This window comes from Brevundimonas sp. (assembly GCF_035627475.1).
Taxonomy (GTDB): Bacteria; Pseudomonadota; Alphaproteobacteria; order Caulobacterales; family Caulobacteraceae; genus Brevundimonas.
Map to the genome: position 1 here is coordinate 54,172 of NZ_DASPLR010000027.1, position 55,025 is coordinate 109,196.

A 55,025-nucleotide genomic window follows, 5' to 3' on the forward strand; every position below is an offset into this window, starting at 1 on the left:
GATGGTCGACTTGGTGGTGCCGAGCAGTTTGGCGATCTGGGCGTCGGTCACCTCGGGGTGGTTGCGCACGAACCAGGCGATGGCGTCCGGGCGGTCCTGGCGCCGCGAGACCGGGGTGTATTTGGGAGCCGGCTTGTGGCTCTTCATCAGCTCGGCGTGGCGGCTGACGACCGCCTGCATGCGGTAGTTCTCGTCGTTCTGGGCCTTGTCCAGCTCCTCGCGGGTCAGCTGGCCGTTGACCAGCGGATCGGCGCCGCGGATGTCGCGGGCCACGTCGCCGTCGGCGATGCCGCGCACTTCCAGCGGATGCAGGCCGCAGAAGTCGGCGATCTGCTCGAAGGTGAGGGAGGTGTTGTCGACCAGCCAGACCGCGGTGGCCTTGGGCATGAGGATGTCGGTCATGAGCGTCTTTGCTTCTGTTCTTGGCCCACTGGCCCGGATCGGGGGCGGGTTCCGGATACGACGGCGCCCGACCTTTCGGCCGGGCGCGGAAGCCATCGATATAGGCCTATTCGCCGCAAAAGAAAACGAAAGCCGTCATCGCCGTACAGCCAAGGTTCATCGGCGAAGCTGAACAGTGCTCCCACGGGCGCGTTGTGCGTCGATAGAACCCGATGGAGGGACCCATGCTGATCCAAACCCTCGCCGCCCTGGCTGTGATGTCCGGCGGCCCTGCGCAGGAGGCGGCCCCCTTCGCCCCCGGCGGCCAGGAGCGCGTCGCGCCGCGCGGCGACTATCGCGACAGCTGCAGCGGCGAATACGTCAACCGCGGCCGGCTCTACGCCGACTGCCAGGATCGCCGTGGCAACATCCGCGGCACGTCGATCGAGCTGAATCGCTGCTCCGACTACGAGATCCGCAACGACAACGGCCTGCTGGTCTGCGGTCCCTGGCGCGGGACCTTCGAGGGCCGGCCGGGCGGCGGACGCCCTGACGACGACGGCGGCTGGGGCGGCGGGCGCAACGAGATCACCGTCTACCGCGACGCCCTGTACCGTGGCGCCTCGACGACCTTCCGCGGCGACATGGCCAACCTGCGCAACACCGGGTTCAATGACGCGATCAGCTCGATGCGCTTCCGCGGCACGTGGGAGGTCTGCACCGACGCCTATTTCCGCGGCACGTGCCTGACCTTCAGCGACGACGTCTGGAACCTGCAACAGCACGGGCTGAACGACCGGATATCCTCGCTTCGTCCGGTGCGGCGCGGCGGACGCCGATAGTCAGGCCGTCAGCACGATCTTGCCGATGTGGTCGCCCGCCTCGAGCCTGAGGTGGGCGGCCGACGCCTGTTCAAGAGAGAAGGTCGCCTCGACCGGGGGCCTGACCAGTCCCGCAGCGACCCATGGCCAGGCGGTCGACTCCACCGCCGCGATCAGGCGCGCCTTCTCGTCGGCCGGCCGTGAGCGCAGGGTCGAGCCGGTAAGGACGATGCGCTTCATCATCAGCCGGGCCAGGTCGATCTCCGCCTTCGCTCCGGACAGGGTGGCGATGACCACCCAGCGACCGAGGGGCTTGAGCACCGCCAGGTTGAGGGCGGCGTAGTCTGCGCCGACCATGTCGAGCACCACATTGACGCCGCCGAACGCCTCGATGGCGGTCCGCAGATCATCCGACCGGGCGTCGAGGCTGAGGTCGGCGCCGAGCGCATGGGCGGCTTTCGCCTTGTCGACGCCGCGCGAGGTGGCGATCACTCGCGCGCCCGCCGCCCTGGCCATCTGGATGGCGGTGACGCCGATACCGCTGGTCGCGCCGTGGATCAGCAGGGTCTCGCCGGCCTTCAGCGCGCCCGCCTCGAACACGTTGGCGAAGACGGTGCAGACGGTCTCGGGCAGGGCGGCGGCCTGCATGAGGTCGAGGCCGTCGGGAACAGGCAGGGCGTGGCGGGCGTCGACCACCGCGTATTCCGCATAGCCGCCGCCGGCCAGAAGGGCGCAGACGCGATCGCCGATGGTCCAGCGGCCGGCGCCCTCGCCGACCTGGTCCACCTCTCCGGCGACCTCGAGTCCGGGGATGTCGGAGGCGCCGGGCGGGGCGGGATAGCGGCCCAGGCGCTGCAGGATGTCGGGGCGATTGACCCCGGCCGCGCGCACCCGGATGCGAATCTGGCCCGGGCCCGCGAGCGGATCGGGCCGCTCCACAAGGGTCAGCGCTTCCGCGGGCCCCGACCCGCCGGTGATTTCGACAGCCCGCATCGGCTCCCCGTTCTTGCAAATGTCCCGGTCCGGGCGTTCAGATAGGCGCTTGCCTGTGGATTGGCCAAGAAGGAGGCGGCGATGTTCGAGGACCTGGAGCCCCGTCCGGCGCGGGGAGCGCCCCTGATCTCCCTGACGCGCGAGGATCTGGACGGCTATTCGGTCGAGGACCTCAAGGAACGCATCGCCGGGCTGGAGGCCGAGATCGCGCGCTCGAAGGCCGCCATCGAGGGCAAGTCGTCGCAGCGCAACGCCGCCGACGCCATGTTCAACTTCCGCTCCTGAATCAGCCTGTTGGCATAGCCGTTGCAGACGGCACAGGCGCCGCGCGAAACCGTGCCGGTCGTGATACGGATGCGCCTGTCCTATGAGTCTGACCGAGTTGATGCCCAGCGACGACCTGATCAATCCGACGCCCGCCGGCCGCAACCGCGCAGCCGTGGTGGACGACTTCGCCCGGTCGGAGCTGTTCGACCGCACATTCCGGGAGGGAATGGAGCTGGTCGAGGAGACCGCCGCCTATCTGGACGGCGACGGGCGGCGGGAATCCAAACTGCTGTCGCGGGCCACGGCGCTGGCCTACGCCGGCGAGAGCATGAAGCTGACCACGCGGCTGATGCAGATCGCCTCGTGGCTGCTGGTCCAGCGCGCGGTGCGCGAGGGGGACATGACGGCCGTCGCGGCCTGCGATGCCCGCTACCGCCTGGCCGAGCGCAAGATCGAGGCCGAACCGACCCACCCCGAACTGCCCATCGCCCTGATCGAATATGTGGTCCGGGCCGAGAAGCTGTACGACCGGGTGCTGCACCTCGACCGGCGCATGTATCTGGACGGGCCGGAGGAAGAGGCGGTCAATCCGGTGCAGAGCCAGCTGGACCGGCTGGCGGCGGCGTTCCGGCAGTAGCCCCTACGGCCCGACGTCGTTGGCGACGTTGCGGCCGTCGTCGACCGGCTTGGGCAGGCTGACGGCGATGCCGAGGGCCTCGGCCAGCTTGTCGTCGCGGCCATAGACGTCCTCGCGGAAGGCGACGCGGCCCTGACCGTCGACGAAGGCGGTCCAGTACAGCAGGCGGACGGTGATCTCGCGGCCGGTCTGGATCCGCTTGGTCTCGCGGGTGTCCTGGGCCTCGTCGAACTGGGCCAGCAGCATGGGATCCGGGGACAGCAGCAGGCGGGCGAACTCGACGGCGCCCTGGACCCGGACGCAGCCGTGGCTGCGCTGACGCATGGACAGGTTGAAGGCGGCCTTGGACGGGGTGTCGTGCAGGAAGATGGCGTAGCTGTCGCGCAGCTCGAACTTCACGTAGCCGAGGGCGGCGGTCGGGCCGGCGCGCTGGATGACCTGGCCGTTCGAAATGTACATGTTCTGGCTGGCCAGATAGCCCGGGCCCCTGGGCAGGATCTCGTTGCGGGCGATCGAGGCCGGCACATACCAGGGCGGGTTGGCCACGACGGAGGCGAACTGCTTCTCAAGGCTGGGCGTCTGGTTCGTGGGCGAGCCGCAGACGACGCGGTTCGAGTGAACCGGCTTGCCGTCCTTCCAGTAGACCATGATGGCGGCGGCGGTGTTGACCTCGATCCGTTCGGGGGCGAGGTCGCGCTTCAGCCAGCGCCGACGCTCGAGGTTGAGGGCGATCTGGCGCGCCCGGTCCTCGGCCGAGGCGGACAGCGAGCGCTGGGTGCCGGCGCCGATGCGGCCGTCGGAGCCCAGCCCGTGCCGGACCTGGAAGCCCTTCACGGCCTCGACGAGCTCGGGCCCGTAGAACGTGCCCATCGACGCCAGGCGGTCGCCGTCGGCCGCCGACAGGTCGCCTTCGGCGACGAGGCGCTGGATCAGGACGGGGATGCGGGGGTCGCTGGTTTCCGGCTCGATGGTGGGACCGGCCTGGAAGGTCGGCCAGCCGCGGCCGTCGCGGATCATGCGGCGATAGCGGACATAGCCGGCCGACAGGTTGGAATAGCCGATGTCGGTCGGGGCCAGCCCCTCGAACCAGTCCACCAGCCGGCTCTGGGCCAGGGCGTCGTTCAGCCCGATGGGCAGGTCGACGCGGTTCTTCTGCATCTCCCAAAGGTCTTCGACGGTTTCCGGCCGCACCCGGCCTTCGGCGAGCACCCTGGCGTAACCCAGGGCGGCGGCGGTGGTGCGCATCTCGGCCGCGGCGGGAACCGCCTCCAGGGCGTCGAAATCGAAGAAGTCCACAGACGACAGGCCGTGGCGCTCGGCGCGGATCGCCGCGCTGCGAAGAGCGTCCAGGCGGGCTTCGCTCCACACCGGCCGCCAGCCGTTCAGCTCGTAGAAGGCGCGGACGTCCGGCTGGATGGTCGCGGGCAGACGGGCGAGCTGGTCGTTGAAGCTGTCGTAGAAGGCGATCGACGCCGGATCGCGGGTCTGCGCCCTGGCGGCGACCCCGCTTGCCGACGCGATGGCCGCCGCCGCCGCGCCCAGACCCAGTTGCCGTCGATTCATCACTGCTGCTCTTCGCCCGATTCCACGCAGGACCCTGCGTTCACGCCCCGGTGGCCCAACGCGGGCATGTTATCGGCGTTCCGGGCAAACAGAAAGGCGTCGGTCCCGGACCGACGCCTTCGTGATCGTCTTGACGGGAGGGTGTGGCCGCAAAGCCAGACCGCCTACTTCTTGATGAAGCCGCCGAACTTGTTGTTGAAGCGCGAGACGCGGCCGCCGCGGTCCATCAGCTGCTGGTTGCCGCCGGTCCAGGCCGGGTGGGTCAGCGGGTCGATGTCGAGGTTCAGGACGGCGCCTTCCTTCTGATAGGTGGAGCGCGTCTGGTAGGTCGTACCATCCGTCATCGTCACGGTGATGAAGTGGTAGTCGGGGTGCGTATCGGCCTTCATGGGTCGTTGTCCGGTCTCTGCGCGGTGACGATGCCGACCGTCGGTGCGCGAAAATGAGAAACCCGCCGACATCCCTTGGGAGGTTTGGCGGCGGGAATGAGCGGCGGCGTTTACACCGGGGGCCGTTCCGGGGCAAGAGGCGCGGCCATGACCGATACGACCGCCCCCGCACCCGACGCCGCCGACCTTCGCGGACGGCCCGGCGCCGGCGCGCTGCTGATCGAGCAGATGGGCGAGGCGGGTCAGCGGCGGGCGAAAAAGCGCGACATCCGCCCGCTGGGCCGGCTCCTGCCCTACGCCCTGCGCCACAAGGGCCACATGGCCATGGCGGGGGTCTGGCTGATCCTGTCCACCACCGCCTCGCTGGCCCTGACGGTGACCGCCCGGGGCGCGATCGACAACGGCTTCGAGAACGGCGGGGCGCAGCTGAACCTGTGGTTCATGGTGTTGGCCGCCAACGCCCTGTTTCTCGGCGTGGCGACGGCGGTGCGCTATTTCTTCGTCACCAAGACCGGCGAGCGGGTCATCGCCGACGTCCGCAAGGGTCTGTTCGACCGCATCCTGACGCTGGATCCGGCCTTCTACGCCCGGATGCGGACCGGCGAGGTGCTGTCGCGCCTGACCACCGACATCGCCCTGGTCGAGACCCTGCTGACGACCTCGGTCTCCTATGCCCTGCGCAACGCCCTGACGCTGGTCGGGGGGACGGTGCTGCTGTTCGTGGTCAGTCCCAAGCTGACCGGGCTGGTGATGCTGGTCGTGCCGCTGCTGCTGGGACCGCTGTTCCTGTTCGGCCGCCAGGTGCGCAAACTGACCGTGGCCTCGCAGGACCGGTTCGCCAGCGCCGTGGGCTTCGCGGGCGAGAGCGTCGACGCCATCGAGACGGTGCAGGCCTTCGGCCGCGAGAAGAGCGCCATCGACCGCTTCGGCGAGGCGGTCGAGGCGGCGTTCGGGGTGTCTCTGGTCCGCATCCGGGCCCGGGCCCTGATGACCGCCATGATCATCGTGGTGATGTTCGGCGGCGTGACCCTGGTGCTGTGGCTGGGCGCCCAGGACGTGATCGCGGGCCGGATGAGCCCGGGGGCCCTGCTGCAGTTCGTGCTGCTGTCGGTGTTCGCGGCGGGCGCCGTGGGCGCGCTGGGCGAGAGCTGGGGCGACGTGCAGAAGGCCGCCGGGGCCATGGAGCGGATCGACGAGCTGATGCGCAGCACGCCGTCGATCGCCGCGCCCGCCGCGCCACGCCCCCTGCCGGAGCCGCCGGTCGGCGAGGTGTCGATGTCGGCGGTGCGCTTCAGCTATCCGGGCCGGCCCGACCTGCCGGCGCTGAAGGGCTTCTCCCTGACGGTGCGGCCGGGCGAGACGGTGGCCCTGGTGGGCCCCTCGGGGGCGGGCAAGAGCACCGTCTTCCGCCTGCTGCTGCGCTTCTACGATCCGCAGTCCGGCGTGGTCTCGGTGGACGGCGTCGACGTGCGCGAGGCCGATCCGGTGGCGGTGCGCGGCCGTTTCGCCTGGGTCTCGCAGGAGGCCCCGCTGTTCTCGGGTTCCGCCAGCGAAAACATCCGCTTCGGCCGGGAATCCGCCACGATGGACGAGGTGCGGACGGCCGCCGAGGAGGCCCAGGCCCTGGCCTTCATCGAGGCCCTGCCCGAGGGCTTCGACACGCCGCTGGGCGAGCGGGGCAAGAGCCTGTCGGGCGGCCAGCGCCAGCGCATGGCCATCGCCCGCGCCCTGGTCCGCGACGCCCCGATCCTGCTGCTGGATGAGGCCACCTCGGCGCTGGACGCCGAGAACGAGCGGCTGGTGCAGGCGGCGCTGGATCAGGCGATGGAGACCCGCACCACGATCGTCATCGCGCACCGCCTCGCCACCGTCCTGCGCGCCGACCGCATCGTGGTGATGGACGACGGCCAGGTGGTGGAGGAGGGGACCCACGCGGCCCTGATGGCGCGCGGCGGCCTCTACGCCCGGCTGGCGGAGCTGCAATTCCGGGCGGACTGACCCTGTCGCTGAAAAATAGCGAAACCCTGTCATCCCGACACATTCGGGCAGCCGATCCTGGGGCGGAACGACGCTTGATGGTGTTGTCAAAGACCTGTCCCGCGCAGTGTAGGTCGGCGGTGCGTCAGGATCGGTCGTAGAGCTTGATCGCCCGGCGGCGCGGGCGGTGCGATGCGCGGCGCGAGCCGTGCGAAGCCTGCGGGCGCGCAGCCGCCCGCGCCCTTCACCCCTTGGTCCTGCTGTAAGTGGCCGCGCCTCGTGAGGATGCGACGCACCGGATGGCAGGTTTCGGCGCCAATTGGCAGGGATGGCAGGTATCGGGAATCCACCCAGGAGAGCGAGAAAAGATCCAGCGGTCCGAACCGCCGCCGTTCGCGGCTGTCGCCCACCGCGAAGAAGCGCTGCTGAATTCGTAGCCTAGGCAGCACGGCGTCGAGCCGGCACTCTCAGACCGGCTGCCCGGTCCCAACCCTCTGGTCGACGCCTTGTACCTCGCCCGAAAGCCTTCGATCCGGTGTCCATTTGGGCGTAGGGTGCTGTCTCGGCCATTGACCTTCGGAGGTTGTATGACAGACCCGACCAATCTCGGCGAAATCGTCATCACGGGGCAGCGTGCTCGCGGACCGATGGACGGCCTCGCGTAGCCATACCCCCTACTGGCTGCGGAGGAGCGACGGTCGTCGGATTCGTCCATAGCCATCCGGGGCTAGGGACGGGAGTACCCTCGGATGGCGACTTCAACACCGCGCAGTGGCATGTGGATTACAACGGCGCGCCCGAGAATATCGGCATCTACGTGGTCGCGCAGTATTACGATGCGCAGACCAATACCTATCAGTACGTCGTGTCGAGAGCGGAACTGGCGGACCGGGACGCCGCAAATGCGGGCGAACTTGAGCCTGAGTGGGTCGATCCGGATGCCCAACCTTGTCCTGCTGGCGGGTGAGGAGGACGAGAAATGCTTCGTGTCACTGTCGCTGCCTTCGTCGCCTCCCTGGCATGGTTCAGCCCGGTCTACGCGGAGTCCTGGGTGTCCGCCGGCCGGGAAAACGGCAAGCATGTCGCCATCAATCTTGAAGGCGTGCCTGATGAAAGAGCAGGTCCGTTCCGGGCGACCCTGGCTCTGATACCCGCAGCGTGGCCGGCCAACGGCCATGCCTATGAGCTCCTCATCGCGGAATTCGACTGCACCGCACGCTCAAGAACCGTTTGGACCCGCATCGAGTACGGCGGTCGCCATGACCCCCGGCGGAACGTCGTTTCCACTCCGGTCGCGGTCACCGCCGCTGATAGCGAGGCCGTCGCGCTGCAACTCGGGATCGTGTGTTCGCAAGAGCGCTCCGCGACCCTGCCGAAGTACGGCTGGCTGGACCCGCTTTTTCGATCACTGGGGCTCCCACACGCCTCCCGCTGAACGGCGACGAGGCGCAGTGTGGCTCACGTTGCTGATACACACCGACCGAGCAGGTCTCGGCTGGAGCGTCACGCCGTCAGCGCCGGGTCGAGGAATTTCAGATTCTCCTCGCGGATCTTCGCCGCCGCCTCGTCGTAGAGGAACGGCAGGAAGGCGAAGCGCTCGCCGCGGGTCACCGGCGTCGCCTCGTGCAGGACCGAGCAGGAGAAGACGCAGGCCCCGCCCGGCGGCGGCCGGTAGGTGCGCGAGCCGAACTCCGGGAATCTCAGATCGCCGCCATCGTAGTCCGCGTTGAGGTTGATCGACACGGCGAAACGCCGGTGCGCCGTGCCCTTGGTGGTGTTGTCGCGGTGGGGGCGGAAGAAGCCGCCGGTTTCGGCGTCGTAGCGCGCGACCAGATAGCGTTCGATCCGGGTCGGTCTGAAATTGAACGCCTTTTCGATCTGCGGCAGCAGGCGGCGGGTCAGGCGGGCCACGACCTGCTTCTGCAGCAGGTCGTCCTCGACGATGACGTCCGAGCGCCGCTTGTGCTGGGGGTCGGTCATCAGGGTGGTGACGCCGTCGACCTCGCGCATGAAGCCGGACGGCGTGCCGCCGGTCTCGCGATAGAGGGCGATCAGTCGCTCGCAGAAGGCCGGCTCGAAGATGCGCGGGGTGACCAGCACCGGGGCCGTGGCCGCGAAGCCGCCGTGCTCGGCCGGCGGCGGCAGGGTCGGTATGCGGTCGACCAGGGGGGCGAGGTGGTCCGGGCCCACGGCGGCCATGACGTGCATGGCGGGATCGATCAGGAACCAGCGCTCGGCGTCGCGGGCGTCATAGAGGTCGGCGACCGCGCCCTCGGGGTCGAACAGGAAGCGCAGGCCGGGCACGGCGTCCTGGCGGGCCTTGCGCGCCTTGTCCTTGCCGACGACGACGATGAAGGCGCTGGCGTGGAGGTCGTTGAAGGCGGCGCGGCTGCGCTCGATCATGGCGGCGGCGGCCGCGACGGCCGGACCGGCCTTGACGAAGGCGAGCAGCAGATAACGGCCCGCCGCCGTGTCGAAGACATAGCGGGGATTGTTCACGCCCTCGGTGGCGAAGGTCGGGGCCGGATCACCGTAAAGAAGCGCCATGCGGGCACGATGCCCGGCATGACGCCGTCATATCAAGCCCGCTCGCCTAACCGGCGGCCATGACTCCGCAGACCACCCGGTCGCCGGCGCCGCCGATCGGCTGGCTGGCGTGGTCGTCCATGTTGGCGTGGATCACCAGGGCGGAGCCGTCGGCGTCCCACAGCCACTGGCCCGGACCGTCGCGGGCGATGCGGGCGCTGGTGGTGAAGATCTCGGCGCGGACGCGGCCCTGGGCGTCGGCGAAGACGTTGGGCAGGTCGCCGTCGTCGGGCCCGCCGGGGTTCAGCAACCCGTGCGGGGCCTTCGGCTCCCCGTGGTTGATGTGGCCGCCCGCGGAGGTGAAGGGGGCGGCGCACTGGCCGGTGGCGTGGATGTGGGCGCCGTGCCAGCCGGGGGTCAGACCCTCGGCTTCGATGCGGATCAGCAGGCCGGTCGGACCCTGGGTCAGTATGGCCCGGCCGACGTTGCGGCCTTGGGCGTTCACCAGCGTCGCCTCGCCGAAATCGCCCACCGCGGCCCGCTCCGGACGATCGGAGTAGTCGTTGTCGGTGACGCTGACGCAGGCGCCCAGGGCGGCCACGAGGGGCAGGGCGGCGAGGGCGGCGAGGCGGGAGGCGCGCATGGTTCAAAATCCCTGTGTAGAGGGGGCTTCGATCAGCGGCTTCGCTTTGCCACCACAGCCCCCGGATGCTAGAAAACCCGTTAGCGGATCACGTTCCGATTCCGGCCATTTAAAGCCCGATTTCCTTGACCGACGACAGCTATACCAACGCCCTGCCCCCTTCGGGCGCAGGCGGCGATATCTCCACCATCACGATCGAGGACGAACTGCGCCGTTCGTATCTCGACTACGCCATGAGCGTGATCGTGTCGCGCGCCCTGCCGGACGCGAGGGACGGGCTGAAGCCCGTGCACCGCCGCATCCTGTATTCGATGCACGACCTGAAGATGACGCCGGACCGGCCCTATTCCAAATGCGCCCGCGTGGTCGGCGACGTGCTGGGCCGCTTCCACCCGCACGGCGACGCCTCGGTCTATATGGCGCTGGTGCGCATGGCGCAGCCGTTCTCGATGGGGCTGATGCTGGTCGACGGCCAGGGCAATTTCGGCTCGGTCGACGGCGATATGCCGGCCTCGATGCGATACACGGAGGCCCGGATGGCCCCGGCCGCCTCGGCCCTGCTGACCGACATCGACAAGGACACGGTCGATTTCCAGCCGAACTACGACGAGAAGGAGCTGGAGCCCGTCGTCCTGCCGGCGCGGCTGCCGAACCTGCTGGTCAACGGCGCGGGCGGCATCGCCGTCGGCATGGCCACCAACATCCCGCCGCATAACCTCGGCGAGATCATCGACGCCTGCGTGGCGCTGCTGGACGACCCCCGGATCGGCGACGACGCCCTGCTGGACATCGTGCCGGGGCCGGACTTCCCCACCGGCGGCGAGATCATGGGGCGGACCGCGCCCCGCAACGCCCTGCGCGAAGGCCGCGGCTCGGTCATCGTGCGCGGCAAGGCCTCGATCGAGACGATCCGCAAGGACCGCGAGGCCATCGTGGTCACCGAACTGCCCTTCCAGGTCAACAAGCAGACCCTGATCGAGCGGATCGTCGAAATGGTCCGCGAGAAGCGGATCGAGGGCATCTCCGACGTCCGCGACGAGTCCGACCGCGACGGCATGCGCATGGTCATCGAGCTGAAGCGCGACGCGTCGGGCGACGTGGTGCTGAACCAGCTGTGGCGCTTCACGGCGATGCAGAGCTCGTTCGGCGTCAACATGCTGGCGCTGAATCACGGCCGGCCCGAGCAGATGGGCCTGCGCCAGCTGCTGGAAGCCTTCCTCGAGTTCCGCGAGGAGGTCGTGGTCCGGCGCATCAAGTTCGAACTGGCCAAGGCCCGCGACCGCGGCCACGTGCTGGTCGGCCTCGCCGTGGCCGTGGCCAATATCGACGAGGTGATCCACATCATCCGCTCCTCGGCCGATCCGACCGAGGCGCGCGAGCGGCTGCAGGGCAAGAGCTGGCCGGTGGGCGACATGATCGCCCTGGTCGAGCTGATCGCCGACCCGCGCTCGATGCTGATCGACGGCGACAAGCTGAACCTGACCGACGAGCAGGCGCGCGCCATCCTGGCCCTGACGCTGAGCCGCCTGACAGGCCTCGGCCGGGACGACATCTTCGGCGAGGCGCGCAGCCTGGCGGACACCATCCAGGGCCATCTGACCCTGCTGAGCGACCGCGCCAACATCCTGGCGGTGATCCGCGAGGACCTGCTGAAGGTGAAGGACGAGTTCGCCGTGCCGCGGCGGACCCTGATCGGCGACGGCGATTTCGAGCTGGAAGACGAGGACCTGATCCCGCGCGAGGACATGGTCGTGACCGTGACCCACGGCGGCTACGTCAAGCGCGTGCCGCTGAACGCCTACCGGACCCAGCACCGCGGCGGCAAGGGCCGCTCGGGCGTGTCGATGAAGGACGAGGACGCCGTGGTCGGCGTGTTCTCGGCCTCGACCCACACGCCGGTGCTGTTCTTCGCCACCAACGGCAAGGCCTACAAGCTGAAGACCTGGCGGCTGCCGCTGGGCAACCAGCAATCGCGCGGCAAGGCCTTCGTGAACCTGCTGCCGATCGAGCCGGGCGACAGCATCATGAACGTGCTGCCGCTGCCGGAGGACGAGGCGGACTGGGGCAATTACGACATCATGTTCGCCACCCGCTCGGGCGACGTGCGCCGCAACCGGCTGAGCGACTTCGCCACCGTCAACCGGGCCGGCAAGATCGCCATGAAGCTGGAGGAGGGCGACCGGATGGTCGGGGTGGCCCTGTGCACCGCCGAGGACGACGTCATGCTGACGACGGCCCTGGGCCGGGCGATCCGCTTCAAGGCCGACGACGTGCGGGTGTTCAAGGGCCGGGACTCCACCGGGGTCCGGGGCGTGCGCCTGCAGAAGGACGACGAGGTCATCTCCATGGCCGTGCTGGGCCGGGTCGACGCGACGCCGGAAGAGCGGGCCGCCTATGTCAAACACGCCAACGCCATGCGCCGCGCCGCCGGCGACGAGGACGATGCGCCGGTCGAGGCCGACGACGAGGCCGTCGCGGACACGGCCCTTTCGGTCGAGCGGATCGCCGAACTGGGCGCGGCGGAGCAGTTCATCCTGACCGTCACCGAGACCGGCTTCGGCAAGCGCTCCTCGGCCTATGAGTACCGCCGCACCGGACGGGGCGGGCAGGGGCTGACGGCGCACGGCCTCGGCGGCCGCGCCGGCACGCGTCTGGCGGCGTCCTTCCCGGTCGAGGAGGGCGACGACCTGCTGCTGGTCACCTCGGGCGGGCAGATGATCCGCACGCCGGTCGGCCAGGTCCGCATCGTCGGCCGCGCCAGCCAGGGCGTGACCATCTTCCGCACGGCGGAGGGCGAACGGGTCGTGTCGGTGGAGCGCCTGCCGGACTCCGGGGGCGACGAGGGGACGGACCAGGACGGAGCGGAGGGCGAAGGCGGCGACGCCTGATCCATGACCGCCGATCAGGGCCTGCTGGTGGACGGAGAGCCCGTTTCAGAGGGCGATCTGACCTGTCTGGCGCTGGCGAATTACGGCGCCTACACCTCGTTCCGCGTCGAGGGCGGCGGCGTCCGCGGGCTGGATCTGCATCTGGCCCGGCTGGAGACCTCGGCGGTGGAGCTGTTCGGCGAGGCCGTGGGCGAGGACCGGCTGCGCGATCTGATGCGCCTGGCGGCGGCGGGGCGGGGCGACTGCTGGCTGCGCGTGAGTCTGTTCTCCCCCGAAGTCTGGCCGCGCACGCCCGGCTGGACGGGCCGGCCGAAGGTGATGATCGGCGTCTTTCCGCCGCCGCCGCCGTTGGCCGACAGCGGCCTGCGACTACAGGCCCAGACCTATGTCCGGGAGGCGGCCCACCTGAAGCACACCGCCAATTTCGGCCTGATCCGCGCCCGGAGGCTGGCCCGGGCGGCCGGCTTCGACGACGCCCTGTTCGCCGACGGGAGCGGGCGGATTTCGGAAGGCAGCCTGTGGAACATCGGCTTCGTCAGCGGCGGCGAGGTGATCTGGCCCGAGGCGCCGATGCTGGTCGGAGTCACCCTGACCCTGCTGCAACGTGGTCTCGAAGCCCGCGGCATGCCGAGCCGGGTCCAGCCGGTCCGGCTTGAGGATCTGCCCGGTTTCGACGGGGCCTTCATCTGCAACAGCGCCACGCCCGCCTGTGCGGTGGCGTCGATAGACGGCCTCGCCTTCGATCCGGCGGGCGCCCCGCTGGAGACCTTGCGGGCCATATGGGCATCACAGCCCTGTCAGCCGATCTAGGCCGCCCGTTTCGCACCTGCTAGACCACCCGGAAGGCGGGGAGGAACGCATGCGCATCGGCCTGTACCCAGGCACATTCGATCCCGTCACCAACGGGCATATGGACATCATCGGGCGGGCCGTGAAGCTGGTCGACCGGCTGGTCATCGGCGTGGCGCGCAACGACGACAAGGGCCCGCTGTTCACCACCGACGAGCGGGTGGTCATGGTCCGGGCCGAGGTCGCCCACCTGGGCGCCAAGGTCGAGGTGCGGCCGTTCGACAGCCTGCTGATGCATTTCGCCGAATCGCTGGACGCGAACATCATCGTGCGCGGCCTGCGCGCCGTGGCGGACTTCGAATACGAGTTCCAGATGACGGCGATGAACCAGCGCCTCAATGCCGACATCGAGACGGTTTTCCTGATGGCCGACCCGCGGCACCAGGCCATCGCCTCGCGGCTGGTCAAGGAGATCGCCCGGCTGGACGGCGCGATCGACAGTTTCGTCAGCCCCACCGTCGCCGCGGCGGTGCGGGCCAAGGTCAAGGGATAGTCACGAGTTGAAGTTCGTCACCGCCGCCGCGCTATCGCTTTCGCTGCTGGCCGCCGCGCCCGCGCTGTCCCAGACCGCGCCGGCGGACTGGCGCACCATCGCGCCCGAGAACCTGCTGGTCATCGACACCGCCAAGGGCCGGATCCTCGTCGAGCTGGAGCCGCGCATGGCGCCCCGGTCGGTGGAGCGCGTCCGCACCCTGGCGGACCAGGGCTTCTATGACGGCCTGAAATTCCATCGGGTCATCCCGGACTTCATGGCCCAGACCGGCGACCCCATGGGGACCGGCCAGGGCGGCAGCGACCTGCCCGATCTGGCCGGCGAGTTCGAGTTCCGGCGCGGACGCGACGCCGGCTTCCTGACGGTGACGGCGACGCCCCAGGGGCAGCTGGGCCTGATCGGCTCCGTGCCGGTGATCACCCAGCCCGACGCCCAGATGATGGTCACCGCCGACTTCAAGGCGGGCGCGCAGGGGCTGTTCTGCCCCGGCGTCGCAGGCATGGCCCGCGCCAACACACCCGACAGCGCCAACAGCCAGTTCTTTCTGATGACCGGTTCCCAGGACGACCTGAACGGCCGCTATACGCCGTTCGGCCGTGTCGTGGCCGGCATGGACGTGGTCCGCGCGCTCAAGGCGGGCTCCGAGGCGCTGAACGGACAGGTCGCCGATCCCGACGTGATGACCCGCGCGCGAACCGCCGCGGCCCTCCCCGAGCGCGAGCGTCCGACCGTGCGCGTGGCCACCGGCGCTCACTTGCGGGCCGAGGTCGAGCGGGTCCGGGCCAGCCGCGGCGCGGCCTTCACCATTTGCGATGTGCAGCCGCCGGCCGAGGTCGTCGGGGGCTGAGTCTGCTGTCCAGGATTTCCGGGGAGGCCGCCATGAAGTCGATATCCGCCGCGCTGTTCGCCACAGCCCTGCTGGCCACGCCCGCCATGGCGCAGGACGCGGCGGTTCCGCCGCCGCCGCCGGCCCCGACGCCGGAGACCACGATCGCCGCAACGGAGTGGCGGGCCGTGCCGGCCGAGAACCTGCTGGTCATCGACACGACCCGGGGGCGCATCCTGGTCGAGCTGATGCCGGAGGTCGCCCCGCTTCATGTCGAGCGGATCAAGCTGCTGGCCCGGCGCGGCTTCTACGACAACATCGCCTGGCATCGGGTGATCGACGCCTTCATGGCCCAGACCGGCGATCCGCTGGGCAACGGCGAGGGCCAGAGCCCCTATCCGGACCTGAAGGCCGAATTCACCTTCCGCCGCGACCCGACCATGCCGTTCGCCCCGGCGGCCGAACCCGCCGGCGCCCGCGTCGGCTTCCTGCATTCCCTGCCCGTGCAGACCCAGCCGGATGCGGTGTTCGCCACCAGCGGCGACGGCAAGGTGCACGGCTGGGGGCTGTATTGCCCCGGCGTCGCCGGCATGGCCCGGGACGAGGGCAACGACACCGCCAACAGCCAGTTCTTCATCATGCGGCAGGCCTATCCGGCGCTGGACAAGCGCTACAGCATCTGGGGCATGACGGTGGGCGGTCTCGACGTGGTGCGGTCGCTGCAGGTCGGGGACGGCGAGAACGGCATGATGGCCCAGGCCCAGCCGGATCGCATGACCCGGGTGCGGGTCGCGTCCGACATTCCCGAGGCCGAGCGCCCGGTCGTCCAGATGCTGGCGACCGACTCGCCGCGCTTCCGGGCCATCGTGGACGAGACGCGCGCGGCGCGCGGCGCCGACTTCTCGGTCTGCGACGTGACCCTGCCGGTGCAGGTCGCGAACTAGGGGCGTCAGCGCCGGCGGCGGCGCCGTCTCGGCCGGCGATCCTCACGCATCCTTTGCAGCAGCAGGCCCTCGCGCAGGCCGCGGTCGGCGACCCGGACGCGTTCCGAGGGCCAGGCGCGCTGGACCGCCTCCATGATCGCCGCGCCGGCCAGGACCAGATCGGCGCGGTCCGGCCCGATGCAGGATTCAGCGGCGCGTCCGTCCGGGCCCAGAGCGATCAGGCGTTCCGCGGCCCGTTCGCAGTCAGCCCGCGTCATCCAGAGGCCGTCGACAAGGTTGCGCTGGTAGCGCCGCAGGCCGAGATGGATGCCGGCGAGGCTGGTGATGGCCCCCGAGGTGCCGACGAGATGGGCGCGGCCCGCCGCGAAGACCTCGTGCAGGGCGGGATCGATCGGCGCCCGGGACAGGGCCTCGCCCATGTCGGCCACCATGGCCTCGTACCAGAGGCCCAGCGATCCCGCCGCCTTGCTGTCCGGTTCGGGGTGGCGTTCCGCCAAGGTGACCACGCCGATCGGGGCGGACATCCAGCCCTCCAGCACGAAGGCGCCGCCGGCCCGCTTGAGCCAGCTGAGTTCGGTCGAGCCGCCGCCGACGTCGACGACCAGCACCGCCTCGGCGGTGTCGTCGAACAGGTTCAGACAGCCTTCGACCGAGAGCCGGGCCTCCTCGACCGGGTCGATGATGCGCAGCTTGAGTCCGGTCCCTTTGCGGACCCGCTCGATGAAGGCGGCGCCGTTGTCGGCCTGCCGGCAGGCCTGGGTAGCGACGGCCATGAGGCGGGTCGGCTCGACGCCCTTCTTCGCCACCCGCTCGCCACAGAGGACCAGCGCCTCATACGCCCGCTCCATCGCCGCCTCGTCGAGCCGGCCGGTGCGTGACAGGCCCTCGCCAAGGCGGACGATGCGACTGAAGGAATCGACCACGCGGAAGCCGTCGCGCGCCGGGCGCGCGATCAGCAGCCGGCAGTTGTTGGTCCCCAGATCGAGCGCCCCGTAGAGGGGCGAATCGCGACCTGAAGCGCCTGGTCCGTCGGCGGCGCCGCCTCGGGCGCGCTGACCGCCGGACCCGGAACGCTGGGACCGCTGGACGCCCCCGGGGGCGTCGTCGGTCTCCGGCATGGGCCGAACTTTCAAGGTGGGCGGTCCGAAGCGGCGCCCGTCCCGATCAACCTAGCCCCGACGCCGCGCCGACGCCAAGGACGCTGACGCGAAAATGAACGAGGCCAGCGGCATGCGGCTCAGGTTGCGGAGCGCACTCTGGCGCCATGACAGACGAAATCATCGCCAAATTCGGCCTGGGCCAGATCGTCCGCCACCGCGAGGCCGCCTTCCGCGGCGTGGTGATCGACGTCGATCCGGTGTTCGCGGGCAAGGCCGGCGACACCGGCGGCATCTCGCCTGACCAGCCCTTTTATCAGGTGCTGGCGCTGGGGGCGGAAGGAGGCTTTGTCGCCTATGCCCCGGAGGACGCGCTGGAACACGACCCGGAACTGACGGCCGTGACCCGGGAAGCCGAGGCGAGGTGGTTCACCGTCGACCGCAACGGTCGGCACGCCCCGAAGGCGCACGCCATCCACTGAAGCTCCGCCGCGTGGGGGAGCGCGTTGTGCTGGCGTGGCGGCCGGCGCGGTTCTAGATTGGGCGGAGGGACCGCCAGAGTCCGAGGAGCAGGAGCGCCCCATGTCCGATTTCGAACACGTCTTCGAAGCGCCGCCCGAGGGGGCCGCGGCGGACTGGACCATCCCGCAGAACTGGCCCGCCTACACCGAGGTCGAGCACTCGACCTGGGACACGCTGTACGCTCGCCAGATGAAGATCCTGCCCGGCCGGGCCGCCGACGTCTTCCTGAAGGGGCTGACGGCGCTGGACCTCAACACCGGCGGCATTCCCGACTTCGAGACTATGAACCCCAAGCTGCAGGCCCTGACCGGCTGGACCGTCGTCTGCGTGCCCGGATTGGTGCCGGACGAGGTGTTCTTCGACCATCTGGCCAACCGGCGCTTCCCGTCCGGCCAATTCATCCGCAAGCCGGACCAGCTCGACTATCTGCAGGAGCCGGACATCTTCCATGACGTCTTCGGCCATGTGCCGATGCTGACCGATCCCGACTTCGCCGCCTATATGGAGGCCTACGGCAAGGGCGGGCAGCGGGCGGCCTCGCTGGGCGTGCTGCAGAACCTCGCCCGGCTGTACTGGTACACCGTCGAGTTCGGCCTGATGCAGGACGCGGAAGGGCTGCGCATCTACGGGGCCGGCATCGTATCGTCGGCGACGGAGAGCGTGTTCGCGCTGGAGGACCCGTCGCCGAACCGGCTGGGCTTCGACCTCGAGCGGGTAATGCGGACCCTGTACCGGATCGACGACTTCCAGCAGGTCTATTTCGTCATCGACAGCATCGACCAGCTGAAGCGTGACACCCTGCAGGACTTCGGGCCGATCTACGAGCGGCTGAAGGGCGCCGGGGACATCGCCATCGACGCCATCCTGCCTACGGACCGGGTCTTCACCCGCGGCACCCAAGCCTATGCGGCCCGGGGCGGACGCTTCGCGGCCTGAGGCCGGACGCCCAGCAGCAGGCCGAACCAGCCCAGTCGTCGCGCTGCCTCATAGACGAGGAAGCAGGCGCCGGAGGTCGCGGCGACGACCAGCGCGGCCTCGGCGCCGAGCGGCAGGTTCAGCGGCATCAGATACCAGGCGGCGACGATGATCGCTGTCTGGTGCACGATGTAGAACGGAAAGACTCCGACGCTCAGGTAGCGCAGCACCGGGCCGCCGCGGTTCAGGTAACGCGCGCCGTAGCCGAGGATGGCGGCGATCCAGGTCCACTGGTCCGCGGCATAGACCAGCCGCATGACCATGCGCAGGGCTTCGGGGGGGACGGCGTCGTCGGCGCGCCAGATCCAGGCGTAGGTCGCCCAGCCGGCCCAGCTCAGCACCGCCAGGATCAAGGCCGGCCGGCGCATGCGCACGAAGCCGGTCTTCAGGGTCTCCGACCGGGCGATCAGGAAGCCGAACAGATAGACGCTGAACGACAGGGCGTGATTGTACCAGTCGTCGGTCAGGGCATGGGTGACCTCGAACAGCGGGGCGAGGGTGAAGCGCAGCACGGCGAACCAGAGGACGGGCCAGACCAGCAGGCCCCATCCGGACAGGAGACGCTCGAGGCCTCGCTCGCCCGCCTTGAGCAGGCCGCCGGCGATACCGACCATCAGGGCGACGATCAGGCCGTAGGGCAGCAGGTAGGCGACGAACCACAGGTGGTTCCATGTCGGCGTGGTCAGGCAGCCCGTGTCATCGCACCAGTGCCCGGAGGCGGTCGCGTACTTCACCCAGAAGTCCTGCAGATAGCTGGAATGGGCCGGGTCGGCGACGCCGAGGCCCTGCAGCGCCTGGAGGATCTGGAAATAGCTTTGCGGCGGCACGATCACGAACATGCCGAACAGCAGGGGCGGCAGCAGCCGGATCACCCGCGAACCCGCCAGCCGCCATCCGGCGTGGCCGCCCTTGGCAGCGAAGCCGTCGACCATGAACCGGGTCGCGGCCCCCGAGACGAGGAACAGGAGGGTCAGCCGCCACGGGTTGGTCAGCATCATCAGGGGCTGGAGCGCCTCGACGATGCGCGGGCTCTTCACGTGGAAGTCCCAGGACACGTAGAGCATGCCGACGTGATACAGAATCAGCAGGCTGAAGGCGCCGACCCGGATCCAGTCGAGGTCGTATCGGCGGACGGACGGCGAGGGGTCGGGGAGCAGGGCGGACGACATGGCGGCTTTCCATGAGCGATGAACGGTCCGCCGGCGTCCCATCCGGGGCGGGCGCGCGGCAACCGTCACGGGACAGGCGGGGCGGTCGGCGGGACGTCGCCGCCGGCGCTGTGACGAGCGGCGCGAACCGCGGGACGGGCGGCTGGATCCGGTCTGCCCTCGATGGCCGGGACCTGCGCACCGCCTGGCTGTTCGTCGTGCCGGTGACCATGGTCGTGGTCGTCGTGAACGCCCTGACCAATCTGAGCGACATTCCAGACATCGCCACCTGGGAGCCCTGGGTCTGGGAGATCAGCAGCGCATTGACGATCTGGATCGCGATGCTGCTGCCGTGGCTGGCGACCGCCGCCTCGCCGCCGGACGACGTCGTCGCCGAGGGCTGGCGGCCCAGGGCCCGGTTCGTGCTGATCCACCTGGCCGCGCTGCTGGCCTTCTCGGCCGTGCATGTCGTCGGCTTCGTGGCGCTGCGCCGGGTCGCCTACGACCTCCTGGGCGCCGGGCCCTACGAGTTCGGCGACCGGTTCATCTACGAGCTGCGCAAGGATCTGATCAGCTACGGGACCTATGTCGCGGTCTTCTGGCTGATCGGCCACCTGCGGCGTCGCCGGGAGGAACCGGTGCGCCCGGTCAGTTTCGACATCCGCGACGGGGGCCGCATCCTGCGCGTGCCTCTGGGCGAGATCGTCGCCGTGTCGTCGGCAGGCAACTATGTGGAGTTCTGGCTGGCCGACGGCCGCCGCCCGCTGATGCGCGCCACCCTTGCGGCGATCGAGGTCGAGCTGGAGCGGTTCGGCTTCGTGCGGGCGCACCGGTCGTGGCTGGTCAACGCCGGGGCCGTCACCGGTCTGAGGCCGGACGGCTCCGGCGACTGGACCGTCGAACTCGGTGGAGTCGAGGCGCCGGTCTCGCGCCGCTATCCGCAGGCGCTTGAGCGGCTCAGGTCGCCGGCCTGATCAGTCCGCGTGGACGATCAGACTGTTCCGGCCCGTGTCGCGCATGCGGATATAGGTCAGCAGGGAGACGCCGATCAGGGCCGTGACGTACCAGAAGAAGGCGCTCTCCATGCCCTCGTCCTTGAACCACAGGGCGGCGTATTCGGCGGTGCCGCCGAACAGCGCGTTGGCCACGGCGTAGGGCAGGGCGACGCCCAGGGCCCGGATATGGGCGGGGAACAGCTCGGCCTTCACCACGGCGTTGATGGAGGTGTAGCCGCTGACGATGACCAGGGCCGCCATGGCCAGCAGGAAGGCGAGGAAGGGGCTGTCGACACCGGCCAGGGCGGTCATGATCGGCACGGTGAACAGCACGCCCAGCACCCCGAAGGCGACCATCACCGGGCGGCGCCCGATGCGGTCCGACAGGGCCCCGACCGCAGGCTGGATCAGCATGAAGACGAACAGGGCGGCGGCGCTGATCTCTGTCGCCGTGGCCTTGCTGAAGCCGCTCGTGTTGACGAGGAATTTCTGCAGGTAGGTGGTGTAGGTGTAGAAGGCGACGGTGCCGCCGGCGGTCAGGCCGAGCACCATCAGCGCCTCCTTCGGATGCCGGAGCATCAGCAGCAGGGCGCTGGATTTCGGAGCCTCGCGCGCGTCGGTGGCGATGAAGGCGGCGGTCTCGTCCAGGCGGCGTCTGAGCCAGAACACGATCACCGCCAAGGCCGCGCCGACGAAGAAGGGGATGCGCCAGCCCCAGCTCTCCAGCGCCGCCTCGCTGAGGGTGTTCTGCAGCAGGATGAGCAGCAGCAGGGCCAACAGCTGACCCGAGATCAGGGTGACGTACTGGAAGCTGGACCAGAAGCCGCGGTGCTTCGCCGTCGCCATCTCGGACAGGTAGGTGGCGGAGGAGCCGTATTCGCCGCCGACGCTGAGGCCCTGCATCATGCGGGCGAGCAGCAACAGGGCCGGGGCGGCGAGGCCGATGGTGGCGTAGCCGGGCGTCACCGCGATGATCAGGGCGCCGGCGCACATCAGGCTGACCGACAGGGTCAGGCCCGCCTTGCGCCCCCTGCGGTCGGAATAGACGCCCATGACCCAGGCCCCGACCGGCCGCATCAGGAAGCCGACCGCGAACACGGCCGCGGCCTTGAGCAGTTCGGCCGTGCTGTCGCCGCTGGGGAAGAAGACCGGGGCGAAATAGACGGTGAAGGCGGCGTAGGCGAACCAGTCGAACCACTCGACCAGATTGCCGGCCGAGCCGCCGATGATGTTGCGCAGGCGCCGGGCGGGCGTCATGGCGGCGTCGGTCCTCCGGATATCCCCCTCAGAGGGCGGCATCATCCAGCCGTTTGCCCATCCTGACCAGCGGCACGGGGGCGCCGCCTCGGTCGTCCTCGAAGCGTTCGATCTCGCGATAGCCGGCGGCGCGGTACAGGGGCTCGCCGCCGAGGGTGGCGACCAGTTCGGCGCGGTCGTAGCCGGCGGCGCGGGCGGCCTCCTCGCACAGGCCGAGGATCATCCGGCCGACGCCCTGTCTGAGAAATTCGGGGGCCGTGTACATGGCGCGGATGCGGGCGGCGTCGACTCCCGGCGTCAGCGGCGCAGGCTGGCGGCCGGGGGTGTGGTCGCCGCCGTATTCGGTGATGCGGGCGCTCCAGCCGCCGCAGCCGGCGAGGACGCCCCCGGCCTCGACGATCAGATAGGTGCGGTCGGCGATGATCTGGCTGTCGATGCCCATCAGCCTGCGGCTGGCCGCGATCTGGTCGGGCGTCAGGAAGTCGGCCAGCGGGCCGGAGATGGCGCGGTCCATGAGGGCGACCAGGGCCGGGATGTCGGCTTCGGTGGCGACCCGGTGGGTGAACATCTCAGACCCGCTGGAAGGGGTAGAAGCTGTCGCCCAGTTCGAGGATCGAGCTCAGCTCGTCGAGCGCGCCGCGGCTCTCGTCCAGCAGGGCGGCGTCCGCCAGATCGGCGGGGGTCAGGGTGTCGCGGTACCAGGTGGCGGCCCAGATCGACAGGCGGGCGTGCAGCTCGTCGGTCATCCGCATGGCGGGGTTGGTCGCGGCCAGTTCCTCTTCCGTCAGGGCGACGCGCAGGCGCAGGCAGGCGGGGCCGCCGCCGTTGCGCATCGACTGGCGCACGTCGACATATTCGACCCGGCCGATCGGGCCGTTGGAGGCGGCGAGGGCCTCGGCGACCGCATGGCTGCGGGCGTTGTCGCGGGTCTCGGTCGGGCAGATCAGGGTCAGGCGATCCTCGCCGGGGATCCGAACCAGCATGGAGTTGAACAGGTAGCTGGAGATGGCGTCGGAGAGCGGCAGGTCGGCGGCGGAGACCTGAACGAAGATCGGCTCGAACCGGTCGCTGGCGGCGGCGCGGATGGCGTCCAGCGTCCGGGCCGTGTGCTCAAAGGCCAGCTCGTGGAAGAACAGGGTCTGCAGCGCCCCGACGCAGACCACATCGTTGTGGAAGGTGCCGCCCGCGATGGCGGCGGCGGACTGGCGCGCCAGCACCACGCCCGCGGCGCCGTGGCGGCGGGCGATGGCTTCTGAGGCCTCGCGGGTCTGGCGAGCCGGGTACTGGCCCTGCCAGTGCTCCCAGGCCTCGCGGCCCCAGACCAGCAGGTTGACACCGGCCTCGCCGTGGTCGGCGCACAGGCGGACATGATTGGCCGCGCCCTCGTCGGCGAGGTGGGCGACGGAGGGCAGGGCGTCATGCACCGCGAACCGGGCCGGGTCGGGGAAGAGGGCGTCGAGCGACCGCTTCGTCTGGGCGTGCTCCAGCGAGCGGTGCAGGTTGGTGACCAGATTGGCCGGGGTGAAGTGGACGCGGCCGTCGGCGCTGTCGGCGGAGGGCGTCACCGTGGCGGCGTTGGCGGCCCACATGGGCGAGGCCGAACAGGCGGCGGCGGCGAAGCTGGGCGCGTCCTTCCAGGCCCGCTCCAGCACCTGCGCGTCGGAGCCGGTGAAGCCGAGCGAGCGCAAGAAGGGAATGTGGGGCCGCTCGTGCGGCGGCAGGACGAACTGGGGCAGGCCGAGGTCGGCCAGCCGCTTCATCTTGTCGAGTCCCTGCAGCACGGCCGCGCGCGGGTTCGACGCCTCGCCCCTGTTGAGGCTGGAGGCCAGATTGCCCGGGGACAGGCCCGCATAGGAATGGGTCGGCCCGATCAGGCCGTCGGCGTTGGCTTCGACGGCGGGCGAGCTCACGCCCGCAATCCCTTGATCTCGCTTTCGATATTCTTGACCGCTTCGGCCTCGAAACTGGCCACCGGATAGGCGCAGTAGTCGGCGGCGTAGTAGGCGGACGGCCGGTGATTGCCGCTGGCGCCGAGGCCGCCGAAGGGCATGTCGCCCGCGGCGCCGGTGGTCGGGCGGTTGAAGTTGACCACCCCGGCGCGGATGCGGCGGATGAAGCGGTCCCAGTTCGCCGGCTCGTCGCTGACCAGTCCGGCGGACAGGCCGTACCGGGTGGCGTTGGCCTCGGCGATGGCGGCGTCGAAGCTGGCGACGCGGGTGACGGACAGGAAGGGGGCGAACATCTCCTCGTCAGGGACGTCGACGCCGGTGACGTCGATGATGGCCGGTTTGACAAAGGCGCCCGGCAGGTTGCCGACCGGGCCGGAGGCGCGGATGACCTTGGCGCCCAGGTCGATGCGGTCCTGCAGCGCCTTCAGCGCGGCCTCGGCCGCCTTCACCGAGATCAGCGGCCCGGCGTAGGGCTCCGGCGTCGAATTCCATGGGGCGAGGATCAGGCGATCAACCATTGATTCCACCGCCGCCACGATGGCGTCGCCCTGCGGGCCTTCGGGCACGATCAGGCGGCGGGCGCAGGAGCAGCGCTGGCCGGTGGTGACGAAGGCGGACTGGACCACGATCCCGGCCACGGCCTCCGCGTCGGCGGCGTCCCACACCACGAGCGGATTGTTGCCGCCCAGCTCGAGGGCGAGGATCACATGCGGATCGTCGGCGAATTTGCGCCGGAAATGCGCGCCGGCCGCGCCGGAGCCGGTGAACATCAGCGCATCGATGCCGCTGTCGAGCAGGGCCGCGCCCGTGTCGCGTCCACCCTGGACGACGTTGACGACGCCCGTCGGCAGGTCGGCCGCGGCGAACGCGTCGGCCATCAGCTGACCGGTGAGGGGCGCCTCTTCGGACGGTTTGAAGACCACGGTGTCGCCGGCCAGCAGGGCGGGGACGATGTGGCCGTTGGGCAGGTGGCCGGGGAAGTTGAACGGACCGAGCACCGCCGCCACGCCGTGCGGGCGATGGCGCAGGGTGGCGTGGCCGAAGGCGGTGCCGGCGGAGCGCTCTCCCGTGCGTTCGTCATAGGCGCGGATCGAGATGTCGACCTTGCCCTGCATTGCGGCCAGTTCGGTGGTCGTCTCCCATAGCGCCTTGCCGGTCTCGCGGCTGATCGCCTCGGCCATCTGCGGCGCGCGCTCCTTGAGCACGGCCTGATAGCGCTTCACCGCATCGATGCGGTCCTGACGCGGGCGGTCGGCCCAGTCCGGAAAGGCCGCGCGGGCGCGGTCGACGGCGGCCTGGACCTCGGCGGGCGTGGCGGCGGCGCCCTCCCAGACGGTTTCGCCGGTGGCGGGATCGATGGATCGGAACGTGCTCATGGGGTCCAGATGGGGGCTCACATCTTCACCCGCACGGTTTCGCCGGAGCGCACCTTGAGGGCTTCCGCAGTCTCGCGGTTGAGGGTCACGGTGTCGCCCTCGACCGCCGCCCGCTGGCGGACAGCCCGGAAGGCGGCCACGCTGTCGGTGGAGATCAGCGCCGGCAGTTCGGCCTCGACCTCGTCGGCGATGCGGGCGGTCAGGCGGCGCGCGTCGCGGACGGTGCGGATATTGTCGCGGTCGCAGCAGACGGTCGGGCCGGCGTCGAAGATGTCGACCAGACCGTTGGGGCGGAAGCCTTCGCTCTCCAGCAGGGCCATGGCCGGCACGCCCTGCGGATGGACCTTGCCGATGACGGCGCGGGCCGGCTCGGGCAGCAGCTCGACATAGATCGGATGGCGCGGCGACAGGTCGAGGATGAACTGTTTGTCGGTCGAGCCCGTCATGCGGTCAGCGTCGTCGAACTCCATCGGGAAGAATTTATGCGCCACATGGTCCCAGAACGGGCAGGCGCCGTCGGGGGTGAACACGCCGCGCAGCTCGGCCAGCACCGACTCGGCGAACAGTTCCGGCTGGGCGCCGATCAGCATGTAGCGCGACTGGCTGAGCAGGCGGCCCGCGCCACCCTTGCGCCGGTCGGCCTTGAGAAACAGCGAGCCGACCTCGGTCCAGCCGGTGCATTCGTTGACCAGCACCAGGGTCTGATGGTCCAGCTTGACCCCGAGCGAGGGCGATGACTGGGTGTTGTTGACCAGCCGGAACGAGAAGAACGGGCGGTGCAGGCCGACGGCCGCCTTGACCGAGCCGACGCCGTCGACGTCGCCCGTATCCGACTCCTCCAGCATCAGGGTGTACCAGCAGTCCTGCGGGGCCAGCTTGCCGGAGAAGCTGTCGCGGCTCAGTTCCAGCCTTTCCGCCAACTGGTCGGGATCCTCCGGCAGGCTGGTGAAGCCGGGGCCGCTGAGGATGGCCAGTTCCAGCAGGTGGTCGAGGTCGGCGGGGCCGGCGGGGCGGACGACGAGCATGGGGTTACATCGTCTCCAGACGCAGGGACTTCAGTTTGAGGGCGTCGATCTCGCCCGAGGCGATCTTGCACAGGATCAGGGCGCTGAGCTGCGCGCGATCGACGAAGCTGGCGGGCCAGGCGAACTCCTGGTCCGAATGGATGTCGCCGCCCAGCACGCCCAGGGTGTCGATATTGGGCAGGCCGGCGGCGTGCAGGTTGTTGCCCTCGCAGACGCCGCCCGAGGGCTTCCAGGCGATGGTCTGGCCCAGCAGGGCGCCCGCCTCGCGCACGGCGTCGAAGAGGGCGGTCTGGCTGGCGTCCATCGGCTTGGGCGGACGGGTCATGCCGCCGTGCAGGTCCAGCGTAAGGCCGGGGAAGGGCGGTTCGGCGGCAATCCCGCGCACCGCCGTCTCGATCCACGCCGCCGCCGCGGTGTCGGGGACCCGGACATTGAAACGGACCACGGCGTTGTCGGCGACCACGTTCAGCGGACCTCCGCCGGCGATCTTCGCCACATTGACGGTGACGCCGTCGCGCTGGCCGTTCAGCGCGTGCAGGCGGGCCGCGAGGATGGCGGCGCCCGCCACGGCGTTGGCCCCCTCGTCGAAGGCGCGTCCCGCGTGGGCCGCCTTGCCGGTGACGATCAGGTGGTAGTTGCCGCTGCCCTTGCGTGCGCCCGCCAGGGACCCGTCCGGCATGGCCGGCTCATAGGTCATGCCGACATGGCCGCGCGCGCCCAGTTCGGCGAGCAGGGGGGCGGAGGCCGGGGAACCGATCTCCTCGTCCGGCGACAGCAGCACGGTCCAGCCGACGCGCGCCTTGTCGGGGTGGGTCTCGAACGCCTCCAGCGCCGCCAGCATGACGCTGATCCCGCCCTTCATGTCCGCGATCCCCGGCCCGTTCAGGGCGCCGTCGCGCCGGGTGGCCACGGTCTGGAAGACGCTGTCGGCCGGAAAGACCGTGTCGTAGTGGCCGGTCAGGACGACCTGCACCGGCGCGCCGGGCCGCATGCGGATCCTCAGGGCGTCGGCGTGGGCCTCGGTCCCGACCCGGCCATCGTCGCCGACGCTGGTCGAGCCGGCGGTGGGCAGGCGGGCGACCTCGGCGGCGAGCGGCGCGGCGGCGGTCTCGAGCAGGTCGAGCATCCGCTCCAGGCCGGCGGCGTTGCGGCTGCCCGAATTGACGTTCGCCCAGTCGACCGCCCGACCGACGATGGCCGCCTCGCGCGCCGCGACATGGTCGAGCACGGTCTGGTCGTGGGGGAGAATCCGCATCGGCCGGACCCTAGCGGCGCCGGCGGCAAAGGTGAAGGCGAGGCGGAGATGGCGCTGTCCCCGGGGTCCGGCTAGGTTGCGCAACCACACAGGGAGGACAATGCATGAGCGACTGGATCAAGGCCATCAATCCGATGGCGACGATCGGAACGGAAGCGGAGGCGCTGAGGGCGGCGAGGGCCAGCGCGATCGCCATATTCATCGGGGTGGCGTTCGGCATCGTGGGCGTCGTCGTGATGATGAATGGCGGCATGGAGGCAATGCAGAGCGCAGTGGCCGCGCAAAGCGCCGGAGCGGACGCCCAGGTCGCGAGCATGACGGGAGCGATCGTCGAGTTCACGCTCTACATGATGATCGCCATGGTGGTGATTCAGCTGATCCTCGGCTTCGTCCAGTGGGTGAAGCCCAACCTGGTCATCCCGATCCTCTTCATCGTGCTGGTCGTCTACGGACTTGGCTCGACGCTTCTGGGGCAGGTCATGGCCGGTCAGATGGACGTGCCGGAAACGGCGATGAACACCGCCTGGATGACGGCCCTTGGCATCGCCGTCATGGTCATTGAGCTGATGCTGCACATCGCCGGCGTCCGGGGCGCCAGCGCGCTGCGGAAGTTCCGCGACGCCCAAGCGTACTGAGCCCTACCGGTTCGGGCGCCGGTCCTCGCGACCGGTTCCCGGCTGGGGGGCCTGACGGCGCCAGCGGATCGACAGGCTGGCGTCGCCCTGTCCGCCGAACTTCGAGCTGACGGTCAGGTTGCGCCGCACCTGCCATTCGACGTTCACGGCCGCGCCGTTCTCGCCGCCGCCGATGACCTCCAGATAGATGTCGTCGGTGATGTAGCGGCCGCCGGCCACGGTCAGGCTCGAGGCCTCGCCGCCGAACGACAGCCGGTCGAGACCGGCCAGCTCGCGCAGGTTGCCGATCACGTCGAAGCCGCCCCCGCCCGCGAGCGCGCCCACGCTCGCCGCCAGCTGGGCGGCCTCGAAGGCCGACAGCTGCGACGCCGACCGCCCGAACAGGACCTGCGACAGGATTTCGTCCTGGGGCAGGGCGGGAGTCGAGGTCAGGGTGATCTCGGGCCGGGCCGCCGTGCCGGTGGCGCGGATGGTGGCGGTCAGGGCGGGATCGTCCCGCGTCGCCGTCAGGTTCAGCCGGATCTGCTCGGGCTGCGTCGACAGGGTGACCGTGCCCCGGTCGTCGAAGACGAACCGCTTGCCGGCGAAGTCGTAGTCGCCGCGCACGACCCGGGCGGTTCCGGTGAGCGTCGGCTGGTTGATCGTGCCGGTGACCCGGGCGTTGACGTTCATCTCCACGTTCAGCCCGCGACCGACCACCAGCACGTCCCCACCGGGCGAGCGGATGGCGATGTCGACTCCGATTTGCAGCCCGCGGGGCCGGTTCTGCTCCTCTTCGGGGATGTCGCCGCCGGGCTTGTTGATCTCGACCACGTCCATCTGGACGATGCCCCTCGATCCGGGCGGATTGGCCTCGATGCGGGCCTCGTCGATGTCGATGCGGCCAGTCAGCTGGATCTTGCCGTCCGCCGCCCGCACGACGCTCAGCGGGCCTGACGCGCGGGCTTCGGCGATGTCGTTGTCGATGATGCGGAAGCGGGTCAGGGCCAGTTCGACGCTGGAGCCGGAGCCCTCGCGCAGGCCGATGCGGCCGTCGCCGGACACCGTCCCGCCAGATCCGTCGGTGGCCGAGAAGCTCTCCACCAGCGCCGTGGTGTCGTCGAAACGGCTGGCCAGGGTGACGTCCCGCAGCTGCAGGCCGGTGGCGTTGTCGCGGAAGCCGCCCTCCCACAGGTCCATCCGGCCGTTGATGCGCGGCGCGGCGATCGTGCCGGCCAGGCTGGCGCGGGCGTTGACGATGCCGGACAGCGACCGCTCGCCGCCCAGGAACAGATCCCAGACCGGCTGGACCTGGCCCTGGATGTCGATCTCGCCCGACATCGGCCGGGTGCGCACGACCGCCAGCCTGAGCGGGGCGGCAGAGGCCTCGACCGGCAGGGTGACGTCGGCGGTGGCCCGCACATTGCCCTCGTCCGCCACCCGGGCCTGGACCCGGAGCGCGTTGTCGACCAGCAGGGCGTTCAGGGTTCCGTCGATGGCCAGCCCCGTCGGCGCGTCGACGCTGCGCACATCGTCCAGCGTCACATTGGCGGATCCGGACAGGTCGGCGCCCGAGCCCCGCAGGGAGAGCCGCCCGGTAGCCCGCCCGCGCAGGTCCGGCGCGAGGGAGCCGAGCTCGACGCTGGTCAGATTGGCCTCGATGACGGCGGCGCGGGAATCCTGCCGCAGTTCGCCGGTCAGCACGCCGCCGCCCACGCCGAGATCGACCCGGACGACGCGGCCGTCGCCGGAGAGCGCCACCACGGCCGGATTGCGCGTGGCGAAGGCGATCTCGCGCACCCGGCCGGCGCCTTCCAGCACGACCGTCTGGGCGCTGTCCCGCCGCGAATAGACCCCGGTCCCGTCGAAGCTGACCGGCGTGCGGCCGCCGACGTCGGCCTTCAGGGTGAAGGGCAGGCGATCCAGCGTGCCGCGGCCCTCGAGGTTCAGCGAGCGGATGACCCAGGACGATCCGGTCAGCCGGACGTTGCGGCCGGTGACATCGAGGATGGCGGTCTCGGCGCCCGCCCCCTCGGTCAGGCGGATGCGTCCGTCGGCCGTGCCCGAGGCGAGGAAGGCTCCGGGCCGCGCCGTGAAGGTCAGGTCGGCGCTGGAGGGGAACCGGTTCGACAGGGCGACGGCCCCCTGCGCCGTGATCCCGCCCGCGTCGAGATCGACGTCCGTCAGGCGAATACGCTGGCCGCCGAGATAGAAATTCCCGCTGGCCCGGGCGGGGCCGTAGTTGGAGCCGGCGATGACGGATATCCGCCCGTCCGACTCATCCGCGCCGCGCCGGAAACTCAGGTCCATCGTCGCGTCGGTCAGGACAAGGGCGCCGGCGGCGACCCGACCGAAGGCGGCCCGCAGGTCGGCGCTGGGACGGGCCAGGGTGCCGCCGACGGTTCCGCTGCCGGTCATGGCGCCGTCGATCTCGACCGGTCCCACGCCGAAGGGCCCGCGCGCGTTCCAGTTCATCGCCAGCGTGAGCCGGCCGTCTCCCTCGATAAAGCCGCGGGCGGCGGCGTTTCCGTGGGCCCCGCTCAGCCGCGCCGACTCGATCGCCACCCGCGCCCCGGTCAGGGCGCCGGTCAGCTGCAGCCGGGGCGTCGGGCCCAGCAGCCGGTCCAGTTCGCCGACCCCCAGCCTGAAGCCCCTGCCGCGGCCGTCGAACGTCGCCTGCCAGGGAGCGCCGCTTCGGCGCATGGAGGCGGCGATCGTCCCGCCGAACGCACCGTCCGCCCCCGGTCGCAGGCGCGAGGCGTCGGTGATCTCTGCGCGCCCCCGGAAGCCGAGGCCGCCCAGCAGATTGCGGCCGCCCGTCCCCGTGACCTTCAACGCCTGTCCGGTGGCCTCCAGCCGCTCGAGCAGATACGAGCCGTCGACGAGGCGCGCGGCCTCGAACCGGACGCGCGGGCCCTGTCCGAGCAGGCCGCCCACGATGCCTGCGGTCGATCCTCCGGCGGCGCTGAGGTCGCCGTCGATGTCGTAGCGGCCGGCCCGCGCCTGAATGTTCAGCGGGCCGCGGATGCGCCGGGCCCTGTAGCTCGACAACTCGGCGCCGAGCACGTCGATCGAACCCTGCAGGCTCCACCTGGTCGCGTCGCCCCGGAAGCGGGCGGACCACGCCGCACCGTCTCCGAGCGGCCGTCCCGCCAGCCGCGTCAACGAGGGCGTCGAGACCTTGATGCGCACGCCCTGCGGCACGCTGCGGTCCTTGATCCGGATCAGGCCGCTGGCGCTGGAGTTGAGGTTGTCCGCCATCAGCCGCCAGCCAACGCCCTGCAGGCCGTCCTCGTTACGGTCCGGGGCCGTCGCCAGGGCGAAGCGGGCGGTGCGGCCGATCCGCCGCACGAACGGGTCGAGCAGATCCGATCCGGAGAAGTCGACGTAGCCGGCGATCCGGGCCTGTTGAGGCCCGTAGCGGCCCTTGATCATCAGCGGCGTGAAGTCCCCGGTCCGCACCACGGCGTCGACCACCTCGCCGTTGACGATGGCGGTGGCCAGGAAGGGCTGGTCCGGGGAATAGCCGAGCGCGCCGGCGATGGGGCCGCCGCGCGACTCCTGGGCCCGCAGGTTCAGCCGGACGTCGGCGATGTCCTCGCCCAGGGCGCCGGTGAGGCGCAGGAAATCGCCGGGCCGGCTGTTGCTGTCGGCGTTGACGGTCACCCGCTTCAGCCCCTTGCGCGGAACCAGCGCCTCGCCCGCCAGCTTCCAGCGGCCGTACTCCTTGCTGAAGCCCTCCAGCAGTTCGACGTCGGCGGAGAACCGGTCGATATCCACGGACAGCGGCTGGGGGCCGGGCGGCTCGGTGGCCGGCTCGACCAGCGGCCGCCGGATCAGACGGATGACCTCGGCCTCGACATTGGTGGCGTGAAACCGGCGCGCGATCAGGGGCCACCAGTCCCAGTCGACCCGTACCTTGCGCGCCTCCAGCCAGATTCCGTCGGCGTCGGTCACCGTCACCCGGTCGATGGTGAAGTCGTCGAACAGGTCGCCGCGTACGCCCTCGACATTGATGCGGCCATAGCGGCCCAGCTTCTTGCCGGCCACGAAGCTCGTCACCAGGCCCCGTCCGGAGTCCGACAACAGATACATCCGGCCGCCGATGGCGGTGACCAGCAACAGGGCGGCGAGGATGGCCAGTCCCATGCCGCCGAAGAAGGCCAGGGCCTGCAGCCGCGTACGCTTCTTCCGCGCCTTGACCGCCGGCGTTTCAGGCGTGTCCGAAGGGGGCGGCGCGTCCGTCAAAACGCCTGTCCGATGCTGACATAGATCTGGAAGTCGGCGTCGCGGTCGCGCTTGTCGAGCGGGAAGGCGATGTCGGCCCGGATCGGACCGAACGGCAGCTTGTAGCGCACCCCGAAGCCCGCCGCGTAGCGCAGATTGTTGAAGTTCGGCGTCTCCTGGAAGCCGATGGCGCCGGCGTCGACGAAGACGACCGCGCCGAAGCTGCGCCCGATGTCGCGGCGCACTTCGACCGAGGTCTCGAACAGCGACAGCCCGCCGCGCGGCGTGCCGTCGGGCAGTCGGGGGCCGACGCCCTGGTATTCGAACCCGCGCACCGAGCCGCCGCCGCCGGAGTAGAACAGCCGGTCCGACGGAATGGTCAGTTCCTCGCCGCCCACGATGGAGCCCACCCGAACGCGTCCGGCCAGCACCGTCCGTCCGCCCTCCTGCAGCGGCAGATAGGCCGTCGCCTGTGCATCCGCGCGCAGGAACAGCAGGGAATCATCCCCGGACACGGCCGTCGGCTGGACATTTGCGAGCAGGCGATAGCCGCTGCGCGGGTCGAGCGGATCGTCGGAGCGATCAATGTACGCCCCGCCCCTGAGCGTGACCAGGGCGAGATTGCGGGTGATGTCGAGCGGCAGCTGGGTGACCGGATCGAACCGGTTCTCGTCATACTGTCCGACGTCCACGCCGACGCCGTAGCTGTACCACGACGCCTTGCCCAGTCGCTGGCGGGCGTCGGCGTACAGGACGCCGGCGAAGCGGCGATAGGCGTCGGTGTCCTCGTTGACGATGGCCGCGCCCATCGTCAGCGTCTGGCCGGGTCGCCGCCAGTGCGGCAGCTTCAGGTCCACGCCCAGACGGCTGTCCACGTCGGCGAGTCGCGCATGGAATTCGAGCGTGTCGGCGCGCCCGAAGCGGTTGTGCCAGGTCCACAGGCCTTCGATGGCGGAACCGCCGGTGGCCGACGTCGCGCGCCCGGCCGTCACCGTGGCCCGGGAGGTCGACACGGTGACGCCGGCTTCCTGGATCCAGCGTGGCCGGTCGGTCAGGGTGACCACGACCGGACGGTTTCCGTCGGCCCGGGTCTGGTCCGCCGGGGCCAGGGCGACGCCGACGCCGTCATAGACGCCGGTCTCGAGCAGCCGGCGTTCCAGCTCGGCCACGTCGTCGGGGTCGTACACCTCGCCTTCGGACCAGGGCGCCAGACCGGCGACCCAGTTCGCATTGGTGGGCCCGCGCGTCTCCAGCCGGACCCCGTCGAGGCGCACGAGCGGTCCGGCGACGATATTGTAGGTCGGCTGCACGGTCAGGGTGGCGTGGTCGACCACCACGCGGCGGGGCTCGGCCCGGGCGTCGGCGTGGCCGCGCCGGGTCAGGCCGGCGACGAGCCGCCCCTCGGCGGAGAGGACGTCCACGGCGCGCCCGGGATCGCCCGCCTTCAGCCCGATGTCGCCGCGGACCTCTTCCGCGAGCGGCGGCGCGGGCGGCGGCTCGACCCAGTTGACGATCGGCTCGGTCAGGGCGAATCGGGGACCCGGCGTGATGTCGACGATGGCGACCGGGGTCTCCTCGCCCTCGACCACGTCTTCCAGCACCGGCTGGTAATAGCCCTCCGAGCGCAGCAGGGCCTCCGCGGCCTCCATGGCTCCGCGGGCGCGCCGTCGGGCCTCGAACCGGTTCGAGGGCGGGCCGTCGACCTCGCCGATCGCCCGTTCGATCTGCGCCCTCAGTGCGGCGTCCATCTCGCCGCGCACCTGGGCGCGCGGATCGGCGGCGGCTGTGGACGCCAGAAGCGCGAACCCCGCCACGCTGGAAAGAAACAGGGCGGGCCTCGGCGTCAAACTGGAACCTTCGTCAGCGGCTTGGTCAGCGGGCGGGCGCCCCTTTGATAGGTGGAGGCGGGCAAGGGTCGCATCCACCGGCGGCGCCATTGCGGCGCCGCCCTGCTGGTCACATCAGTAGAACAGGGTCTCGCTGTCCGGCCGGACCGATTCCTCCGAGGTGCGCTTCTCGGCCGGCAGGGTGTCGCTGGGCGGCGTATCGGCGGCGCTCGGGGCCGCGACCGGCGCCTGGGCCTCCTCGGCCGCGGGCGCGACGGGCTCTTCGAACGGCGCGTCCTGCACTTCAGGCTCGGCGGGACGCGGATCGTCGCACGCGGTCAGGGCGACCGCGCCGGCCATGGCGACAAGGGCGATAAGGCGTTTCATCTGGCAGCTCCCCGGATCGGCGTTCCAACGCGCGGCGGTATTGCCTGTTCCATAGCCAAGATCGCCGCGCGGGTCATCACGCGCGGCAACCAATCCTTTTCCAATTCCCGCGATGGTGGCGAACTGGAGGGACTTCAATGACGGCGACCGCCTACGCCATGGTTTCGCAGGTGCGTTACCGCGAACTCAAGACCCGCATTGCGCTCGCCGCCTTCATCGGCGCCACGGCCTGGGTGGTCACGCCGTCCGTCTGGCCGGGAGTCTGGTTCGCCGCCGTTCTGGCCACCCAGGGGCTGGACTGGGCGGTGTTCCGCCGGTTCCGCCTGCAACCCGACTGGCGGCCCGATCGCGCCTACCTTGCCCTGTCCTGCGCGGTTACGGTGCTCAGCGTGATCGTCTACGCCGGCATCACGGCCTATCTGTGGTTCCGGGGCGGAGAAGTCGGCCGGATATTCGCCATGGTCCAGTGCGCCGGCGGCCTGCTGCACGTCAGCCTGCACATGCACCACGTCCGGCCGATCCTGATCGCGGCCGTGGCCTCCCACGCCACCTACTTCCTCGGCCTGCCGATCATCGGCGCGGTCGCCACCGGCAACTGGCACGAACTCCTGATCGCCATCGGCTGTCTGCTTTACATGAGCCACCTGGTCGTCGCCGTGCGACAGAGCTCGATGACGACGACCGCCCTGCAGTCCGCCCGCGACGCCGAACAGCGCGCCCGCCAGAAGGCGGAGGTGGCCAGCGCCGCCAAGTCCGACTTCCTCGCCGTGGTCAGCCACGAAATCCGCACCCCGATGAATGCGGTCATCTCGGCCGCCAACCTGCTGCGGCGAACCCGTCTCGACACTCGCCAGCGCGAGCACGTCTCGATGCTGATCGACGCCGGCGACGTGCTGATGGGCCTGCTCAACGACGTGCTGGACTTCTCCAAGATCGAGGCCGGCAAGATGGAGCTGGAAAGCGCCGCCATGGTCGTGCGCGAGCGGCTCGCGACGCTGAACCGGCTGTGGGAGCCGCGCGCCCGCGCCAACGGCGTCCGGCTGACCCTTCGCGTCGACGCGTCGACCCCGGACGCCGTCCGGACCGATCCCCTCCGCTTCCAGCAGATACTGTTCAACCTGCTGTCGAATGCGGTGAAATTCACCGCGGACGGGGAGATCGTCGTGGCGGTGGGCTGGGACGGCGAGCGCCTCACAGTGGCGGTGTCCGACACGGGCTGCGGCATCCCCGCCGACCGTCTGGCCCAGGTGTTCAACAGCTTCGAACAGGCCGACGTCGGCACCACCCGAAGGCACGGCGGCACCGGTCTGGGTCTGTCGATCAGCCGCAAGCTGGCCGAGATCATGGGCGGGACCCTGACGGTCGCCAGCGTCGAGGGGCAGGGGTCGACCTTCACCCTCTCATTGCCGGTCGAGGCCGTGGAGGGCGAGTCGGTCCTGCCCGAGCGCCAGACGGAGGTGGCGGGCTCGCTTCAGGGGCGGTCCATCCTCGCCGCCGACGACCATGAGGTGAACCGGCGCATCCTGACCCTGTTGCTGGAGCCGCACGGCTGCCGCCTGACCCTGGTGGAGAACGGCGCCGAAGCGCTGGAGGCGGCGTCGCGAGAGCCGTTCGACGCCATCCTGATGGACATGCAGATGCCCGTCATGGACGGGCTGGAAGCCACCCGGCGGATCCGCCAGGGCGTGGTCAACGGCGGCACGCCGGTGATCGCCCTGACCGCCAATGCGCTCGACGTTCACCGCGCCGCCTGGGACGCGGCGGGCGTCCACGCCTTCCTGACCAAGCCGATCGATCCGGTCATGCTGGCCGGAACCCTGGCCGAGGCCTGCGCCGCGGAACGCCGGCAGGCCGTCGACTCCGCCGCCGCCGTGGCCTGAGGCGCCGTCAGCGCCAGCGGGCGAGCGCCTCGTCCAGCGACAGGGGCGCCGGCTGCGGCGTGACCGCCGGGGGTTCGTCGTCGAAGCGCGGCGCCGGCGCCGGCTGAACCACGCCCTGGTCCACGAAGGTCGCGCGCGCGGCGTTGTGGGGATGTCCGGGCGCCTCGGCCATGGTCAGAACGGGTGTGACGCAGGCGTCGGTCCCGGCGAAACGGGCGGCCCAGTCGTCACGGTCCCTGGCGGCGAAGGCGGCGGCGAAGCGCGCGTGCAGCACCGGCCAGGACCCCATGTCGAACTGCGGGGCCTCGGCCGGCGGTATGCCCAGCCCCTCCAGCAGGGCGGCGTAGAACTGCGGCTCCAGCGCCCCCACCGCGACGAATCGCCCGTCGCGGCAGGCGTAGCAACGGTAGAAGGGCGCGCCCCCGTCCAGCAGGTTTGAGCCCCGCGTCTCGTTCCACAGCCCGCGCGCGCCCAGCGCGTGGAACAGGCTTGTCAGCAGGGCCGAGCCGTCGGTCATGGCGGCGTCCACGACGCGACCCCGGCCGGTCGTCCTCGCCTCCAGAAGGGCGGCGAGGACGCCTGTGACCAGCAGCATGGCTCCGCCGCCGTAGTCGCCGACCACATTGAGCGGCGGCCGCGGCGGCCGGTCCGGTTCCCCCATCATGGACAGGGCTCCTGACAGGGCGATGTAGTTCAGGTCGTGGCCGACCTGCCGCGCCATCGGCCCGCTCTGGCCCCAGCCGGTGATCCGTCCGAAGACCAGGCGGGGATTGAGTTCGGCGCAGACCTCCGGCCCCAGACCGAGCCGCTCCATCACGCCGGGGCGGAACCCTTCGATGAGGGCGTCGGAAGAAGCGATCAGCGCCTGGACCCGGGCCAGGTCCGCCGGATTCTTCAGATCGACGTCCACGGCGGGGCGGGCGCGGTGCAGCACCTCGCCGCCGACGTCGGTGAACACCGGGGTCCCGGCGATGGGCGCGCGGGTCAGGCGCAGTATCTCTGCCCCGAGGTCGGCCAGCATCATGCCTGCGAACGTCACCGGCCCCAGACCGTCGAATTCGAGGATGCGCAGGCCGGACAGAGGTTTCATGCCCTTTTGCGTAGCCGTTAGCGCCGCGACCGTCGAGGCGACGCTTGACCCCGGCCCCGCTTTGCAACAGAAGGCGCGTCGCGGTGCGCATGCGCGGGCCGCGTCGGTGTGCGTCCTTAGCTCAGTTGGTTAGAGCATCTGACTTTTAATCAGAGGGTCCTCGGTTCGAGCCCGAGAGGACGTACCACCTCCCTTTCCGGAACAAGCCCCGGCGCGCCTCGTTGTCGAAAGACAGCGAAGGAGGCCGCCCATGCCGCATCAGAACGTCCACTCCTCGAAGGCCACGGCCCAGAACGCCGCCACCGATCCGGTCGGCCCCGGCGACCAGACCCGGGCCGGGGGCGAAACCCCGAGGCCCGAGCCGCGCAGCTACGCCGCCCCTGACGTGGCCGATTCGTCGCTGGCGCCCCCCGCCGCCGGCGAGGTCGCCGACTACATGGACGAGGGCGATCCGCTCGCCGCCGACGACGTCCAGCTGGGCGGCACCAACCGCAACCGGCCCGAGCGCACCGAGAAGATGGACCAGCAGGGACCCAAGACCCGCGCCGGCAACCGGAACAAGGTCAGGACCGGCTCGGCAGGGTAGCGTCCGGCGTCGGGCCCCGCCGCGGCGCCGGCGGCGTTTGGCGTGCAGACCGGCGTGCCAATGGATGGTCCCGCGTGACCGTCCGGCAAGCTCTTTCGGTCGGGCTCGCCCTGTGGTTCAAGACGGCCATGCGCCCGTTCGTCCTGCTCACCACTGTATCACTGCTGCTCTCCGGCTGCGCCGGCATGGGCGGTTTCGGCTCCGGAGTCGGCGCGGCCGCGACGGCCCCCCTCGACGACCTGAACCTGCGCCGCCAGCATATCCCGACCGTGCTGCTGCAGGCCGAGGCCAATCCCTACGACCTGCGCAACCTGAGCCAGTGCTCCACCATCGGGGCCGAGATCCGTCGGCTGGACGAGGCGCTGGGCCCCGACACGGACGAGCCCCCGGCCCAGGACGGCTCGACGATGAGCGAGCGCGCCGGCGACGCCGCCTCCGACGCCGCGCTCGACGCCATACGCGACGCCTCGACCGACTTCATCCCCGGCCGCAGCTGGATACGCAGGCTATCGGGGGCCGAGCAGCACAGCCGCCACGTGCAGTCCGCCATCCAGGCGGGACGCATGCGGCGGGCCTTCCTCAAGGGCGTCGGCATGAATCGCAACTGCGCCCCGCCGGCGGCGCCGGCCTGGTTCCGGCCGGAGGGCGGCAGCCAGCGCTAGCTCGCGCCGAGGGCCTGACGGGCGTGGAAGTCCCGCCGGAAGGCCTCGAACCGTCCTTCGGCGATGGCGGCCCGCATGGCCGCCGTCAGGGCCTGGAAGAAGGCGATGTTGTGCCAGCTCAGCAGCACCTTGCCGAGAATCTCGTCGGCGCGGATCAGGTGGTGCAGGTAAGCCTTTGAATAGTCGGTGGAGGCCGGGCAGGGGACCTCAAGGTCCAGAGGGTCCTGGTCCTCAGCGAAGCGGGCGTTCTTCAGATTGATCGGCCCGTTCCAGGTCCAGGCCTGACCGTGCCGGCCGGCCCGGGTGGGCAGGACACAGTCGAACATGTCGACGCCGCGCCACACCGCCTCGACCAGATCGACCGGCTTGCCCACCCCCATCAGGTAGCGCGGCCGGTCCGCCGGCAGCATCTCCGGGGCGTAGTCCAGCACCTCGCACATGGCCTGGTGGCCCTCGCCGACCGCCAGTCCGCCGATGGCGTAGCCGTCGAAGCCGATCTCCTGCAGCCGCTCCGACGACTCCCGGCGCAGGTTTTCGAAGGTCGACCCCTGCTGGATGCCGAACAGGGCCTGGGCGTCCCGCGTGCCGAAGGCGTCTTTCGATCGTTTCGCCCAGCGCGCCGACAGCTCCATGCCCGAGCGGGCGCGCGGCTCCTCGGCGGGCCAGGCGACGCATTCGTCCAGCTGCATGACGATGTCCGAGCCCAGCCGGTCGGCCTGGATTTCGATCGACCGCTCGGGCGTCAGCACGTGCTTCGAGCCGTCGATGTGGCTGGAGAAGGTCACCGCCTCCTCGGTCAGCTTCGAAATGCCCGACAGGGACATGACCTGGAAGCCGCCGGAGTCGGTCAGGATGGGCTTGTTCCACCGCATGAACCGGTGAAGCCCGCCCAGCCGCTCCATCCGCTCCGGCCCGGGCCGCAGCATCAGGTGATAGGTGTTGCCCAGCAGGATGTCCGCGCCCGTCTGCGCCACCTGATCCACCGTCAGCGCCTTGACCGTCGCGGCGGTGCCGACCGGCATGAAGGCGGGCGTGCGGATGTCCCCGCGCGGGGTCTTCAGCACGCCGGTGCGGGCGCGGCCGTCGGTGGCGGAGATGTCGAAGGGAAAGGTCATGGGGCCGCGCGGAATAGCAGGCTGCCATCCCCGTAGGAATAGAACCGGTATCCCGTGGCCACGGCATGCGCATAGGCCGCCTTCATCGTCTCCAGCCCGGCGAAGGCGCTGACCAGCATGAACAGCGTCGACTTCGGCAGGTGGAAATTGGTCATCAGCACGTCGGCGGCGCGGAAGCGGTAGCCGGGCGTGATGAAGATGGCCGTATCGCCGTGGAAGGGCTGGACCACGCCCTCGTCGGTCGTGGCGCTCTCCAGCAGGCGCAGCGAGGTGGTTCCGACGCAGACGATCCGCCCCCCGGCGGCCCGGACGGCGTTGAGGGCGGCGGCGCTCTCGGCGGAGACCTCGCCCCATTCGCTGTGCATCCTGTGGTCGGCCGTGTCCTCGGCCTTGACCGGCAGGAAGGTGCCGGCCCCGACATGCAGGGTCACGGCGTGGGTCGAGACGCCCTTCGCCTCGATCGCCGCCATCAGGCCCGGCGTGAAATGCAGCCCCGCCGTCGGCGCGGCGACCGAGCCGTCCCATTTCGCGAACAGGGTCTGGTAGTCCGACCGGTCGCGGTCGTCCTCGGCCCGCTTCGCCGCGATGTAAGGGGGCAGGGGCATGACCCCGACGTCGCGGATCGCCTCGTCGAGGAACGGTCCGGACAGGTCGAAGCGCAGCGTCACCAGCCCGTCCTCGCCCTTGTCGGCCACGGTGGCGTCGAGCCGGCCCAGCAGGCAGGCGGAGTCGGCCGCTCTGAAGCCCTCCCCTCGAGGGGGAGGGTTGGGAGGGGTGGAGGCGGGCTCTCGGGAGGCGGGCGCGGATGGGCTCAGACCGTCATCCGGCGCCTCATGCGCCATATCCTGACCCTCACTGCCACCACCCCATCCCCCGACCCCTTCCCCCTCGAGGGGAAGGGGAGAAGAAAATCGAACCCGGTCCCCGATCTTGATCCGCTTGCCCGGCTTCATGAAGGCCGACCACACATCCGGCGCGTCGCGGTGGTGCAGGGTCGCCTCGACCTCGACGGTCAGGGTCTCGCCGTCCGGCCCCACCCGCTCGCGCACCCCCGACAGGCGCGCGGGGATCACCCGCGTGTCGTTGAACACCAGGGCGTCGCCCGGCCGCAGGAAGCCCGGCAGGTCGCGGATGATCCGGTCCTCCAGCCCGCCGTCCCGCACCACCAGCAGGCGCGCGGAATCCCTCGGGTCCGCCGGGCGCAGCGCGATCCGGTCTTCCGGCAGATCGAAATCGAAATCGGCGGTCTTCATGGAGCGGCGCAAAGGCCACGGAGGACGGGTGGGGTCAAGACGCGAACGGGTCGATCCTGTCAGGCCCCGAAACGGCGTCGACAGGCGGCGGAGGGCCCGTGCGCCGCCAGCGGTAGTTTTCGTCCCTGGCAGAGTGGATCGAGAAGGGGGCGTCGAGACGGTGGAATGCGCGGACCTCAATGACCGCCGGAACGATCAGCTGGACCGCGGAAAACACCACGCACAACATATTTCGCCGAACCGCGAAGAGTGCACTCGCTATCAGGGCCACAGAGCCGACGACGAACTCCGCCGCCAGGGCAGGAGCCGCCCATCCATAGCCCACCCTGATGAGGCTCGGGATTAGCACCGGCAACTCCCAGAGCCGGCAGATGGAAAAGACCCCGACTGCGCTCACGACGAGCAGGACGCACGTGGTGAGCAAGGGACCCGGTCTGGCTGGCGTTCGTCGGCCCCTGACGGCGAGCGTGATCAACAGCAGAAGGGTGGACGGTAAAAGGATGAGAATCAGGAGCGGCCACGGCAGTTCTCCGTAGACCGGTATCATCGTTGCGCGAATTTGGTCCCGGCTCAGCAGGACACGAATTTCGGATGCGGCAAGACCGCCCGCGAACATGCCAAAGTGCCCGTGCATGTCTGCATTGAACCGCCCCGTCAGGGCGACGTAGCGACCGCTCAGAATGCGGCGGGCGCGAGGTTCTTCGAACTTGGGACCGTCGACCCAGACCGCGTTGCGGAAGAGCATGGCGTCGAAATCCGACTGGCTCAGATAGATAGCGTCTCCCTCATACTCGAGGTTCAGAAAGCCTTCGACCGTGACCAACTGGCCATCGAAACGATCAGGATTTGCGAGCAGGGCTACCAGAGGGACGGCGGCTGGTTGTTCACGAGGCGCGACGACCGGCGCCGGCGCAGCGCCGATCTGCGTGATCGCAAGCAGCAGAACCAGGAGAATGCGGCGCATGGCCCCAGCCGATCACGCCGTACAGCTTGTGGCAAGCAAATGCCCCGGGCCGTTGACCGATGACACACGACGCGTCAAAGCCCACCCATGCTGCAGAACCTCGAAACCCTCGCGCGGGACGCAAAGTCCTGGCCGTTCGAACAGGCCCGCAACCTTCTGAACCACGTTCTGAAGAAGCGGCTGTCCGACGCCGAGCGCGACGCGGCGAAGCTGCTGATCGACGCCGGCAAGGCGGACGAGGCGCTGGCTGCCTTCGAGGCCCTGCAAAGGCCTGTGGTGCTCGAGACCGGCTACGGTCCGTCCGGCCTGCCCCACATGGGCACCTTCGGCGAGGTGGCGCGCACCACCATGGTGCGCAACGCCTTTCGGGCCCTGACCGGCGACCACTGGCCGACGCGGCTGGTGGCCTTCAGCGACGACATGGACGGACTGCGCAAGGTCCCGGAGGGCATTCCCAACCCGGAGATGCTGCTCGAGGACCTGCACAAGCCGCTGACCGTGGTCCGCGACCCGTTCGGCACGCACGACAGCTTCGGCGCGCACAACAACGCCCGCCTGCGCGCCTTCCTGGACGGCTTCGGCTTCGACTACGAATTCCTGTCCTCGACGGAGCAGTACCGGTCCGGCCGGTTCGACGAGGTGCTGCTGCGCCTGCTGGAGCGGTTCGACGCGGTGCAGGCGATCATGCTGCCGACGCTGGGCGAGGAGCGGCGCGCCACCTATTCGCCCTTCCTGCCGATCAGCCCCGTCACCGGTCACGTGCTGCAGGTGCCGACCCTGGAGCGGAACGTCGGCAAGGGCACGATCGTGTTCGACGACCCGGCCGGCGGGCGCACGGAGGTCCCCGTCACCGGCGGTCATGTGAAGCTGCAGTGGAAGCCCGACTGGGCCATGCGCTGGACGGCGCTGGACGTCGACTACGAGATGTCGGGCAAGGACCTGATCGAGAGCGTACGGGAATCGTCCAAGGTCTGTCGTGCGTTGGGCGGCGTCCCGCCCGAAGGCTTCAACTACGAGCTCTTCCTCGACGTCGAGGGCAAGAAGATCTCCAAGTCCAAGGGCAACGGCCTGACCATGGAGGAGTGGCTGCGCTACGGTACGCCGGAGTCGCTGAGCTGGTACATGTTCCAGTCGCCGAAGTCGGCCAAGTCGCTGCACTTCAACGTCATTCCACGCGCCATCGACGACTATCTGGCCTTCATCGAGGCCTATAAGACGCAGGAGCCGGCGAAGCGGATCGACAATGCCGTCTGGTCGATCCACGCAGGATCGCCGCCGGATCACACCTCGCCGGTGTCGTTCGCCCTGCTGCTCAACCTGGTCGGGGTCGCCAATGCCTCTTCGAAGGCGCAGCTGTGGGCCTATTTCGCCAAATACCTGCCCGAGGCGACGCCGGAGAACGAGCCGCTGCTGGACCAGCTGATGGACCGGGCGCTGAACTACTACGAGGACTTCGTCAAACCGACCAAGGCCTACCGCCTGCCGGACGAGAAGGAAAAGGCGGCGCTGCTCGATCTCGCCGGGCGTCTGAAGGCCCTGCCGGCCGACACCACCGACGGCGAGCTGATCCAGGCCGAGGTCTATGCCGTGGGCAAGGAGCATGCGTTCGAGCCGCTGCGCGCCTGGTTCGCGGCCCTGTACGAGGTGCTGCTCGGGGCGTCGCAGGGGCCGCGCTTCGGCTCTTTCGCGGCGATCTACGGCCTGCCGCAGACGATCCAGCTGATCGAGGACGGCGCCAACGGCGCGCTGGCGTCCTGAGCCGCCGACCGACGTTCGTGCGGTAACGTACATGAACCGAACATAACGGGGCGCCTCCGGGAGCCTTCATGTCCGGCCGCGCATTGTGCCTGCCATCGACCAACTCGATGACAGGAGATGAGCCATGTCGACCAACAAGAACAAGATCACCGTCGCTATCGCCGCCGCCGCCCTGCTGGGCACGCTGGCTCCCGCCGCCCTGCCGACAGCCGCCATGGCGCAGTCGCGCGCCAACGGCGTCACCAACTGCGACGCCCCGGGCGGCCGTCAGCGCGCCGGCGCCCTGATCGGCGCCGTCATCGGCGGCCTCGCCGGCAGCCAGATCTCCGACAATGAGCGGACCCTCGGCGCCGTGGTCGGCGCGGGCGCCGGCGCCGCCGCCGGCTCGTACATCGGCTGCAACCAGCAGCGCGCCCGGTCGTACAACTCCAACTACAGCTACGGCGACGGCGACACCTACCGCGCCACGTCGAACCTGCGCATCCGCTCGGGTCCGGGCACCGGCTACCGCCAGGTCGGCAGCCTGTCGGCCGGCCAGCCGTTCACCGCGGTGAGCTCGCAGGGCGAGTGGGTCCAGATCGCCGGCGGCGGCTGGGTCAACGCCCACTACGTCAGCCGCTGATACGGCCCACGGCATGGAAAGGCCGCCCTCCGGGGCGGCCTTTTTCGTGGGCGTCGCCGCTCGTTCCCTGGCGCGGCGCTACTGGCTGACCCAGAGGATGCGGCCCATCCAGACGATGTCCTTGCGCGGGACCACGCGCGTTTCGTAGGCCGGATTGATCGAGGCCAGGGTCACGGCGCGGGCCGTCAGCCCGGCCACCTCCTTGGCCAGGGTCTCGCCGCCGGTGGTGCGCACCACCACCCGGTCGCCCTTGCGCACGTCCGAGGCCTCGCGGTCGACGATGATGCGGTCGCCCTCGCGGTACAGGGGAGCCATGGAATCGCCGGTGACTCGCAGGCTCAGCAGCGTCTCCTTCGGGCGCGGCAGTTCGGTCTGCTCCCAGCCGTCGCCCACCGGCAGGCCGGCGTCGTCGAAGAAGCCGTCCTGTCCGGCCTGGGCCATGCCCAGCATCGGCACCGTCGCCGCGCGCTCCGGCGCGTCCTGCGCCAGGGCCGCGAAGTCGCCGAGCGACAGGCCTGTGGCGCGCAGCACCTGGGTCAGGCTCTCGGTCGAGGGCCACCGCGGCCGCGGCGGATCGCCCGGGCCGAACCGCTTGGAGGGATTGAAGCTGGTGGCGTCCAGGCCGGCCCGCCGGGCCAGGGCCGAGACGCTGATCCCCTCGCGCCGGGCCAGCCCGTCGATCGCCTTCCAGATCTGGCCGTGGGAGAGGGGCATGGGAGCTCGGCGTCCGCAGCGGCCCGGGGGCCGATTCGACCGCAGGCTACCACAGGCGGATAGGAATATCGACCTAGGATCGGGGCCGGCTATTCCAGGCCGAGGACGCGCCGGTCCCGCCAGGCCTGGAACACGCCGATCGCGAGGGCCAGCAACACGCCGTAGCTGGCTCCGTTGATGACGGCGTAGAAGGCCACCATCGGCGGCCGGACATCCACCAGCGTGAGCACATGGGTCATGACGATCAGCGACTGGAGCGCGCTGGCCCAGACCGGCCATGACCGGCGGCTCTTCCAGGCCACGGCCGCATAGGCGGCGAGGGTGACGGCGTCGACCATCATCAGCCCCCACTGGGGGCCGTGCAGCCGGGTTTCCTCCTGCACCAACAGGGACGCGAGGGCGCTGATCGCATAGATGCCGCCGCCGACCCGCTCGGGCTCGTCTCCCTTCAGGAAGGCGAAGGCCACGACGATCGCACCGATGGCCGCGGCGACCTGGGCGTAGATGGTGTCGAACACTGGATGGCCTCCCCCGCCGGACGCTCATACCCGAGCGTGCGGCCTCTAGATCTCTCCGGACCCCAGGGCCGCCGCGCGCCGCTCCTGCCAGGCCCAGAAGGTCCCGACGGCCATGGCGATCAGCAGCCCGTAGTTGGACATGTTGATGACCGTCGCGAAGGCGTCGGCGGGCGGGCGGAGGTTAGCAGCGACGAGCACGTGGCCGGTCACGATGAGGGCCTGAAAGGCAGACGCCCAGACCAGCCAACTCCGGCGGCTGTGCAAGGCAAGGCCGAGAAAGACCACGAGCAGGACAATGTCCATCGCCATCAGGCTCCACTGTGGAATGCTCAGGTTCCCTCTGTTGGGGGTCACCAGCGTCCCGAGGAAGACCATCGCGTAGGCCGCGGCCCCAAGGCGCTCCGGTTCGTCGCCCTTCCAGAAGGCAAAGCTGACGACCAGCACGGCGGCGGCCAGCACAAGCTGGGAGTAGATGGTCGCAAACACAGAATCGCCCCCACGCTCTCGAGCATGGGGGCGATACTGCCTGAAGTCAGCGCCAGCGGGAATGACCGCTATCGGACATTACCTCGAATTAAACTGCGCGCAGACGGTGCTCGCCGGTGGTCGGCGCTGTGCCGGTCCCGACGCCCTTGTCCTCGCCTTTTCCAGCGTAGACGCCGTAACCCATGCGGCGGTGATCCTTGGCCAGTTCTTCGTGGCAAGAGACGATGGCCTGCCGCGCGGCGCCAAGGGCGGCGATCGCCTCAAGCGCTTTCGCCTGGGATTCCGCACCGACGACGGGCGAAATGCTCAGGGCCGTCCGGGCGCCGATCATCGACTGCACCAAGGTCGTGGCACGAGCGATGGCTGCGTCGACCGATTGCTCCGTCGCACTCAGATCACCGGCGACGCTGGCGATCACTTGAGCCTTATCCATGGAAGCCTCCAAACTGAACAGTAAACGAGGTCTTAACACATGACTCATGATGTCGGTAGGGATTTGTTCACCACGACTTGATCTGTGTCGCCATCCGGACACACCCCGCCGATGGGCGGCGTGTCCCCGGGCTTGTCGACGGGTCCGAGGGCGAGCGCCTCAAGCCCCAGTTTGCGGGCCAGGGCGGCGAGGGTGTTGTGCGTCTGCACCAGATGGCCGCGGGCCTCGGTCAGGGCGCCGATCGCGGCGGCCGCGCCGCTGAAGGCCCGCTGGCCGGTGACCGCGGACAGCCAGGCGTCGGCCCGGGCGGCGGGCAGGGCGGCGGTCAGGGCCGCCGTCTCCGCCATAGCCCGGTCGATGGCCGCTTCGGCCGAGTACAGGCGGGCCGCGAGGGCCTCGCCGATTCCTTGTCTCGTCATGTCTTCCTCCCGTGATTAACCATCACCCTGGAGGAAGCAATCGGACGTTACAATGAGCTACAACTAGAGATCGTAAGTGGAGACGAGGAAGTGGGCGGTGAGAGAGGCGATCGGTTGGGCCTCGTCCTCCTGCCAGGCCTCGGCCAGCACATGCGCCACCCGGCGGCCTGCCTTGCTGATGCGGGCCCGGGCATGGACGTCCGCCGGCCGTCCGGTGCGCAGATAGGCCACGGTGACATTGATCGGCCGGGGCAGGCGCAGGCGGGGCCAGGCCAGCGCCACCTGGGCCACGGCGGTCAGCTCCAGCAGGGCCGCGGTGGCCCCGCCATGCAGCGCCGGCAGCATGGGGTTGCCGATCAGCCGGTCCGCGAACGGCATGGTCACGGTCAGGGCCTCGCCATCCTGATCCGAGGTCAGGCCGAGGAAGCGGGCGTAGGGCAGACGGTCCAGCAGGGCGCTCATTTCGCCGGCTCCCGGCCGTCGCGGGCGCTGAGCACATAGGTCGCCTGCGCCGCCGCCACCGGATCGTCGGGTCCGTCCTCGAACGCCCAGGCCCGGACGAAGGCGATGGAATGGGTCAGCCGATAGCAGCGCGCCTCGGCGATCAGGGCCCGGCCGGGCTCGGCCGCCCGCATGTAGTCGACGCGCAGATCGAGCGTGGCGATCGGCTCGAACCGGTCCAGCGCGAGCCACACCGCCAGCCCGCCGACATGGTCCAGCAGGGCGGTGACGAGGCCCCCCGCCAGCACGCCCGTATCCGGATCGCCGACCAGATCCTCTCGCCACGGCACGCGGATGCGCACCCGATCACCCTCGAGTCCCTCGTAGGCGAAGCCCAGGGCATGGGTGTGGGCCGCGCCGGAGGCGAGCTGGGGCAGCAGGGAGACGAGGGTCGGGGACGCCATGTCCTGCTATCGCCCCGGGGCGGGCGTGGACGCAAGCGCGGCTCGCGCGTTACCTGTCGGCTGAGGGCCCATATCCGACCCATGATCCGTTTCGAGGACCTGCTCAGGCCGACCCCGGCCGGCCTGTACTGCCCGCCCGGCGACTTCTACGTCGACCCGGTGAGGCCGGTCGACCGGGCGGTGATCACCCATGGCCATTCCGACCACGCGCGGGCCGGGCACGGGGCTGTGCTGGCCACGCCGCAAACCCTGGCGATCATGGCGGAACGCTACGGGGCGGGGTTCGCGGGGCGGGAACAAGCCGTCGGCTACGGAGAGGCCGCCTCCCACGACGGCGTCGAGGTGGCGCTGGTCCCCGCCGGCCATGTGCTGGGGTCGGCCCAGGCGGTGATCCGCTGGAAGGGCCTGACCATGGTCGTCTCCGGCGACTACAAGCGTCGCCGCGACCCCACCTGCGCCGCGTTCGAGCCCGTGCCGTGCCACGTGTTCATCTCCGAAGCGACCTTCGGCCTGCCGGTCTTCGTCCATCCGCCGGACGGGGAGGAGATCGGTCGGCTGGTCCATTCCCTGCGGCAGTTTCCCGAGCGCGCCCACCTGGTCGGCGCCTATGCGCTGGGCAAGGCGCAGCGGGTCATCCGCCTGCTGCGCGAGGCAGGCTGGGAGCGGCCGATCTACGTCCACGGGGCGCTCGAACGGCTGAACCGGCTCTATGGGCGCGAGGGCGTGGACCTGGGGCCGCTGTCGCCGGCGACGGGGCTGAAGCCGAACGCGCTGGGCGGGGAGGTGGTCATCGCTCCCCCGTCAGCGACCCAGGACCGTTGGGCCCGCCGTTTCGCCGATCCGGTCCTCGCCTTCGCCTCGGGCTGGATGGGGGTCCGGGCCCGGGCGCGCCAGAGGGGCGTGGAACTGCCGCTGGTGCTGTCGGATCACGCCGACTGGCCCGAACTCACCGCCACCTTCGAGGAACTCCGGCCCGAGGAGGTGTGGATCACCCACGGCCGCGAAGAGGGGTTGTTGCGCTGGTGCGAACTGAAGGGCCAGGCGGCCCGCGCCCTGCGGCTGGTCGGTTATGACGACGAAGACGAGGAAGCGGCCGTGGTCGAGGTCGGCTAGGCCGCCGAGCGCGAGGCCCTCGCCCGCGGCGGCGCCTTTGTGGCGCCGGCGTCGGCGACCTGCTCCAGCGCCGCGTTCATGGCCATGCGCAGCCGCTCCGGCTTGATCGGCTTCTCCACCACGGCGGCCATTCCGCAGGCGAGGTATTTCTTCGCGTCGTCCGGATCGGCGTTGGCGGTCAGGGCCACCACCGGGATGGTGCTCACCGGCCCGTCGAGGGCCCGGATCGCCTGCGTCGCCTGAACCCCGTCCATGCGCGGCATCTTGATGTCCATCAGGACGAGGTCGAACTTCCGCTCCTGCACCGCCTCCAGCGCCTCGACGCCGTCTTCGGCGGTCTCGGAGGTGCAGCCGAACATTTCGCACAGCGCCTGGGCGACCACGCGGTTGGTGGCGTTGTCGTCGACGATCAGGACGTGCGGCGTGCTCGTCATCTCATGGTCGGACAGGGACTGGATGTTCGAGGCCCGCGCCGCCTCCACCTGGGTGCGGTCGACCTCCAGGTCGAAGGCGAAGGTCGCGCCGCGGCCAGGATTGTTCTCGGCCCAGATGCGGCCGCCCATGCGGTCGATGATCTGCCGGCAGATCGACAGGCCGAGGCCGGCGCCGTCCTGCCCGGAGCCGTGCACGAAGGGTTCGAAGATCTGGTCCACGCGGTCGGCGTCGACGCCCGGGCCGTCGTCGCGGATGCGGGCTTCCAGCGCGATGCGGTCGCCGACCGCCACGGCCTTGAGGCTGGCCTCGACCACGCCGTTGCGCGCGAATTTGAGGGCGTTGCCGATAAGATTGTTGAACACCTGCTTCAGGCGCACGCCATCGACCACGGCGGCGAGTTCGGTGTCGCCTTCGTAGCCGATCATCAGGGTGACGTTGTCCTGCGAGGCGCGCGGGGCCCACATGGCCTGGATGTCGTCCATCAGGCCGCGCAGCGGGGTCGCCTCGGCGTGAAGCTCCAGTTCCCCCGCCTCGGCGCGCGACAGGTCGAGCGCGTCCTGCAGGATGCGCAGCAGGGTTTCGGAGGATTCCACGATCGTGGTCACATGGGCGTGGGCCTGGGCGTTCAGCGGCTGGCGGCGCAGCAGCTCGGCCACGGCCAGGACGCCGTTCATGGGAGTGCGCAGCTCGTGGCTCATGATGGCCAGGAACTGGCTCTTCGCGCGGGCCGACGCCAAGGCCTGGGTGCGGGTGTCGCTGAGCTCCCGGGCCTGGTCGGCCAGTTCGGTGTTCTGGCGGCGCTGACTGTCGTTGACGGCCTGCAGCAGGGACACGGCCGTGCCCACGCCGTGGTAGCGGCCGTTACGGGTGACGATGAAGCCGCGCATCAGGGCGCCGGGCCCGCTCTTCAGCAGGGCGTCGCAGAAGGTGTCGATGGCCACCCCGGCCTCGACGATCGCGGGCTCGGGATCCATCACATGGGTCACCGGCCGCTGGGCGTAGAGGGCGTGGCCGAACGCGCCGGCGATCTTCAGCAGGAAGACGTTGCGCTCGATCAGGCCCACCGGGCGCTGACCGTCAACGACGGGGATGACGAGCGTGTCGGGTTCGCTCTCGAAGCGGGCAAAGACCTCGCTTCCCGGCGTCTGGGGCGACACCGCCTCGGCGCGCTCGGTGAGAACTTCGATTGTCGGCATACTCACCGGCACTCCACTGCGACCGGTGGACATTTGCAGGGAACCGTTTGCGGAACCGTTAAGGCCCGCCGCCGCCGCTTTCGCGCCGCTTTTGCGCGGCCCGGCGCGCTGGTGTAGAAGGCCGGCCCCGTCCCGGCCAGTCCTGAACGGGCCTATCACCCCTGTCCATGCGCGCGGCCGACCGGCCGACCGCAGGTTTGTCATGAGCGCTGCCCTGCAAAATCCTGCAAAATCCGCCCTCGTGCTGTTCTCCGGCGGGCAGGACAGCGCCACCTGCCTGGCCTGGGCGCTGGCGCGTCACGAACGGGTGGAGACCGTCGGCTTCGACTACGGCCAGCGCCACGCGGTCGAGATGCAGGCCCGTCTGGCGGTGCGCGACGGCATGGCCCGGGTGCTGCCGCGACTGGCGCACCGTCTCGGGCCGGATCACGTCGTTGACCTCACCGGCTACGGCAGGATCGCGGAAAGCGCCCTGACGGCCGATCGCGCCATAGAGATGGACGCCCGGGGCCTGCCGACCACCTTCGTGCCGGGACGAAACCTCGTATTCCTCACGGTCGCGGCCGCCCTCGCCGACCGGCGGGGGCTGGAGGTGCTGGTCGGGGGCATGTGCGAGACCGACTTCTCGGGCTATCCCGACTGCCGCCGCGCCACCATCGACGCCATGGCCCAGGCGCTGAGCCTCGGCCTCGACAAGCCGGTGGTCATCGAGACGCCGCTGATGGCCCTGACCAAGGCCGACACCTGGGCGCTGGCCCACGATCTGGGCGGGCAGGCGCTGGTCGAGCTGATCGTCGAGGCGTCGCACACCTGCTACCGCGGCGACCGCGGCCAGCGGCAGACGTGGGGCTACGGCTGCGGCGACTGCCCCGCCTGCGAGCTGCGCGCGGCCGGTCATGCCGAATGGGTGGCGCGGACATGACCTGGTCCGCGAAAGAGATCTTCCTGACCGTACAGGGGGAGGGCGGGCAGGCCGGGCGGCCGGCCGTCTTCCTGCGCTTCGCCGGCTGCAATCTGTGGAACGGTCTGGAGCGTGACCGCGCCACGGCGGTCTGCACCTTCTGCGACACCGATTTCGTCGGGACCGACGGCGACGGCGGCGGCAAGTTCGCGAGCGCCGACGCCCTGGCCGACCACGTCGCGGGGATGTGGCGGGGCCGGGCAGGGGACCCGAAGCTGGTCGTCTGCACCGGCGGCGAACCCCTGCTGCAGCTGGACCCGCCGCTGATCGAGGCGCTGCACGCGCGCGGCTTCGAGATCGCCATCGAAACCAACGGCACGCTCGCCGCGCCGGAGGGGATCGACTGGATCTGCGTCAGCCCCAAGGCCGCCGCGCCGGTCGTCCAGACCTCGGGTCAGGAGCTGAAACTGGTCTTCCCGCAACCCGCCGCCATGCCCGACCGCTTCGAACACCTCGCCTTCGAGCGGTTCTGGCTCCAGCCAATGGATGGCCCCGACCGCGAGGCCAATACCGCGGCGGCCATCGACTATTGCCTGCGCCACCCGAAATGGCGGCTCAGCGTCCAGACCCACAAATACATCGGCGTCAGATGAGCGTTTTCGAGATCACCAAGGCGGCCACCTTCGACGCCGCCCACCACTTCCCGTCCGAGCCGGAGGGCAGCATCTATCGCCGCCTGCACGGCCATTCCTTCCAAGTGGAGGCGACCGTGCGCTCCGAGGTGCTGGACGCCGCGCACGGCTGGGTCGCCGACCTCGGCGCGCTCGATCGGGCCCTGCGCGCCGCCGCGGAGGAACTGGACCACGGGCTGCTGAACGAGAAACCGGGCCTTGAACTGCCGTCGCTGGAGAACCTGTGCCTGTGGTTCGCCAACCGCCTGAAGCCGGAATGGCCCGGTCTTTGCCGGATCACCGTGTCGCGCCCGACCATCCACGAGCGCTGCGTCCTCAGCCTGTGACCGGCGACCTGTCGATCCGTCCGTACCAGCCGTCGGACGCGGCGGACCTGTCGGCCCTCTACGAAGCGTCCGTGCGGGCGCTGGGCGCGCGCGACTATTCGGCGAACCAGATCGACGCCTGGGCCTCCCTGACCCCGTCTTCGGAATCGCTCGAGGCCCGGATGAACGACGGACGCATGAGGCTGGTCGCCGTCATGGACGAGGTCGCCGGCTTCGTCGACATCGAGGCCGACGGCCATATCGACCTGCTCTATGTGGCCCCCGCCAAGGCGGGACAGGGGGTCTCGCGCCTTCTCCTTGAGACGGCCGAGGCCCTCGCTCCGCTATTGGGCGCCGGCCGTCTGTACGCCGAAGCGAGCGAGACGGCGCGGCCGGTATTCGAGCGGCTCGGCTATTCAGTTGTCGGGCGCCGCGACTTCGACATCGCCGGGACGTCGATCCACAACTGGGCGGTCGAAAAGACCCTCTAGCAGTCCCGGCCCTGGCGCCGGCGCTGTTCGCAGCGGCGCTGTTCGCGTTCCCAGTCGCGCTGCTCGCGCTCGCGCTTCGCCCGGGTCTCCTCGTCGGAGGTGGTGACGGCGTCGACGCCCGCGCCGACGACCGCGCCGGTGGCCTTGGCCGCCCCTCCGACCACGGCGGCGCCCGCGCCGACGGCGGCTCCGACCACACAACCCTGCAGCATCAGCGCTCCGCCGAGGACGGCGGCGAGGGCGGCGCTGCGTGTGAACATCGACTTCATTGGCGTTCTCCCGACGCCGCATCCTGACGCAGGAATGGTGAACGGCGCCTGACGACAGGCGGATGGTGGGCGGCGAGGGGTTCGAACCCCCGACCCCCTCGGTGTAAACGAGGTGCTCTGACCAGCTGAGCTAGCCGCCCATCCTTCTTGCCCTAACGCTCGCCGCGCGACGGCTCGCTGCTTGAGGACGACCGCATCCTAGAACCGGAAGCTGGCCCGCAGGAACAGCATGTACCGGACGTAGTCCTCGATCATCTCGGCGTCGGCGCTGATCGACAGCATGCCCAGCTCGTTGCCGACGTTGAGCCGGAAGCCGACGATGGGTCCGCCGCCCTCGATGCTGTCGGGGGTCAGGGTGAAGTCGCCGCCGCCCGAGCGGAAGCGGGCGATGGTTTCGCCCGGATCGACCGAGATGTTCTGGCGCCAGCCGACCCGCAGTTCCGGACGCAGCCAGTCGTTCTGGCCCATCTTCATGCCGAAATTGATCGCCGCCGTGGCCGAGAACATGTGGCCTTCGCGGTCATCGATCTCGAGATCGAAGCCGTCGCCGCCGCCCTCTTCGACGTGGCCGTCCTCGCTGAGCGAGAAGAATTCGGCGTAGGCTTCGGGCCGGATGGTGAAGCGGCCGAACTCGCGCTCGTACGACAGGCCGCCGGCGGCGGCGAGGGTGAAGCCGTTCCAGTCGGACTCATTGGACAGGTTCAGCCCGGCCCCGACGAAGCGGCGCTCCGACGTGAACGAGGCGTAGCCGGCCGCGGCGCGGGCCCAGGTGGTCCAGTACTGGCCCTGGGCGCGCCAGTAGAGGCCGAGCTCCAGCAGGCTGGCGGACAGGACTTCCTCGGCCTCGGCCTCGGGGTCCTCGAGATCCGAAGAGGTGAAGGCGAGGGACAGGCCGACCGCGCCAAGGCCGGTGCCGCGCTCGACGCCGCCGGCCACGCCGAAGCCTTCCGAGCGGAAGCCGTAGCTCTCGGTCTTGTCCTTGTCGGCGTAGAAATTGATCTCCTGCACCCAGGCGCTCGTCTCGCCGGGAGCCGCCGCGGCGTTGCGGCCGGTCAGGGCGCGGGTGACCGCGTCCACGCCCGAGGCCAGCGACAGCAGCGGACCGCCCGAGTGGTCGGGCAGCAGCTGCTCGTACAGGTTCACGAAGTCGTCGCGGCCGCTCTGCGCCAGGAAGGCGTTGCGGATGTCCTCGGCGTCGGCCGTGCCGATGGCGCCGTAGAAGGCGTCGAACATCTGGGCTTCGACGGTGATCAGCTCGGCCTCCGCGGCCGTGCGGCGGCGCACGTCGGCGAACACCTGGCCGGCAGGTACGTCGGCCCCGGCCTCGACCACATACAGGAAGGTCGAGTTTTCCTGGATCGCATCCAG

At 70.1% G+C, this 55,025-nt stretch carries 56 protein-coding genes and 2 tRNA genes (2 of these 58 only partly in view); 26 read left to right on the forward strand and 32 right to left on the reverse strand.

Annotated features, from left to right (window positions below; genetic code table 11):
- Nucleotides 1-402, reverse strand: partial view of a DUF1013 domain-containing protein gene (locus tag VEA62_RS06875; protein ID WP_324819932.1) — the 5' portion only. Its footprint begins 267 nt before the window's first position; only the first 402 of its 669 coding nucleotides appear in the window; it begins with the start codon at nt 400-402; its stop codon lies off the left edge, out of view.
- A 224-nt stretch (nt 403-626) separates the two neighbouring features.
- On the opposite strand from VEA62_RS06875, the gene VEA62_RS06880 reads away from it, so the two are divergent.
- Nucleotides 627-1,223, forward strand: coding sequence for a beta/gamma crystallin-related protein (locus VEA62_RS06880; RefSeq protein WP_324819934.1), 597 nt, complete (start codon nt 627-629; stop codon nt 1,221-1,223).
- On the opposite strand, the gene VEA62_RS06885 is transcribed toward VEA62_RS06880, so the two are convergent.
- The gene (locus tag VEA62_RS06885) at nt 1,224-2,195 is read right to left on the reverse strand and encodes an NAD(P)H-quinone oxidoreductase (protein ID WP_324819936.1); all 972 of its coding nucleotides are present in this window, start codon (nt 2,193-2,195) and stop codon (nt 1,224-1,226) included.
- A gap of 81 nt (nt 2,196-2,276) precedes the next feature.
- Between VEA62_RS06885 and VEA62_RS06890 the strand changes: the two genes are divergently transcribed.
- Complete coding sequence (locus VEA62_RS06890; RefSeq protein ID WP_324819938.1) at nt 2,277-2,480, forward strand: DUF1192 domain-containing protein; 204 nt, start codon at nt 2,277-2,279, stop codon at nt 2,478-2,480.
- A 100-nt stretch (nt 2,481-2,580) separates the two neighbouring features.
- Nucleotides 2,581-3,099, forward strand: coding sequence for a DUF1465 family protein (locus VEA62_RS06895; protein WP_324820117.1), 519 nt, complete (start codon nt 2,581-2,583; stop codon nt 3,097-3,099).
- 3 nt (nt 3,100-3,102) lie between these two features.
- On the opposite strand, the gene VEA62_RS06900 is transcribed toward VEA62_RS06895, so the two are convergent.
- Together VEA62_RS06900 and rpmE are read right to left on the reverse strand one after the other, a co-directional pair.
- A complete protein-coding gene (locus tag VEA62_RS06900; RefSeq protein WP_324819940.1) occupies nt 3,103-4,662 on the reverse strand; it encodes a L,D-transpeptidase family protein in 1,560 nt (519 codons plus the stop codon).
- A 164-nt stretch (nt 4,663-4,826) separates the two neighbouring features.
- Nucleotides 4,827-5,051 carry a 50S ribosomal protein L31 gene (rpmE, locus tag VEA62_RS06905; protein WP_168047618.1) on the reverse strand — a complete coding sequence of 75 codons (225 nt, stop codon included), beginning with the start codon at nt 5,049-5,051 and terminating at the stop codon, nt 4,827-4,829.
- A gap of 147 nt (nt 5,052-5,198) precedes the next feature.
- Here rpmE and VEA62_RS06910 point away from each other — a divergent pair, with 147 nt between their 5' ends.
- The 3 genes from VEA62_RS06910 (at nt 5,199) to VEA62_RS06920 (ending at nt 8,463) form a co-directional block, all read left to right on the forward strand.
- Entirely contained in the window at nt 5,199-7,049 is a 1,851-nt protein-coding gene (locus tag VEA62_RS06910) for an ABC transporter transmembrane domain-containing protein (RefSeq protein WP_324819943.1), read from the forward strand.
- A gap of 757 nt (nt 7,050-7,806) precedes the next feature.
- Nucleotides 7,807-7,995 carry a hypothetical protein gene (locus VEA62_RS06915; RefSeq protein WP_324819945.1) on the forward strand — a complete coding sequence of 63 codons (189 nt, stop codon included), beginning with the start codon at nt 7,807-7,809 and terminating at the stop codon, nt 7,993-7,995.
- A 12-nt stretch (nt 7,996-8,007) separates the two neighbouring features.
- Entirely contained in the window at nt 8,008-8,463 is a 456-nt protein-coding gene (locus VEA62_RS06920) for a hypothetical protein (protein ID WP_324819947.1), read from the forward strand.
- Between the two features lie 68 nt (nt 8,464-8,531).
- Here the strand turns inward: VEA62_RS06920 and VEA62_RS06925 are convergent, their stop codons facing one another.
- Together VEA62_RS06925 and VEA62_RS06930 are read right to left on the reverse strand one after the other, a co-directional pair.
- A complete protein-coding gene (locus VEA62_RS06925) occupies nt 8,532-9,575 on the reverse strand; it encodes a 2OG-Fe(II) oxygenase (protein WP_324819949.1) in 1,044 nt (347 codons plus the stop codon).
- Between the two features lie 46 nt (nt 9,576-9,621).
- Nucleotides 9,622-10,197, reverse strand: coding sequence for a superoxide dismutase family protein (locus VEA62_RS06930; protein ID WP_324819951.1), 576 nt, complete (start codon nt 10,195-10,197; stop codon nt 9,622-9,624).
- A 125-nt stretch (nt 10,198-10,322) separates the two neighbouring features.
- Between VEA62_RS06930 and gyrA the strand changes: the two genes are divergently transcribed.
- From gyrA to VEA62_RS06955, 5 genes are read left to right on the forward strand one after another with little or no spacing between them, the layout of a single operon-like run.
- A complete protein-coding gene (gene gyrA / locus VEA62_RS06935) occupies nt 10,323-13,085 on the forward strand; it encodes a DNA gyrase subunit A (protein WP_324819953.1) in 2,763 nt (920 codons plus the stop codon).
- A gap of 3 nt (nt 13,086-13,088) precedes the next feature.
- Entirely contained in the window at nt 13,089-13,895 is an 807-nt protein-coding gene (locus VEA62_RS06940) for an aminotransferase class IV (protein WP_324819955.1), read from the forward strand.
- Between the two features lie 49 nt (nt 13,896-13,944).
- Complete coding sequence (coaD, locus tag VEA62_RS06945; RefSeq protein ID WP_324819957.1) at nt 13,945-14,427, forward strand: pantetheine-phosphate adenylyltransferase; 483 nt, start codon at nt 13,945-13,947, stop codon at nt 14,425-14,427.
- Between the two features lie 7 nt (nt 14,428-14,434).
- Entirely contained in the window at nt 14,435-15,274 is an 840-nt protein-coding gene (locus VEA62_RS06950) for a peptidylprolyl isomerase (RefSeq protein ID WP_324819959.1), read from the forward strand.
- 32 nt (nt 15,275-15,306) lie between these two features.
- Complete coding sequence (locus tag VEA62_RS06955) at nt 15,307-16,197, forward strand: peptidylprolyl isomerase (protein ID WP_324819961.1); 891 nt, start codon at nt 15,307-15,309, stop codon at nt 16,195-16,197.
- Between the two features lie 5 nt (nt 16,198-16,202).
- Here the strand turns inward: VEA62_RS06955 and VEA62_RS06960 are convergent, their stop codons facing one another.
- The gene (locus tag VEA62_RS06960) at nt 16,203-17,315 is read right to left on the reverse strand and encodes a Ppx/GppA phosphatase family protein (protein ID WP_324819963.1); all 1,113 of its coding nucleotides are present in this window, start codon (nt 17,313-17,315) and stop codon (nt 16,203-16,205) included.
- A gap of 146 nt (nt 17,316-17,461) precedes the next feature.
- On the opposite strand from VEA62_RS06960, the gene hspQ reads away from it, so the two are divergent.
- Both hspQ and phhA read left to right on the forward strand, forming a co-directional pair.
- Entirely contained in the window at nt 17,462-17,776 is a 315-nt protein-coding gene (hspQ, locus tag VEA62_RS06965; protein WP_324819965.1) for a heat shock protein HspQ, read from the forward strand.
- A gap of 100 nt (nt 17,777-17,876) precedes the next feature.
- Entirely contained in the window at nt 17,877-18,752 is an 876-nt protein-coding gene (phhA, locus tag VEA62_RS06970; protein ID WP_324819967.1) for a phenylalanine 4-monooxygenase, read from the forward strand.
- Here the strand turns inward: phhA and VEA62_RS06975 are convergent.
- Nucleotides 18,719-19,960 (reverse strand): acyltransferase family protein, encoded by a 1,242-nt coding sequence (locus tag VEA62_RS06975; protein ID WP_324819969.1) that lies wholly within the window; start codon nt 19,958-19,960, stop codon nt 18,719-18,721. The two genes, phhA and VEA62_RS06975, sit on opposite strands and share 34 nt — an antisense overlap.
- A gap of 110 nt (nt 19,961-20,070) precedes the next feature.
- Between VEA62_RS06975 and VEA62_RS06980 the strand changes: the two genes are divergently transcribed.
- Complete coding sequence (locus VEA62_RS06980; RefSeq protein ID WP_324819970.1) at nt 20,071-20,913, forward strand: LytTR family DNA-binding domain-containing protein; 843 nt, start codon at nt 20,071-20,073, stop codon at nt 20,911-20,913.
- Here the strand turns inward: VEA62_RS06980 and VEA62_RS06985 are convergent, their stop codons facing one another.
- The 6 genes from VEA62_RS06985 to VEA62_RS07010 are packed head-to-tail and all read right to left on the reverse strand — an operon-like array spanning nt 20,914 to nt 27,796.
- On the reverse strand, nt 20,914-22,191 hold the full coding sequence (locus VEA62_RS06985) for an MFS transporter (protein WP_324819972.1): 1,278 nt from the start codon (nt 22,189-22,191) through the stop codon (nt 20,914-20,916).
- Between the two features lie 28 nt (nt 22,192-22,219).
- The gene (locus VEA62_RS06990) at nt 22,220-22,759 is read right to left on the reverse strand and encodes a GNAT family N-acetyltransferase (protein ID WP_324819974.1); all 540 of its coding nucleotides are present in this window, start codon (nt 22,757-22,759) and stop codon (nt 22,220-22,222) included.
- Between the two features lies 1 nt (nt 22,760).
- A complete protein-coding gene (gene astB, locus VEA62_RS06995) occupies nt 22,761-24,101 on the reverse strand; it encodes an N-succinylarginine dihydrolase (protein ID WP_324819976.1) in 1,341 nt (446 codons plus the stop codon).
- Nucleotides 24,098-25,516, reverse strand: coding sequence for a succinylglutamate-semialdehyde dehydrogenase (astD, locus tag VEA62_RS07000; RefSeq protein ID WP_324819978.1), 1,419 nt, complete (start codon nt 25,514-25,516; stop codon nt 24,098-24,100). Before astD ends, astB begins: the two co-directional genes overlap by 4 nt.
- Before the next feature lie 17 nt (nt 25,517-25,533).
- Complete coding sequence (locus tag VEA62_RS07005; protein WP_324819980.1) at nt 25,534-26,541, reverse strand: arginine N-succinyltransferase; 1,008 nt, start codon at nt 26,539-26,541, stop codon at nt 25,534-25,536.
- A gap of 4 nt (nt 26,542-26,545) precedes the next feature.
- Complete coding sequence (locus VEA62_RS07010) at nt 26,546-27,796, reverse strand: hydrolase (protein ID WP_324819981.1); 1,251 nt, start codon at nt 27,794-27,796, stop codon at nt 26,546-26,548.
- A gap of 104 nt (nt 27,797-27,900) precedes the next feature.
- Here VEA62_RS07010 and VEA62_RS07015 point away from each other — a divergent pair, with 104 nt between their 5' ends.
- Complete coding sequence (locus VEA62_RS07015; RefSeq protein ID WP_324819983.1) at nt 27,901-28,431, forward strand: hypothetical protein; 531 nt, start codon at nt 27,901-27,903, stop codon at nt 28,429-28,431.
- 3 nt (nt 28,432-28,434) lie between these two features.
- On the opposite strand, the gene VEA62_RS07020 is transcribed toward VEA62_RS07015, so the two are convergent.
- The 3 genes from VEA62_RS07020 to VEA62_RS07030 all read right to left on the reverse strand — a co-directional run bounded on the left by VEA62_RS07020 (nt 28,435) and on the right by VEA62_RS07030 (nt 34,850).
- Nucleotides 28,435-32,658: a translocation/assembly module TamB domain-containing protein gene (locus VEA62_RS07020; RefSeq protein WP_324819985.1), complete on the reverse strand. Its 4,224-nt coding sequence runs from the start codon at nt 32,656-32,658 to the stop codon at nt 28,435-28,437.
- The gene (locus tag VEA62_RS07025; protein ID WP_324819987.1) at nt 32,655-34,484 is read right to left on the reverse strand and encodes an autotransporter assembly complex family protein; all 1,830 of its coding nucleotides are present in this window, start codon (nt 34,482-34,484) and stop codon (nt 32,655-32,657) included. The genes VEA62_RS07020 and VEA62_RS07025 overlap by 4 nt, the downstream gene beginning before the upstream one ends.
- Nucleotides 34,485-34,598: 114 nt before the next feature.
- Entirely contained in the window at nt 34,599-34,850 is a 252-nt protein-coding gene (locus VEA62_RS07030; protein ID WP_324819989.1) for a hypothetical protein, read from the reverse strand.
- Between the two features lie 137 nt (nt 34,851-34,987).
- Between VEA62_RS07030 and VEA62_RS07035 the strand changes: the two genes are divergently transcribed.
- Complete coding sequence (locus VEA62_RS07035) at nt 34,988-36,730, forward strand: ATP-binding protein (RefSeq protein ID WP_324819991.1); 1,743 nt, start codon at nt 34,988-34,990, stop codon at nt 36,728-36,730.
- Between the two features lie 7 nt (nt 36,731-36,737).
- Here the strand turns inward: VEA62_RS07035 and VEA62_RS07040 are convergent, their stop codons facing one another.
- Nucleotides 36,738-37,820: a CaiB/BaiF CoA-transferase family protein gene (locus VEA62_RS07040; RefSeq protein WP_324819993.1), complete on the reverse strand. Its 1,083-nt coding sequence runs from the start codon at nt 37,818-37,820 to the stop codon at nt 36,738-36,740.
- 110 nt (nt 37,821-37,930) lie between these two features.
- Here VEA62_RS07040 and VEA62_RS07045 point away from each other — a divergent pair.
- From VEA62_RS07045 to VEA62_RS07055, 3 genes are all read left to right on the forward strand, one after another.
- A tRNA-Lys gene (locus VEA62_RS07045) sits at nt 37,931-38,007 on the forward strand.
- A 63-nt stretch (nt 38,008-38,070) separates the two neighbouring features.
- On the forward strand, nt 38,071-38,406 hold the full coding sequence (locus tag VEA62_RS07050) for a hypothetical protein (RefSeq protein ID WP_324819995.1): 336 nt from the start codon (nt 38,071-38,073) through the stop codon (nt 38,404-38,406).
- Between the two features lie 74 nt (nt 38,407-38,480).
- Nucleotides 38,481-39,068 (forward strand): hypothetical protein, encoded by a 588-nt coding sequence (locus VEA62_RS07055; RefSeq protein ID WP_324819997.1) that lies wholly within the window; start codon nt 38,481-38,483, stop codon nt 39,066-39,068.
- On the opposite strand, the gene tgt is transcribed toward VEA62_RS07055, so the two are convergent.
- Genes tgt through VEA62_RS07070 form a run of 3 tightly spaced genes read right to left on the reverse strand, consistent with a single transcriptional unit; the run spans nt 39,065 to nt 42,400 of the window.
- Complete coding sequence (gene tgt / locus VEA62_RS07060) at nt 39,065-40,183, reverse strand: tRNA guanosine(34) transglycosylase Tgt (RefSeq protein WP_324819999.1); 1,119 nt, start codon at nt 40,181-40,183, stop codon at nt 39,065-39,067. The genes VEA62_RS07055 and tgt overlap by 4 nt on opposite strands.
- A complete protein-coding gene (gene queA, locus VEA62_RS07065; RefSeq protein ID WP_324820001.1) occupies nt 40,180-41,436 on the reverse strand; it encodes a tRNA preQ1(34) S-adenosylmethionine ribosyltransferase-isomerase QueA in 1,257 nt (418 codons plus the stop codon). The genes tgt and queA overlap by 4 nt, the downstream gene beginning before the upstream one ends.
- 34 nt (nt 41,437-41,470) lie before the next feature.
- The gene (locus tag VEA62_RS07070; protein ID WP_324820003.1) at nt 41,471-42,400 is read right to left on the reverse strand and encodes a hypothetical protein; all 930 of its coding nucleotides are present in this window, start codon (nt 42,398-42,400) and stop codon (nt 41,471-41,473) included.
- 87 nt (nt 42,401-42,487) lie between these two features.
- On the opposite strand from VEA62_RS07070, the gene VEA62_RS07075 reads away from it, so the two are divergent.
- Nucleotides 42,488-44,158 carry a lysine--tRNA ligase gene (locus VEA62_RS07075; RefSeq protein WP_324820005.1) on the forward strand — a complete coding sequence of 557 codons (1,671 nt, stop codon included), beginning with the start codon at nt 42,488-42,490 and terminating at the stop codon, nt 44,156-44,158.
- A gap of 124 nt (nt 44,159-44,282) precedes the next feature.
- Nucleotides 44,283-44,780: an SH3 domain-containing protein gene (locus tag VEA62_RS07080; protein WP_324820007.1), complete on the forward strand. Its 498-nt coding sequence runs from the start codon at nt 44,283-44,285 to the stop codon at nt 44,778-44,780.
- A 78-nt stretch (nt 44,781-44,858) separates the two neighbouring features.
- Here the strand turns inward: VEA62_RS07080 and VEA62_RS07085 are convergent, their stop codons facing one another.
- From VEA62_RS07085 to VEA62_RS07115, 7 genes are all read right to left on the reverse strand, one after another.
- Complete coding sequence (locus tag VEA62_RS07085; RefSeq protein ID WP_324820009.1) at nt 44,859-45,494, reverse strand: helix-turn-helix transcriptional regulator; 636 nt, start codon at nt 45,492-45,494, stop codon at nt 44,859-44,861.
- A gap of 89 nt (nt 45,495-45,583) precedes the next feature.
- Nucleotides 45,584-46,012, reverse strand: coding sequence for a hypothetical protein (locus tag VEA62_RS07090; RefSeq protein WP_324820011.1), 429 nt, complete (start codon nt 46,010-46,012; stop codon nt 45,584-45,586).
- A 45-nt stretch (nt 46,013-46,057) separates the two neighbouring features.
- Complete coding sequence (locus VEA62_RS07095) at nt 46,058-46,471, reverse strand: hypothetical protein (RefSeq protein ID WP_324820013.1); 414 nt, start codon at nt 46,469-46,471, stop codon at nt 46,058-46,060.
- Nucleotides 46,472-46,586: 115 nt separating this feature from the next.
- A complete protein-coding gene (locus VEA62_RS07100) occupies nt 46,587-46,931 on the reverse strand; it encodes a hypothetical protein (RefSeq protein ID WP_324820015.1) in 345 nt (114 codons plus the stop codon).
- 44 nt (nt 46,932-46,975) lie between these two features.
- Nucleotides 46,976-47,350: a hypothetical protein gene (locus tag VEA62_RS07105; RefSeq protein WP_324820017.1), complete on the reverse strand. Its 375-nt coding sequence runs from the start codon at nt 47,348-47,350 to the stop codon at nt 46,976-46,978.
- A 63-nt stretch (nt 47,351-47,413) separates the two neighbouring features.
- Nucleotides 47,414-47,812: a PaaI family thioesterase gene (locus VEA62_RS07110; protein WP_324820019.1), complete on the reverse strand. Its 399-nt coding sequence runs from the start codon at nt 47,810-47,812 to the stop codon at nt 47,414-47,416.
- Nucleotides 47,809-48,255 (reverse strand): PaaI family thioesterase, encoded by a 447-nt coding sequence (locus VEA62_RS07115; RefSeq protein WP_324820021.1) that lies wholly within the window; start codon nt 48,253-48,255, stop codon nt 47,809-47,811. Before VEA62_RS07115 ends, VEA62_RS07110 begins: the two co-directional genes overlap by 4 nt.
- Before the next feature lie 81 nt (nt 48,256-48,336).
- Here VEA62_RS07115 and VEA62_RS07120 point away from each other — a divergent pair, with 81 nt between their 5' ends.
- Nucleotides 48,337-49,368, forward strand: a complete 1,032-nt coding sequence (locus tag VEA62_RS07120; protein ID WP_324820023.1) for a ligase-associated DNA damage response exonuclease — start codon at nt 48,337-48,339, stop codon at nt 49,366-49,368.
- Here VEA62_RS07120 and VEA62_RS07125 read toward each other — a convergent pair.
- Nucleotides 49,365-50,999: a response regulator gene (locus tag VEA62_RS07125; protein WP_324820118.1), complete on the reverse strand. Its 1,635-nt coding sequence runs from the start codon at nt 50,997-50,999 to the stop codon at nt 49,365-49,367. The genes VEA62_RS07120 and VEA62_RS07125 overlap by 4 nt on opposite strands.
- Nucleotides 51,000-51,201: 202 nt before the next feature.
- Here VEA62_RS07125 and queC point away from each other — a divergent pair, with 202 nt between their 5' ends.
- Genes queC through VEA62_RS07145 form a run of 4 tightly spaced genes read left to right on the forward strand, consistent with a single transcriptional unit; the run spans nt 51,202 to nt 53,388 of the window.
- Nucleotides 51,202-51,921, forward strand: coding sequence for a 7-cyano-7-deazaguanine synthase QueC (gene queC / locus VEA62_RS07130; protein ID WP_324820026.1), 720 nt, complete (start codon nt 51,202-51,204; stop codon nt 51,919-51,921).
- Nucleotides 51,918-52,553 (forward strand): 7-carboxy-7-deazaguanine synthase, encoded by a 636-nt coding sequence (gene queE, locus VEA62_RS07135; RefSeq protein ID WP_324820028.1) that lies wholly within the window; start codon nt 51,918-51,920, stop codon nt 52,551-52,553. Before queC ends, queE begins: the two co-directional genes overlap by 4 nt.
- Nucleotides 52,550-52,918, forward strand: a complete 369-nt coding sequence (locus VEA62_RS07140; protein ID WP_324820030.1) for a 6-pyruvoyl tetrahydropterin synthase family protein — start codon at nt 52,550-52,552, stop codon at nt 52,916-52,918. Before queE ends, VEA62_RS07140 begins: the two co-directional genes overlap by 4 nt.
- Nucleotides 52,915-53,388, forward strand: a complete 474-nt coding sequence (locus VEA62_RS07145; protein WP_324820032.1) for a GNAT family N-acetyltransferase — start codon at nt 52,915-52,917, stop codon at nt 53,386-53,388. Before VEA62_RS07140 ends, VEA62_RS07145 begins: the two co-directional genes overlap by 4 nt.
- Here the strand turns inward: VEA62_RS07145 and VEA62_RS07150 are convergent.
- The 3 genes from VEA62_RS07150 to VEA62_RS07160 all read right to left on the reverse strand — a co-directional run.
- On the reverse strand, nt 53,385-53,657 hold the full coding sequence (locus VEA62_RS07150) for a hypothetical protein (RefSeq protein ID WP_324820034.1): 273 nt from the start codon (nt 53,655-53,657) through the stop codon (nt 53,385-53,387). The two genes, VEA62_RS07145 and VEA62_RS07150, sit on opposite strands and share 4 nt — an antisense overlap.
- A 63-nt stretch (nt 53,658-53,720) precedes the next feature.
- A tRNA-Val gene (locus VEA62_RS07155) sits at nt 53,721-53,797 on the reverse strand.
- Nucleotides 53,798-53,855: 58 nt separating this feature from the next.
- Nucleotides 53,856-55,025, reverse strand: the 3' end of a protein-coding gene (locus VEA62_RS07160; protein ID WP_324820036.1) for an autotransporter outer membrane beta-barrel domain-containing protein. The gene runs 2,172 nt beyond the window's last position; 1,170 of the gene's 3,342 nt are visible here — the last part of the coding sequence; the start codon falls outside the window, past its right edge; it ends in the stop codon at nt 53,856-53,858.

Excerpts from the sequence above, each read along its gene's own strand:
- VEA62_RS06880 (WP_324819934.1), top strand. The coding sequence starts at position 627 with ATGCTGATCCAAACCCTCGCCGCCCTGGCTGTGATGTCCGGCGGCCCT.
- VEA62_RS06885 (WP_324819936.1), bottom strand. The coding sequence starts at position 2,195 with ATGCGGGCTGTCGAAATCACCGGCGGGTCGGGGCCCGCGGAAGCGCTG.
- VEA62_RS06890 (WP_324819938.1), top strand. The coding sequence starts at position 2,277 with ATGTTCGAGGACCTGGAGCCCCGTCCGGCGCGGGGAGCGCCCCTGATC.
- VEA62_RS06895 (WP_324820117.1), top strand. The coding sequence starts at position 2,581 with ATGCCCAGCGACGACCTGATCAATCCGACGCCCGCCGGCCGCAACCGC.
- VEA62_RS06900 (WP_324819940.1), bottom strand. The coding sequence starts at position 4,662 with ATGAATCGACGGCAACTGGGTCTGGGCGCGGCGGCGGCGGCCATCGCG.
- rpmE (WP_168047618.1), bottom strand. The coding sequence starts at position 5,051 with ATGAAGGCCGATACGCACCCCGACTACCACTTCATCACCGTGACGATG.
- VEA62_RS06910 (WP_324819943.1), top strand. The coding sequence starts at position 5,199 with ATGACCGATACGACCGCCCCCGCACCCGACGCCGCCGACCTTCGCGGA.
- VEA62_RS06920 (WP_324819947.1), top strand. The coding sequence starts at position 8,008 with ATGCTTCGTGTCACTGTCGCTGCCTTCGTCGCCTCCCTGGCATGGTTC.
- VEA62_RS06925 (WP_324819949.1), bottom strand. The coding sequence starts at position 9,575 with ATGGCGCTTCTTTACGGTGATCCGGCCCCGACCTTCGCCACCGAGGGC.
- VEA62_RS06930 (WP_324819951.1), bottom strand. The coding sequence starts at position 10,197 with ATGCGCGCCTCCCGCCTCGCCGCCCTCGCCGCCCTGCCCCTCGTGGCC.
- VEA62_RS06940 (WP_324819955.1), top strand. The coding sequence starts at position 13,089 with ATGACCGCCGATCAGGGCCTGCTGGTGGACGGAGAGCCCGTTTCAGAG.
- coaD (WP_324819957.1), top strand. The coding sequence starts at position 13,945 with ATGCGCATCGGCCTGTACCCAGGCACATTCGATCCCGTCACCAACGGG.
- VEA62_RS06955 (WP_324819961.1), top strand. The coding sequence starts at position 15,307 with ATGAAGTCGATATCCGCCGCGCTGTTCGCCACAGCCCTGCTGGCCACG.
- VEA62_RS06960 (WP_324819963.1), bottom strand. The coding sequence starts at position 17,315 with ATGCCGGAGACCGACGACGCCCCCGGGGGCGTCCAGCGGTCCCAGCGT.
- hspQ (WP_324819965.1), top strand. The coding sequence starts at position 17,462 with ATGACAGACGAAATCATCGCCAAATTCGGCCTGGGCCAGATCGTCCGC.
- phhA (WP_324819967.1), top strand. The coding sequence starts at position 17,877 with ATGTCCGATTTCGAACACGTCTTCGAAGCGCCGCCCGAGGGGGCCGCG.
- VEA62_RS06975 (WP_324819969.1), bottom strand. The coding sequence starts at position 19,960 with ATGTCGTCCGCCCTGCTCCCCGACCCCTCGCCGTCCGTCCGCCGATAC.
- VEA62_RS06985 (WP_324819972.1), bottom strand. The coding sequence starts at position 22,191 with ATGACGCCCGCCCGGCGCCTGCGCAACATCATCGGCGGCTCGGCCGGC.
- VEA62_RS06990 (WP_324819974.1), bottom strand. The coding sequence starts at position 22,759 with ATGTTCACCCACCGGGTCGCCACCGAAGCCGACATCCCGGCCCTGGTC.
- astD (WP_324819978.1), bottom strand. The coding sequence starts at position 25,516 with ATGAGCACGTTCCGATCCATCGATCCCGCCACCGGCGAAACCGTCTGG.
- VEA62_RS07005 (WP_324819980.1), bottom strand. The coding sequence starts at position 26,541 with ATGCTCGTCGTCCGCCCCGCCGGCCCCGCCGACCTCGACCACCTGCTG.
- VEA62_RS07010 (WP_324819981.1), bottom strand. The coding sequence starts at position 27,796 with ATGCGGATTCTCCCCCACGACCAGACCGTGCTCGACCATGTCGCGGCG.
- VEA62_RS07015 (WP_324819983.1), top strand. The coding sequence starts at position 27,901 with ATGAGCGACTGGATCAAGGCCATCAATCCGATGGCGACGATCGGAACG.
- VEA62_RS07030 (WP_324819989.1), bottom strand. The coding sequence starts at position 34,850 with ATGAAACGCCTTATCGCCCTTGTCGCCATGGCCGGCGCGGTCGCCCTG.
- VEA62_RS07035 (WP_324819991.1), top strand. The coding sequence starts at position 34,988 with ATGACGGCGACCGCCTACGCCATGGTTTCGCAGGTGCGTTACCGCGAA.
- VEA62_RS07040 (WP_324819993.1), bottom strand. The coding sequence starts at position 37,820 with ATGAAACCTCTGTCCGGCCTGCGCATCCTCGAATTCGACGGTCTGGGG.
- VEA62_RS07050 (WP_324819995.1), top strand. The coding sequence starts at position 38,071 with ATGCCGCATCAGAACGTCCACTCCTCGAAGGCCACGGCCCAGAACGCC.
- tgt (WP_324819999.1), bottom strand. The coding sequence starts at position 40,183 with ATGACCTTTCCCTTCGACATCTCCGCCACCGACGGCCGCGCCCGCACC.
- queA (WP_324820001.1), bottom strand. The coding sequence starts at position 41,436 with ATGAAGACCGCCGATTTCGATTTCGATCTGCCGGAAGACCGGATCGCG.
- VEA62_RS07070 (WP_324820003.1), bottom strand. The coding sequence starts at position 42,400 with ATGCGCCGCATTCTCCTGGTTCTGCTGCTTGCGATCACGCAGATCGGC.
- VEA62_RS07075 (WP_324820005.1), top strand. The coding sequence starts at position 42,488 with ATGCTGCAGAACCTCGAAACCCTCGCGCGGGACGCAAAGTCCTGGCCG.
- VEA62_RS07080 (WP_324820007.1), top strand. The coding sequence starts at position 44,283 with ATGTCGACCAACAAGAACAAGATCACCGTCGCTATCGCCGCCGCCGCC.
- VEA62_RS07085 (WP_324820009.1), bottom strand. The coding sequence starts at position 45,494 with ATGCCCCTCTCCCACGGCCAGATCTGGAAGGCGATCGACGGGCTGGCC.
- VEA62_RS07100 (WP_324820015.1), bottom strand. The coding sequence starts at position 46,931 with ATGGATAAGGCTCAAGTGATCGCCAGCGTCGCCGGTGATCTGAGTGCG.
- VEA62_RS07105 (WP_324820017.1), bottom strand. The coding sequence starts at position 47,350 with ATGACGAGACAAGGAATCGGCGAGGCCCTCGCGGCCCGCCTGTACTCG.
- VEA62_RS07110 (WP_324820019.1), bottom strand. The coding sequence starts at position 47,812 with ATGAGCGCCCTGCTGGACCGTCTGCCCTACGCCCGCTTCCTCGGCCTG.
- VEA62_RS07115 (WP_324820021.1), bottom strand. The coding sequence starts at position 48,255 with ATGGCGTCCCCGACCCTCGTCTCCCTGCTGCCCCAGCTCGCCTCCGGC.
- VEA62_RS07120 (WP_324820023.1), top strand. The coding sequence starts at position 48,337 with ATGATCCGTTTCGAGGACCTGCTCAGGCCGACCCCGGCCGGCCTGTAC.
- VEA62_RS07125 (WP_324820118.1), bottom strand. The coding sequence starts at position 50,999 with ATGCCGACAATCGAAGTTCTCACCGAGCGCGCCGAGGCGGTGTCGCCC.
- queC (WP_324820026.1), top strand. The coding sequence starts at position 51,202 with ATGAGCGCTGCCCTGCAAAATCCTGCAAAATCCGCCCTCGTGCTGTTC.
- queE (WP_324820028.1), top strand. The coding sequence starts at position 51,918 with ATGACCTGGTCCGCGAAAGAGATCTTCCTGACCGTACAGGGGGAGGGC.
- VEA62_RS07140 (WP_324820030.1), top strand. The coding sequence starts at position 52,550 with ATGAGCGTTTTCGAGATCACCAAGGCGGCCACCTTCGACGCCGCCCAC.
- VEA62_RS07150 (WP_324820034.1), bottom strand. The coding sequence starts at position 53,657 with ATGAAGTCGATGTTCACACGCAGCGCCGCCCTCGCCGCCGTCCTCGGC.